The sequence below is a fragment of the Gordonia sp. NPDC003422 genome (assembly GCF_053588675.1).
Window position 1 is genome coordinate 57672 of the sequence record NZ_JBSFQL010000007.1, and the last position, 57545, is coordinate 115216.

Genomic DNA, 57545 nt, shown 5'->3' on the forward strand with positions numbered 1-57545 from the left:
ACGGCAATTGCGCGGCCAAGTAGTGGCGGTCACCAGGCCTTCGAGGCTCGTCGCTTGCGCTCCTCGCACCTCAGGCAGCGGAATCTCGGAGCGTGAAAGGGCCTTTCAGCCAGGCTCAGCGTGTGAGTTCCTCGGCGTCGATGGCGAATCCGGCGTCGCGGAGCCGGTCGATCAGCGCGTCACCCATGGCGACCGCCGGGGTCAGCACTCCGGCGTGGGCGGGGAGCTTGTCGCGGTCAAGGGCGAGGGCCAGCGCGCTCTCGCCGAGCATCACCGCAGTGGCTTTGTAGCCGGGGTCGCCCTGGGCGCGCATCGTCGAACGGAAGCGGCGCCCGGTAGTGGTGCGGGTATACACATCGGAGACGAAAAAGCCTGCATCCCTGGACTTCTCGGACGGGCCGTTGCCGGGTTTGGGGAGGACGCGGTCGAGGAGTCGGCGGGTGGGTCCGAAGCTCATCGCACCGAAGAACGCGCCGGTGCCGACGCCTACCGCGCCTGCGGCGAGGGTCGACACCCCCGGTATGCTGCCCACGTTCATCGTCTCCGCGTAGTGGAAGTCCTTGCCGTAGGCATTGTGCAGCAACGCATTTGAGCGTCGAACGATGCGGGTGTTGTGGGAGGCCATGAAGAACGGGGCCAGCGTGCCGCGCAGCGACGGATCGACCTTCTTGGCGCTGACGACGCCGATGTCGCTCGGCTCCGACGACAGGCTCGCCTTCGGCACGTCACCAGGGCCGCCGGACAGGGCTTGCGGATTCATGATGAGGCGTCGGACCTGAGCATCTCGGGCCTGCTCGGTGATCACGCGCATCGAGTCGACGGTACCGCCGGAGACACCGCCCTTGAACGAGCGAAGCACGAAGGTGGTGTCGGTCATCTCGCCCGCGTCGTCGTCGGCGACCTTGCGGTACAGCGCGTAGACGCCGAGATCGGAAGGCACCGAATCGAATCCGCAAGAATGGACGATGCGGGCGCCGGAGGCAACGGCGGTGTCGTGCGCCTTGTCGATGGAGTAGCGGACGAAGGGGACCTCGCCGGTGAGGTCGACGTAGTCGGTGCCGGCGGTGGCGGCGGCGACCACCAGCGCCTCGCCGTACTTGAGGTACGGGCCGACGGTGGTGCAGACGACGCGGGTGCGGGCGCACAGGGCGTCGAGCGCGGCAGGCGACGACGAATCGGCGACGATGAGCGGCCACGACTGGGCGCGTTCGGGCAGGCGCTTGCGCACCGTCGCGAGTTTGGTCTCGTTGCGTCCGGCGAGGGCGATCTTGGTGCCGATCGGTGCATGGTCGGCCAGATAGCGGGCGGTGAGTTCACCGACGAAGCCGGTGGCGCCGTAGACGACGACGTCGAACTCGCGGGCGGACTGTGGTTGCGATGCTTCCCCGGTCATGGTCGCGAGCCTACCTGTCGGCTGTGGCGACGGTCACTCCTGTCCGCGTCGTAGGTAGCGGGCGGCGGCACGGGCTGCGAATGGTGCCACGAACAGCATCAACAGGACCCGCAGGATCTGCGCGGCGACCACGAAGGCGACGTTGCCGCCGGCCGCCGTCGCGGCGGCGAGGACGGCGTAGATGCCACCCGGGGTGGTCGCGAGATAGCAGTCGTACATGGACTCGCCGGTCCACCACGACAGCAGCACACCCAGCAGCGCGCAGCCCACGCCGATCGCGAGGATCAGTACCAACGCGAACGGCAGGACGCGTCCGATCGCGCGAAGCCGGGGAAGCGTGAAACCAAGGCCGGCCTGCCAACCGATCACCGCGTAGGCGATGGTCAGCAGCATCGGCGACACCGCGGCGTCGCCCGCGATCCCGGTGAGTTCGGCGATGGTGGCCAACGCCATCGGAGTGAGGAGCGCGCCGGCGGGTACATGCAGCAGACGGCCCAGCGGGATGCCGACACCCATGCACACGGCGAGCAGCAGCAGACCCCAGGCTTGGTCGGTCCAGCTCGGTGTTTCCGTGGTGACCGCCGATGAGGACTGGCCGAACACGAGCGACGCGACCAGCGGGATCGACACGGTGACCAGGGCGACGCGCAGGTACTGGATGACCGCGACCATCCGCTCGTCGCCGCCGAGTTCACGCGTCACCACAACCAGGCCCGACGCCCCTCCCGCGACGAGTGCGAGCGAACCGGTCAGCGGGTCCACCTGCTTGTGCAGACCCAGGAGCGCACCCCCGGCCACCGACAACGCCAGGGTGCCGACGCCGATGATCAGAACCGGGAACCATGCGGAGCCGAGGCCGGAGAGGGTGTCGGTGTCGGCGATGGTGCCGATATACACGCCGAGCACGCCCTGCGCGGCCAGAACGTATCGGCGGGGGATGACGGGGGCGTCGGGGTCGTCGGGAGTCTCGGGGCTGGTGGCGCGGGGTCGGGGTGCGAGTCCCGCGATGGCCAGGACACCGGCGATCACCAAGCCGGCGAAGAGAGCCGCTGCGTCGACGTCGAAGAGTTCCAGAAGGTAGGTGGCGGCTGCGGTGAGGAGAGCGAGAAGCAGCCAGCGACGCATTGGTGCCAGGGTAGTTGGGTTGCGTGTGATCTCGACACGGTGCCTCGCTGCGCTCGGTACCGGCTCGATCCGGCGGATCTCGACACGGTGCCTCGCTGCGCTCGGTGCCGGCTCGATCCGGCGGATCTCGACACGGTGCCTCGCTGCGCTCGGTACCGGCTCGATCAGCGGGTGGGCGGCTCGATCAGCGGGTGGGCGGCTCGATCAGCGTGGGGTGGCGACCCCGCGGCTCATCGCGTTCGACGACTTGGCGGCGTGCGGTTGGTAGAAGGTGTCGAGGCGTTCGACGACGAAGCCGGCGTCGGTGAGGATCTGCGGGATGTCGCGATTGAGGTGGCAACCGCCGGCGAGACGCTGCTGGAGGGGGTCGAGGCGGTGCTGCCAGCGTCGGACCTTCTCGTCGGGTGCGAGTCCGTGTTCGAGAAAGTGAAGGGTGCCACCGGGTTTCAGGACTCGTCGGACCTCGGCGAGGGCGAGCGGCAGATCGGGGATGGTGCACAGCGTGTACGTCGACAGCGCGCAGTCGAAGGTGTCGTCGTCGAAGGGGAGATGCTCGCCGTCGAGCCCGGAGCGTTCGATGTGGATCGGCGACGCGGACACGCGGTCGTGGGCGAGTTTCCACCCCAGATCCGACGGTTCGACGGCGTCGACCCGGGTCACCGCGCCGGGGTAGGACTCGACGTTGTGACCACTACCGAAACCGAGTTCGACGACCCGCCCGTGTAACCCCTCGCACGCACGATCGCGGGAGGGTCGGATCGCGCCGATGCCGCAGACCAGGTTGATCAGTCGCGGCAGGACATGCGTGTCGTAGAAGCCCATCGATCTCAGCCTAGGGTGAAGGGATGAATCCCTCGACATTGCAGGCCCGGGTCATCGTCGACGAGATGATCCGTGGCGGCGTTCGGGATGCGGTGCTGTGCCCTGGGTCGAGGAATGCGCCGCTGGCGTTCGCGCTGCATGCCGCCGACACCGCGGGACGGCTGCGTCTGCATGTGCGGATCGACGAGCGGTCGGCGGGGTTCCTCGCCTTGGGTTTGGCGGTGGCGTCGGGCCAGCCGGTGCCGATCGTGATGACCAGCGGAACCGCGGTCGCCAACATGAGTCCTGCAGTCTTCGAGGCGAATTATGCGCGGGTGCCGCTGGTGGTGGTCAGTGCGAATCGGCCGTATGAGCTGCTGGGGTCGGGCGCCAATCAGACCGTCGAACAGTTCGGTATTTTCGGCACGCAGGTGCGCGCGGCGATCAGCCTGGGCCTGGCCGAACAGGACCTCGACACCAACAGTCAGTGGCGCTCGGCGGTGGGGCGTGTCCTGGCCGCCGCCCGCGGCGCCCGGACCGGCAACGCGGGACCCGTCCAGTTCGACATCCCACTCCGCGAACCCCTCGTCCCCGACACCGCCTTCGACGACGATCTGGGGTCCTTCGCCGGCCGCGAGAACGGGCTGCCGTGGACCCAGGCGCCCGTCGGGAAACTCGACGTCCCGCTGCCCATCGACCTCTCGCTGGACACCGTGGTCGTGTCGGGCCACGGGTCGGGCGTGCATCCGCAGCTCGCGGGCGTGCCGACCGTCGCCGAGCCCACGGCGCCGCATCCGCAGACGCCGCTGCATCCGCTCGCCCTCGACGCGATCCGCCCGCAGCAGGCCATCATCTGCGGTCGTCCGACGCTGCACCGCGGTGTCGCACGATTGCTCGCCGACCCGTCGGTGCGCGTCTACGCCCTCACCACCGGCCCGCGCTGGCCCGACGTCTCGGGCAACGTCTACGCCACCGGCACCCGCGCCGAGGCCGCCGGCGAACCGCGCGAGGAATGGCTCAAGGAATGTGCAGCGATCCAACAGCGGGTGCTCGGGGCGGTCGACGCCGAACTCGATGCGCCCGGTCCGGTCACCGGTCTGCACGTCGCGCGTGCGGTGAGCGCGGCGATGCTGCCGGGCGAACAACTCGTCGTCGGGGCCAGTAACCCCATCCGCGATGTTGCACTCGCCGGTCGTCTCGGTGACGGTGTGCGCGTCCTGTCGAATCGGGGCGTCGCCGGCATCGACGGCACCAACTCGACGGCGATCGGGGTTGCGCTCGCGGGTGGTCGGACGGTCGCGCTGATGGGCGACCTGACCTTCATCCACGACGCCACCGGACTCGTCATCGGACCGGGGGAGCCGCGGCCGGACTCGCTGCGGATCGTCGTCGCCAATGACGACGGCGGCGGCATCTTCGGGCTGCTCGAACAGGGCGATCCGCGGTTCAACACCGGGCCTTACGCCGGTAGTTACGAGCGGGTGTTCGGGACTCCGCATCGCACCGATCTGGCGTCGTTGTGTGCGGGTTTCCATATACCGCATCGTCGGGTCGAGGTGTCGGAGTTGTCGTCGGTGTTGGCCGAGGAGCCGGTCGTGGGCGGCATCGAGGTGGTCGAGGTGACGACGGACCGGGAGAGGTTACGAGCTGTGCACGCGCGGATCGGGGAGCGGTTGCGCGGGGAGTAATCTCGACATGGTGCCTCGCCCAGGGGGCTCGGTACCGGCTCGATCAGCGTGGGGGTGGCTCGATCAGCGTGTGGGGGCTCGATCGGCGTGGGGTGGCTCGATCAGCGTGTGGGGGCTCGATCGGCGGGTGGATTATCCTGACAGCCATGAATCCGACGATCGTGCGACGAGTCCAGATCGGACTGCTCGTCGTCGGCACCACCATCACGGTCATGGCGTTCTGCCTGGTGGCGGGCTGCTACAAGAACGACTCCACCATCGAGGCCAGCAAGGCCACCGTGATGGCCGACGTGGTGTCCGCTGATCCGTTGCACGCCGAGGTGTATTTCCAGACACCCGACGGTCGGTTCCACAGCCCTCGACTCGGTCTGCTGTACCCGACCGAACTGAGTGAAGGTCAGCGCATCCGCGTCGAATATGCCGCGTACAACCCCGACATCGCGCGGCCGATGGGGCGCAGCGCGTCGCTGTCGATCATTCCGGGGTTGTCGATCGCGGTTGTGGGTTGGCTGATCGTCGGCCTGCTGATGGTGTTTGTCGCCGAATTCTCGCGTCGATGGGGCAAGTGGCGGGCCGAGCGCGCGGAACTCGCCTCAGCCGGGAACGACGACGCTGGTGTCGCCGGAGACGAGGAGAGCCTGGTCGTCGCGGAGAAGGAGCAGTCGGTGGGTGGCGCCGAAGGCGCGCTGGACGGCGTTCACACGCCCGATGCCGCCGACGAGCCCGTCCGCGTGGGGCACCACGACGCCGTCGACGAACCCGAGGCCGACCGTCGAGTCCAGCGGTAACGCTTCTGCCGGGTCGTCGAGCAGACCGAGCGGTTGGATGTCGGAGCCGACGATCGCCGCTCCCGCGCTGGCTCCCAGGTAGGGGAGTCCGCTGGTGATGGCGTCGGCGAGTGGTCGGTCGGTGGCGGTGCGTCGAAGCACACCCAGCAGATGGAAGACGTTGCCGCCGGAGACGAACACGGCGTCGACTCTGTGTAGAGCTTGCTCGAGTTGCGGTGGCGTCAGGGATTCGAGGTCCAGGTCGACTGTGGAGAATCCCTGGTCGTGCAGGGTGGTGCGGTCGAGGTCGACCCAGGCGGGGTCGGGGTAGATCGACGACGCGGTCGCGATGAAGCCGATCGTCGCGTTCGCGGGTGCCCTGGTCGCGAGGAAATCGGGGACCGCGTTCAGCCAGCGGCTGAGCAGGAGTAGTTCGGGCATGGTGGGGAGTTCATCATGAGTTCGTGGATTCGTCACGTTGTGACATCTGTGTCGTCGGACAGGGCGGTGACGATGGCGGCATGCGCGTCGCGATCGTCGCCGAGAGTTTCCTGCCGAACGTGAACGGGGTCGTCAACTCCGTCCTGCGGGTGGTCGACCATCTCGAGATCACCGGCCACACGGCTGTCGTCATCGCTCCGGACACCCCGCGCGGGCAGCCGGGCGGGCCCCGCATGGTGGGGCGTCGGACGCCGGTGCATCTGGTGCCGTCCGTGCGGGTGCCGCGGGTGACGTCGTTGCCGGTCGGGGTTCCGGCGCCGGTGCTCTACCGCGCGCTGCGTGATTTCGAGCCCGACGTCGTGCATCTGGCGTCGCCGTTCGTGGTCGGGGCGGCGGGGGCTCTTGCCGCGCGGAAGTTGCGCGTGCCGGCGGTCGCGGTGTTCCAGACCGACGTGGCGGGGTTTGCCGCGGAGTATCGGCTCGGCGCCGTGGAACAGCTGGCCTGGCAGTACACCCGACGCCTCCACGAACTCTGCGACCTCACCCTGGCGCCGTCGTCGGCTGCGTTGGAAGAACTTGCCGCGCATGGTATTCCGCGTCTGCGCAAGTGGGGTCGGGGCGTCGACAACGAGTTGTACTCGCCCGGTCGGCGGGATCTTGAGCTGCGTGCTTCGTGGATGGGCGACAGCGCCGAGCTCGTCGTCGGATTCGTGGGTCGGCTCGCGCCGGAGAAGCACGTGGAACGGTTGGCGTCGTTGGCTGCCGACCCGACGGTGCAGCTGGTGATCGTCGGCGACGGGCCGGAGCGGGCACGGCTGGAACGGCTGATGCCGGGTGCGGTGTTCACCGGCGAGCTGCGGGGCGTCGACCTCGCTCGCGCGTACGCGAGCCTCGACATCTTCGTGCACGCCGGCGAACACGAGACGTTCTGCCAGGCCATTCAAGAGGCGATGGCCAGCGGGCTGCCCGTCATCGGGCCCGACGCGGGGGGTCCGCGCGACCTGGTCGCGCCGTTCCGGACCGGATACCTGCTCGGGGTCGACGAGTTCTCGACGCGGCTGCCGGAGGTCGTCGACACCTTGCGCGACGATGCGCTGCGGGCCGCGTTTGGTCGTGCGGCGGTGCAGGCGGTGCGGAGTCGGTCGTGGTCGGCGATCTGCGCGCAGCTGGTCGGGCACTACGACTCGGTGCTCGACGGTTCCGCATCGGGCCGGTCGCGGCGCGGGCGGGTCGCCTGAGCCGTCGTGGCTGCAGGTAGCCTGAGGCGCATGGCAGCTGCTTCGGACTCAACGAGTGGCGAGCGCGCGACGCTCGACAAGGATCCGGCCGAGGTTGCGGCCATGTTCGATGGCGTCGCCAAGCGGTACGACATCACCAACACCGTGCTGTCGTTCGGGCGGGATCGGAGTTGGCGCAAGACCACTCGCAAGGCATTGGATCTGAAACCGGGCGACGTGGTGCTCGATCTTGCCGCCGGTACTGCGGTGTCGACGGTCGAGCTGGCGCGGTCCGGCGCGGTGTGTATCGCCGCGGATTTCTCGCTCGGCATGCTCAAGGCCGGCGCTGCGCGCGACGTGCCGAAGGTCGCCGCCGACGCGTTGCACCTGCCGTTCGCCGACGCGTCGTTCGACGCCGCAACCATCTCGTTCGGGCTGCGCAACGTCTACGACGTGTCGCAAGCGCTCGGCGAGCTCTACCGGGTGCTGAAACCGGGTGGGCGGATCGTCATCTGCGAATTCTCCACCCCGACGCTGCGGCCCTTCCGCACCGTGTACATGGAGTACCTGATGAAGGCGTTGCCCGCTGTCGCGACTCGGGTGTCGAGCAATCCGTCGGCGTATGTGTATCTCGCAGAATCGATTCGGGCGTGGCCCGACCAGTTCGCGCTCGGCGACCTGATGCGCGACGCGGGCTTTTCGCAGGTGCGCTGGCAGAACCTGACCGGCGGTATCGCGGCGGTGCATTCCGCCCGGAAGTGACGCACGCTCAACGAATGCTCAGGTGTTGGCGGCGTGGGGGACCGGGCAGCCGACAGCGAGGTCGGGCGTCGGATCGGCGTGTGGCACAGGGCAACCGGGGGCGAAGGTGCCGAGGTCTTCGACCTGGTACCCGCGCGAGTATCCGCGGACCTGCGACATCTCACGTCCGTAGATCGGCTTCACCCGCGGCCGGGCAAACGTGCGGATCGCCAAACCGCGCGCCTTCAGTCCACCGCGCACCAGGACGCGTTCGACGGCGGTCGGCTTGGGGTAGCCGAAGGCCTCGAGAAGCGGATCGTCCATGAGCGCGAACGACATTCGACGCACGACGGGCCGCGGAATGAGGCGGTAGGGCAGGAAGGTGCACAGGAGGTCGAGCGTCGCGTCGGCGACTTTGCGCGAGTCGGCGCTGTAGGCGAAGTGCTCGCGCTCGTAGTCGACGAGGAACTTCTCGAACTCTGCGTAGGTTGCGGGAAGATTCTTGATCGCCATGTGCTTACCGAGTTTGCGGTAGTGATTGGTCAGCCCGGTGATCTCGTGGTCGGTGAGCTTGCGCCACTCGTAGGCGTTCACCCACTGGACCGGACAGACCACGAAAGTGGCCAGCACGTAGAGCATGTCGTCGTTGGAGATGTCGTAACGGGCATGCATCTGGTTGATACGCCGGATCGCCGACCGTCCCGTCGTGCTGTCGAAGCCGTGCTCGATCGGTGCGTCGAGCAGCAGCACCGTGTCGTCGTAGCGCTTCTGTGTCTCGTCGGTGAATTGGCCTGTGCGATAGAGCAAGTCGCCGATGGATGGGACGGCGTAGGTGCGGAACAGCGCGAAGCTCAAGGCCTGCGTGATGCCCCACGGGAACTCCTGGGTCCCGAGTGCGCGGGCGATGGACACCGGGTCGGCGACGGCGTCGATGCGGTCGATTTCATCGCGCCGACGATAGCGTTTGGAGTTGCGGAAGCGGGCTGCGAGCATGCTTGGAACATATCACCGAAAACGTCTCATTGATTACATGTGGGTGGTCACGATGGTGTGGGTTCGTGGTGTGGATCACTCAGGAGAACGGCGGCCGTGCGTCGATGCGCGTCGAGACCCGGCCGGCACCGCGCCAGGCGCGGGCGACGAGGTCGGCGTCGTCGGGGGTGATCAGGTTGCCCATCACCCGCACGACCATCGACATCAGCCGCTGCGACCGAATCCCGGGACGGCCGAGGGTCGGGACTGCCTGGGGCACGGTAAGCAGCCCGGCGAGGCGTCGGGCGGCGGAGAACGCGAGACCGTAGTGGTCGACGAGGATGTCGCGCCAACGGGCGGTGTGGTCGGGGTCGGCGCGGGTGTCGCCGATGAGTTCGACGGCGAGCCGGCCGGTTTCGAGGGCGTAGTCGATGCCCTCGCCGTTGAGCGGGTTCACACATGCCGCGGCGTCGCCGATGAGCATCCAGTTGCGTCCCGCGACTCCGGTCACCGCGCCGCCCATCGGCAGCAGCGCAGATGTGAGTCGGACCGGCGGTCCCTCGATGCCCCATTCGTCGCGGACCATGTTCGCGTAGAACTCGAGGATCGGTCGTAATTGCATGTGCGCGGGGCGTTTTGCGGTGGCCAGCGCCCCGACCCCGACGTTGAGCAGCCCGCCGCCCGCGCTGCCGAGCGGGAAGACCCAGCCGTATCCGGGCAGCAAGTTGCCGTCGGGTCCACGGAGTTCGAGATGCGATCCCATCCAGTTCTCGTCGGCGCGGGTCGACGGGACGTAGGCGCGCGCGGCGGTCCCATAGGCGGTGTCGCGGTGCCACTCTCGGCCCAGGGACTTGCCGAGGCCGGACTTCACGCCGTCGGCGACGATCACGTCTCGCACCCGGATCGTCGACGTCCCAGACGCGGTGGCCAGGGTGACCGACTCGATCCGGTCGCCGGTCATCGTCACATCAACAGCCTTGGCGCCCTGAATCATTCGGGCACCCTTGGAAACCGCGAGCGCGCGGATCTCCTCGTCGAGCTCGGTGCGCGCGACCGCACTGCCGTAGGCGGGGAAGCGGCCCGACGGCCAGGGCACACGCTTGGTCGCACCCCAGCCGTGCAGGAGCAGGCCGTCGAGGCGGGGGCGTCCGTCGAGGTAGTCGCCGAGGCCGAGAGCGTCGAGTTCGGCGATCGCGCGTGGGGTCAGACCGTCGCCGCAGGTCTTGTCGCGCGGAAAGGTTGCGGCGTCGACAAGGACCACGTCGTGCCCGGCCGCGGCGGCGTGCGCCGCGGCCGCGGACCCGCCCGGTCCGGCGCCGACCACGAGGACATCGGCGCGGTCGGGTGTTTTGGTCGCGTCGCTCACCGCACCAGTATGTCGGGCGAACGGAGCGGTCGCGCTGAGTGGTCTCCGAGGGCATATTGCCCTCGGAGGCCACTGAGGAAGACCGCTCCGGACGAGACCTCCGATGGATCCGGAACAGGCTCCGCTGCGTCTGACTGGTATGGACGAAAAAGAGGCGCACGACCAGGACTTCGGCGTCCACTCGCGCGCGGAGTTGGTCGAACGGGACTTCACCGACCTGCAGATTCGGCGGATGGCCGCCAACGGGCAGCTGTCGCATCCGGCTCGCGGCTGGTATGCCACTCCGAACGCCAATCAAGCGGCAGTGACCGCTGTATCGAAGCATGGCTGCCTGACATGCGTGTCGGCGTTGATCGCGAGGGGCTTCTGGGTGCCGCCTGGATATCGCGGGAAGACGCACATCCGCGGATCGAAGCGGCACAGAACCGATAAGGACTTCTGCCTGGGGTTCGGCCCGGCGCTCCCGGTGACCAGCGCGGTCGACGACGCCGCGACCGCGCTGGTCTACGCCGCCAAGTGCATGAGCGCCGAGGACTGGATCGCCACGTGCGACTCGGTGATGAACACCTTGAAGCTCGACAGACCTGCTCTACAGGAACTGATGCCGGTGTTGCCCAAGGCGGTCAAGCGTCTCATGGAGCGTTGTGATCATGATCGACAAGGGTCTCCCATTCCGGGTGACCTACGACGACGTGCTCTTCGGGTGGGACGAAGTGCTCGAAGACTTTCGTGCGTTCACCAAGAAGGATCGACATCGCGTCCGAAAAGTTCGCGGTGAGTGATCTCGACCAGTGATCTCGACACGATGCCTCGCCCAGGGGCTCGGAATCGGCTCGGTCAGCGGGAGGCGGGCTTGATCGCAGCGGGAGTCGGGCTTGATTGGGGAAGGTCGCGTGCCCAACCCATCCGTTGCCGAACCGGTGGTTGCCGATAGGCTCAGCTGCATGAGCGCCGAGGGGCAGATCACGTGAAGTCCACATTCGCCGGGGTCGACCTGGTATCGGACGAGTTCGCAGAGACGGTGCGCGTGTCGTTGGCGCAGGTGGAAGACCTGCTGCTCACCGAGCTCTCCTCCGGCGACGACGTGATGACCGAGGCGGCCACCCATCTGGCCAAGGCCGGTGGGAAGCGTTTCCGGCCGATGTTCGCGATTCTGGCCGCGCAGTTCGGGCCCAACCCGGATGCCTCCGAGGTGATCACGTCGGCGACGGTGGTCGAGATGATCCACCTGGCCACGCTCTACCACGACGATGTGATGGACGAGGCGCCGATGCGTCGTGGTGCGCCGAGCGCCAATGCGCGCTGGACCAACAGCGTCGCCATCCTCTCCGGCGACTTCCTGTTCGCGCGGGCGTCGCGCCTGGTGTCGACCCTCGGACCCGAAGCTGTCCGGATCATCGCGGAGACGTTCGCCGAGTTGGTGACCGGTCAGATGCGGGAAACCGTCGGCGTCACGGCGGGTGGCGACCCCATCGAGCACTACTTGAAGGTGGTGTGGGAGAAGACGGGGTCGCTCATTGCGGCGGCGGGCCGGTTCGGTGCGATGGCGTCAGGCGCCGGGCCCGACGACATCGAACGTCTGTCGCGGATTGGCGATGTGGTGGGAACCGCCTTCCAGGTGTCCGACGACATCATCGACATCAGCTCGGCGAGCGGCGATTCCGGCAAGACGCCCGGCACGGACCTGCGTGAGGGCGTGCACACGCTGCCGGTCCTGTACGCCCTGCAGTCCGACGACGCGACTTCGAACCGGTTGCGGGAGTTGCTCGTCGGCGACGACGGCAAGACTCGGGCGCTGACCGAGGACGCCGAGGTCGACGAGGCGATCGAACTGCTGGGCAAGTCGTCGGGGATGGAGCAGGCCCGGGCCAAACTGCAGTCCTACGCCGATGCGGCCGACGCCGAACTCGCGCAACTACCCGACCGTCCTGCCCATCAGGCGCTCGCGTCGCTGGTCCGCTACACGATCGACCGAACGGGCTAACCGGTCGCGGAAACTGAATCGGACCCCGGTTCGTTTGATTGAATGATGCACCACAACGCGTGGTGTGCGAACGAACGAGGACTGATGCATTTCAACGGCCTGAAAACCGCGTTTCTGCTCGGCTTGATGTCGGCGATCATCGTCGGTATCGGAGCCCTGTTCAAGAGCCCCTTGATCCTGTGGGGTTCGGTGATCCTTGCGATCGGCATGAACGCCTACGTCTACTTCAACAGCGCGAAGCTGTCGCTCAAGGCGATGCACGCGCAGCCCGTCACCGAGGTCGAGGCTCCGGTGCTGTACCGGATCGTGCGTGAGTTGGCGACGAGCGCTCATCAGCCGATGCCGTCGCTCTACATCAGCCCGACGGAATCGCCGAACGCCTTCGCCACCGGACGCAACCCGAAGAACGCCGCCGTCTGCTGCACCACCGGCATCCTGCGGCTCCTCGACGAACGGGAACTGCGTGCGGTGCTCGGTCACGAACTGTCGCACGTGTACAACCGCGACATCCTGATCAGCTCCGTCGCGGGCGCGATGGCCGCCATCATCAGCGGCCTCGCCAATTTCGCGATGTTCTTCGGCGCGTTCGGTGGCAACCGCGAGAACGGCCCTAACCCGCTGGTGATGATCCTGGTGGCCTTCCTCGGCCCGATTGCGGCGACCCTGGTGAAGCTGGCGGTGTCGCGGTCGCGTGAGTACCAGGCCGACGAGTCGGGGGCCGAGCTCACCGGTGACCCGCTGGCGCTGGCGTCGGCGCTGGCCAAGATCTCCGGTGGTGTGCAGGCCGCGCCGCTGCCGCCGAACCCCGACATCGCGGCGCAGTCGCACATGATGATCGAGAGCCCGTTCCGGGCGACCGACCGCATGGCGAAGATGTTCTCCACGCACCCACCGACCGAGGAACGCATCGCGCGGCTGCAGGAGATGGCGCGGCGCGGGATCGGCCAGTAGTCGGCCTACCTGTAGTTGACGAACTGAAGGGCGATCCCGAAGTCCTCGCCCTTCAATAGGGCGATCACGGCCTGCAGGTCGTCGCGCTTCTTGCTGGAGACGCGCAACTCCTCACCCTGGATCTGCGCCTTGACGCCCTTGGGGCCGTCGTCGCGGATCTTCTTGGAGATCTTCTTGGCGTGCTCGGAGTCGATGCCCTGCACCAGGGTGCCGCTGATCTTGTAGGTCTTGCCCGAAGACGTCACCTCGCCGGCGTCGAACGCCTTGAGGGAGATGTCGCGGCGGATCAGCTTCTCCTTGAACACCTCCAGGCCGGCCTGGGCGCGCTCCTCGGCGTCGGAGGTGATGACGATGCCCTCCTCGCCCGACCACTCGATGCCGGTGTTGGTGCCGCGGAAGTCGTAGCGCTGCGACAGCTCCTTAGCCGCTTGGTTGAGGGCGTTGTCGACCTCTTGACGGTCGACCTTGCTCACCACGTCGAACGATGAATCAGCCATGCGGGCCAGCCTAGTCCGCCACTGGGACGCATTCGGTCGGGACCCGCGAGATCTGCCTGACCTGCCGGTTTGCGTCGAACCGGCTAATTGGTTGTATTCTTCTCGGCGGTGTTCTTACGCTGGATATCCGGCGCGAGAGCGTCACGGCAGATTGCCCGAGCGGCCAATGGGAGCGGACTGTAAATCCGTCGCGAAAGCTACGCAGGTTCGAATCCTGCATCTGCCACAAGCGTGGTCGACATCGGCGAGAGCGCTCATCAGCAGGCCTTCTGACCTGCGATTTGGTGAGCGCACGAGTCGGTGTGTAACCTCGTTAAGGCTCTCGAGCCGCCCGGAGACGAGCGGATCGGGCACGCCCCCTTAGCTCAGTCGGCAGAGCGTTTCCATGGTAAGGAAAAGGTCGACGGTTCGATTCCGTCAGGGGGCTCGCTGGACGCAAGTCCAACGGGGCGGTGTAGCTCAGCTGGTTAGAGCGCACGACTCATAATCGTGAGGTCGAGGGATCGAGCCCCTCCACCGCTACACATCGGGTCCGGTAACGGAGCCGAGCGAAAGGGTCGCCGTCCCGCTGGGAAACGTCGATCGCGACCACGTACCACCCGAAAGAAGGCAATCAAGTGGCCTCCTCCACAGATGTTCGCCCCAAGATCACCTTGGCGTGCGAGGTGTGCAAGCACCGCAACTACATCACCAAGAAGAACCGTCGCAACGATCCCGATCGTCTCGAGATCAAGAAGTTCTGCCCGAACTGCGGCAAGCATCAGGCACATAAGGAATCGCGCTGACGACTCCGTGACGCGGAGTTGCGCTGACGGCTCCTCGCAGGGAGAGCCGGAGCGATTCGGACGTCGGTGACCCCGACGCACAAGAGATGAACGGGCCGCCTCGACGAGGTGGTCCGTTTTCTTTGTCAGAGATTTGTTGAGGTGGTAGCGATGACCCAGGTGGCACAGAGAGATCTCGAGGAGCGGATGGACTCGTTGAAGACCGATGCGAAGCTGACTCCCGAGGAGATCGCCGAGCACACCAAGACGCTCGTCGGATTCAACTACACCGTCGACGACTACTACGAGATCGGTCGCGAGGAGATCCGCAAACACGCTCTTGCCGTGCAGGACGCTCACCCGACGCACTGGGACGAGGCGGCTGCCCGCGCGATGGGCCACGATTGCCTGATCGCCGCGCCGACCTATGTGTCGGTGCTCGGCATCATCGCGCAGCGCCGGCTGTTCGAGGACGTCATCACCGGATACGACCTCTGGCAGATCATGCAGACCGACCAGCGACTGATCTACCACCAGCCGATGAAGGTCGGCGACCAGTTGGTGTGCGACGTCTCGCTGGACTCGTTCCGGCATGTGACGAGCCCCGAGATGATCGACCTGATGGTCACCAAGAACGTCATCTGGAACCAGCACGACGAACCGGTGATGACCACCTACACGTCGCTGGCCGCGCGGCCCGGCATGGAGATCGCGCCGGAGCTGACCGAGTCGCTCGACCACGTGATGATGAAGGTCGACAAGACCGGTCACGCGGGCCGGACGGTGGAGCCGGAACCGGGTCGCTACGAACTGCCCGACCCGACGCAGTCGCCCGGTGCGTTCGCGTCGATCGACTTCGACACGCTGACCGTCGGCCAGGAACTCCCGGCCAAGCGGTTCCTGCTCACGCGGGGCAACCTGACCAACTATGCGGGTGTCGCGGGCGACCCCAACCCCATCCACTTCTCCGATCACCTGGTGAAGGCCGCAGGCATGGAGGGTGTGGTGGCGCACGGCATGCAGACGATGGGTCTCGGTGCCACCTTCATCTCCGAGTTCATCGGCGATCCCGCGGCGTTCTGCGAGTACAACGTCCGCTTCACCAGCCCGGTGTACGTGCCGGCCGACGACAGCGCCGCGGTCGACTTCACCGGCAAGGTCAAGTCGCTGGACCCCGAGACCCGTCAGGGTGTCATCGCCATCGTCGCCAAGCAGGGTGACCGCAAGATCTTCGGCCGCGCGCAGGCCAAGATCCAGTTCAACTGACCCACACACGAAACTGGGCCTGATCTGCTTGGGGTGACAAGCGGATCAGGCCCAGATCTGTCGTGACTGGGGGTCTGTCATCGAGCGGTGCAGGTCCACCGTGCGACGTAGCCGGCAGAGCCCAGTCGGTTCAGCGCGGCGCGCTCGGCGGTGTAGCGGGACGGGTAGCCCCGCGCCCATGCCCAGCGGCTCTTGCTGTTGGTGTAGGCGATGGCGCCGCAGGAGTTCACGAACGAGAACTGCCCACAGTGCGAGCCGCACAGTGCCTTCGCCCGGTTGATGGCGGACTGCGCGGTCGGGTAGTTGTAGGCCGTGGCGGTCCGACCGTTGTTGTCGAAGGCGATGGCGCCCCAGTAGTCGCGAGCTGCGTCTGCGGGACCCGCGGCCGAGAGGGCTGTGCCTCCGGCCGCCAATGAAGCGGCAATTCCGATGGATGCGATGAATTTCTTGTTCATGCGACTAAAGGTAAGCCGCCTGGTAGGCCTGCCGGAAGATGTGGTATGTCGATCGAATTACGTGGGCGACAACTCGGTCCGACGGACCGGTTTTGGGTTCGGCTCCCTTCGTGCTCTACACTGAAGTGTCAGGTTGACTCTTGACTTGCGCGCTGCCCATAGGGTGGCGCGTTGGTTGTGTTAGGAGCCGATCGACGGTGATCACCCCGGTGGTCACAAAGGGGCGTAGCTCAACTGGCAGAGCAGCGGTCTCCAAAACCGCAGGTTGCAGGTTCAAGTCCTGTCGCCCCTGCCCTGGTGAAGGGCACACGTTGACGAGAGGACCTCGAAGTTGAGCAAGCGAGACCGGGCTTCGGCCGCCAAAGACGCCGCGAAGGAATCCGCCGCGGCCGAATCGGCTGCGGAGGAGCTCGACGGTCGCGACGAAGCCGCGGACGACGTCGAAGCATCGGATGACACCACGTCGTCCGAGGAAACGACGACGAAGGATCTGCGGCCGTCCGGCAAGCGCTCGGCTCGGGGTCGTCGGTCGGCGGGTGCATCCGACACCGACGGAGACGCGGACGCCGATGGTGGTTCCGCGGTCGCCGTCAAGGAACGCAAGAAGAAGAAGGTGTCTGCCGAGGAGAGCCGGAATCCGTTCACACGGATCTGGGTGTTCCTCACGCAGGTCGTCACAGAGCTGAAGAAGGTCATCTGGCCGACTCGTCGGGAGATGATCACCTACACGATCGTCGTGTTGGTCTTCGTGATCATCATGACGGCGTTCATCGCCGGCATCGACATCCTCTTCGCCAAGGGCGTCCTCTGGTTGTTCGGCTGATCCACGCAAGTGGGTGTGCCGGTCGACCACGACGACCGCAAACGTAGGAATACAAAGGAGCGTGGGCGCAGTGAGCACCCCGGAGAACGAGAACGTTTCGGCAGCGCAGGACAGCGCGGTCGATGTCGTCGATGCCGACGTCGTTGAAGACGCCGTGGCGACCGTGGACGAGACCGACGATCCGGGTGTCGAGGCCCAGGCAGAGGCCGCTGAGGACGAGGCGGACGCCGTCGAGGGTGGCGAGGCCGCTGTCGAGAAGGCCGACGAAGCCGCCGAGGCTGTTGCCGAAGAAGCTGCTGCCGAGCCCGCTGTCGAAGAGGAGCTCGACCCGGTCGAAGAACTCCGCAAGCAGCTGCGTCGCGCGCCGGGCGACTGGTATGTGATCCACAGTTACGCCGGGTACGAGAACAAGGTGAAGGCCAACCTCGAGACCCGCGTGCAGAACCTCGACGTCGGCGACTACATCTTCCAGGTCGAGGTCCCGACCGAAGAGGTCACCGAGATCAAGAACGGCCAGCCCAAGAAGGTCAACCGCAAGGTGCTGCCCGGCTACATCCTGGTGCGCATGGATCTCAACGACGAGTCGTGGGGCGCCGTGCGCAACACCCCGGGTGTCACCGGGTTCGTCGGCATGAACTCGAAGCCGTCGCCGCTGAGCCTCAACGAGGTGCTGCAGTTCCTGATGCCGCGCACCGAGGCGAAGAAGCCGGCTGCGTCGAAGGGTGCCGCAGCCGAGGGTGTGGAGGCCGCGGCCGCCGCAGCCACTGCGACCATCGAGGTCGACTTCGAGGTCGGCGAGTCGGTCACCGTCATGGACGGCCCGTTCGCGACCCTGCCCGCGTCGATCTCCGAGGTCAACGCCGAGCAGCGCAAGGTCAAGGTGCTCGTGTCGATCTTCGGTCGCGAGACCCCGGTCGAGCTGGCGTTCAACCAGGTCGAGAAGATTTAAACGGCGCCCTTCGAGGCCCGTCGCCAGCGCTCCTCGCACCTCAGGGAGCGGAAGCGGGCGCTGACATAAGAACTTCCACGCCTCCAGCGGACGTGGATTTGCAAGAAACAAACAAGGAACAAGGATGCCTCCCAAGAAGAAGAAGCTCGCCGGGATCATCAAGCTCCAGATCCAGGCAGGCGCGGCCAACCCGGCCCCGCCCGTGGGTCCGGCGCTCGGTCAGCACGGCGTGAACATCATGGAATTCTGCAAGGCGTACAACGCCGCGACCGAGTCGCAGCGTGGCAACGTCGTGCCGGTGGAGATCTTCGTGTACGAAGATCGCTCGTTCGACTTCAAGTTGAAGACCCCGCCGGCCGCGAAGCTGCTGCTGAAGGCTGCCGGTCTGCAGAAGGGCTCGGGCGAGCCCCACGTCAAGAAGGTCGGCAAGGTGTCGATGGACCAGGTCCGCGAGATCGCCAAGACCAAGGCCGAAGACCTCAATGCCAACGACATCGACCAGGCCGCGAAGATCATCGCCGGCACTGCACGGTCGATGGGTATCACCGTCGAAGGCTGATCTACCAGCACAACCAAGTGGGAGGGCCGGCTCGGCCCACTAACCACGAACTCGTCAAGCAACACGGAGAAAGAACAGAGCAATGAGCAAGAACAGCAAGGCCTACAAGGCCGCGGCCGAGAAGGTCGACAAGTCCAAGCTCTACAGCCCGCTGGAGGCTGCTGAGCTGGCCAAGGACACCTCGTCGACGAAGACCGATTCGACCGTTGAGGTCGCGATCCGGCTGGGCGTCGACCCCCGCAAGGCAGACCAGATGGTTCGAGGCACCGTCAACCTGCCGCACGGAACCGGTAAGACCGCCCGCGTCATCGTCTTCGCGGCCGGCGACAAGGCCGCCGAGGCCACCGCCGCCGGTGCCGACGAGGTCGGTGCCGAGGACCTGATCGAGAAGATCCAGGGCGGCTGGCTGGACTTCGACGCCGCGATCGCCACCCCGGACCAGATGGCCAAGGTCGGTCGTATCGCGCGTGTCCTGGGCCCGCGTGGTCTGATGCCGAACCCGAAGACGGGCACCGTCACCACCGACGTGACCAAGGCCGTCAACGACATCAAGGGCGGCAAGATCAACTTCCGCGTCGACAAGGCAGCCAACCTGCATTTCGTCATCGGTAAGGCGTCGTTCGACGCCACCAAGCTGGCCGAGAACTACGGCGCGGCCTTCGACGAGATCATGCGCGCCAAGCCATCGGCCGCCAAGGGTCGCTACATCAAGAAGGTGACCGTCTCCACGACGACGGGCCCGGGCATCCCGGTCGACCCGGCAGTCACCCGCAACTTCGCCGAGCCCGCACAGGCCTGAGCGAAACCCGCATCACGAACCCCCGACCGCCGATGGTGGTCGGGGGTTCGTTGTCTCTCTGCGTGAGGTCGGGATCGGCAGCAACCTCCACGCCGCGAGCGCGAACGCGGCCTGGCCGGCGGAGTTGATGCTCTGCTCGATCCACTGCGCGGTCATCGTCTGCCCACCCGACGACATCGGACCGAGAACGTAGGTGGCGAGCAGGCTGCATGCGAGAAGTGCGACGGTCGGGGTGTCACGTGCACGGCGTGCGTCGCGCCCGAGTGCGACGAACAACGCCGTGACACCGACGATGGCGGCCACCAGGAATCCGTCGGCGATGGACGGTATTGCCACGCCGAGAGCGGCTGCGGCACAGCAAATTACAGCTACGGCTGGGTTGCGCAGACCCCACGCGGCGGCAGCCAACAAGACGAAACCGCAACCCATCAACGGGAACAGCGCGTCGGCGAGGCGGGGGAGGTCGGCGATGTCGGCCGCAGCGAGTAGTTTCCAGGTCGCCTTGCCGGCCGCGATCATGACGGCGGCGACGTACCCGGCGGGTTGGCGGAGGCGGTATGCGGTGAGTGCGGCTGCGACTGCGCCGAGGATCACCGGCACGAAGTCACCGCGGCGGTCGCCCAACTCCCCGGATCAGCGACCTACCCGCCGCCTGCGGCGGCGATCGTGGAGGCGGGAAGAGGGCCGTGGAGCGCGGCGCGGCGACGATGATCCACGAAAAATAGGGGAAGAAACTCGTCCCCTACCCCTGGAGTCCTCCCCGCGAATTTTCTCGCGGACGACTCAACAAGCAGGGGCAGAAAGTAGGGGAAGAACCTTCCCCTACGCGGTGACCTGCGGAAATCTGTACCTGGGAGGCTGGCCAGGTGCATTGTGCACGTGGTCGGGTTGAGGGGTACAGGCATCCGACGGGGTCGCTGTGGGTTCGGGTGGTCGCGGAATGCCTCGCGCCCGGCGACCACGCTCGCCCGGCCTCCGCGACGCCGACGACGTCAGGGGGCCGCTCAGCCCGCGGTCGGTGCGGTGACGCAGCGCGTTGCGAACGTGATGATCTCGTCGGCGACGTCGTCGCGGATCTCCGGCTCGTTGTGGACTTCGTGACGAAAACCGCTGTAGACGCGGGCGCGGACGTCGGGGTGGCCGGTCGCGATCAGGCGGTTGGCGACGTGATAGGCGCCTTCGCCGTAGTTGGTGACGGGGTCGTCGTCGCCGGCGAGGATGAGGACCGGCAGATCTGGACGCACGCCGGTGTAGAAGCCGTCGCCGTTTGCGGTGTCGTAGAGGTCGATGAAGCCACGGATGAAGCGGACCGACATGGGGGCGCCGAAGTTGTTGAACGGGTCGGTCGCGTGGTCGCGCACGACCTCGGCGTCGCGGGCCACCCAGTCGGTGGGGCCGGCACCCTCGCCGTAACGGGACACGAAACCGTCGAACAGCGCGGCGAGATACTGCTCGCCGACAATGCCTTCGGGGTCCGATTCGGACGCCAACCCGTCGCGGTCGACGAGCGTTTCGATGCCGTGCATCTGCGCGGCGATCCCGCCGAGGATGAGACCGGCGACATGGTCACTGTCGCCGGCGACCAGGCCGCGCGCGATCATCGATCCCCACGAGTGCCCGAAGACGATGTAGGGCAGGTCGGGAAAGCGTTCGCGGACGGCTGCGGCGAGGGTTCGCTCGTCGGCGAGCACCACCTGATCGGCGTCGTCGCCGGCGTCGCCCCAGATGCCCGACGTCATGGCGGTCTTGCCGTGGCCGGCGTGGTCGTCGGCGGCGACCACGAACCCGGCGTCGAGCAGCTTGGTGATGAGCGGCAAATACCGTCGCGAGTGTTCACCCAGACCGTGGATGAGATGGATGATCCCGACGGCCGGCCGGACCGGAACGTAGATCCAGCCGAAGATGGTGTCGCGTCCGTTGTGCGACGTGAATTCGACCTCGTGAAGCGACATCGTTGTCCTCCTCTGACTGGCACTGTCGAGTCACACGCTAACAAGGTCGACGGGTCGGCGGCGGCTGATCGACGTCCCGTCCAGCCGATGAGACAGTAGCCCGATCGGACGAATTCGCCCGCGCCCGGCCGGTTTTGATTGCCCGACGGCTCTGCGGTGGGTACGAAGTACGGGGGGTCCAGAAGCATTCGGCAACCGCACGGTGCGGTGCCGTTCGAAAGGAATCACATACATGAAGCGAATCGTCTCCGGCGCACTCGCAGGCACGGCAGCGGTGGCCCTCTTCGCCGCCCCGGTCGTCGCGCAGGCCGACCCACTCACCGACCTGATCAACGCGCTGAGCGCCGGCTCGTCGAGCGCCCCCGGCCCGCAGGGCGGCCAGCCCGGCAACCCGAGCGCGAACGGCGTCGCATCGATCGTGACCAAGGTGGGCGCGTGGCACGGTCGCAGTGTCGGCCCGGACCAGTTCGACATCAAGCAGTTCCGCCCGGGTGTCACCTGGTCGGCGCGCGACCGGTCGAACGCCGAGGTCAAGGGCGAGAAGTGCCAGATCGAGATCTCCTTCCCCGGGACCGACAGGGCGACGTACAAGACGGCGGTCTGCTCGGGCTGGGTCGGATTCAGTGTCAAGTACCCGGGTCCCGGCACGTACTCGATCAAGGTGAAGGACGTCGTCTCGGGCGCGTCGTCGACCACGACGTTCAAGCTCGTCAACGGGAGCTGACCGCAGCCGAAGTCTGAGGAAGGCGAGGGTGCTGCAGAAGCACCCTCGCCTTTTTCGTCATCGGGACGGCATAGTGATGGTGCACCGACACAGGAGGCGTTGTGGCCGCATCTGCACCGAGAGTCCTCGTCACCGGCGCTACCGGTTTCATCGCGGGCTACACCGTCGCCGACCTCCTCGCACACGGCTACAAGGTTCGGGGCACGGTCCGCAACACCCTGACGTCCGACGTCGCACATCTGCACGCGATCGCCGAGAAGGCGGGTGGCGACCTCGAATTCGTGTCGGCGGATCTCGGGTTCGACGCCGGCTGGGGCGAGGCCGTCGATGGATGTGACGCGGTGCTGCACATGGCTTCTCCGGTACCCGCGTCGGTGCCGAAGGACGCGGACGAGATCGTCGGTCCCGCCGTCGACGGGACGATGCGTGTTCTGCGTGCCGCGTCGGGTTCGGTGCGTCGCGTGGTGATGACATCGTCGGCCGATGCCGTCGTGCATGGTGCCGATCACGGCGACCGCCTGCACACCGAGGCGGACTGGTCCGACCCTGCCCTCTGCGCGCCGTACCCGAAGAGCAAGACCCTGGCCGAACGCGCTGCGTGGGATTTCGCGTCGACCAACGGCGTCGAACTCGTGGTGGTGAACCCCGGAACCGTCGTCGGCCCGTTGCAACATCCCGGCCGGCCGACGTCCATGGAGCCCATCAGAATGATGCTGTCCCATGAGATCCCGGCGGTACCGCGGCTCGGGTTTGCCCTGGTCGACGTCCGCGACGTCGCCACTGCGCATCGGCTTGCGCTGGAAACTCCTGCGGCAGCGGGCAATCGGTACCTCGTCGCCGACGACTGGATGTGGATGGGTGAGATGGCACAGGTGTTGCGCGGCGAGTTCGGTCCGCTCGGATACCGTGTGCCGACGCGACCGCTTCCGTACGCGTTGATGTGGTTGGTCGCGCGATTCGACAAGACCGTGCGCCTCGGCCTCACCTACTACGGCATGTCGATGCGTCTCGACGCCGCGAAAGCGCAGCGGGAACTCGGATGGACGGCCCGTCCGGTCGGCGCGAGTCTCGTCGAGGCCGGTCACAGCCTGATCGATCTGGGGGTCGTGACGCGCTGATTCGGTGAAGGTTGAGTGTCCACCTGGGAGTTCGGCCGACAGCGACCGCACAAATCGGCTATGACAGAAGGGGAGCACTACCCAACCGACAATCCGACTCAGGCGGTGAATGGATGGAAGCCCGACCAACCAAGCTGGCAATCATCGGTGCGGGAGCAGTGGGAACCGCAGTCGCGTACGCGTCGCTCATCAGGGGCGTGGCGCGGACCATCGCGCTGATGGACATCAACACCCCGAAGGTGACGGCCGAGGTGCTCGACATGTCGCACGGCCTCGAGTTCGTGCCGCGTGCCGACATCATCGGCGACGACGACGTGTCCGTCTGCGCCGACGCCGACGTGGTGGTGTTCACTGCAGGCGCCAAGCAGAAGCCCGGCCAGTCGCGACTTGAATTGGCCGAGGCCACAATCGGTTTGACGAAGGCGATCATGCCGGGCGTTCTCGATGTGGCGCCCAATGCGGTCTACATCATGGTCACCAATCCCGTCGACATCGTGACCTATGCGGCGCTCAAGATCAGTGGACTGCCGAACAATCAGGTGTTCGGGTCGGGCACAGTGCTCGACTCGTCGCGCCTGCGGTTCCTGATCGCGCAACACTGCGACGTCGCGGTGCAGAATGTGCACGCCTACATCGTCGGTGAACATGGTGACAGCGAGATCCCGCTCTGGAGTTCGGCGAGTATCGGTGGTGTGCCGCTGCTCGACTGGAAGCCGCTGCCTGGCGGGCAGGCGATCGACGTCGCGGCGCGCGAACGCATCCACCACGAGGTGGTGCACTCGGCCTACAAGATCATCGAGGGCAAGGGCGCCACCAACTACGCGATCGGCTTGGCCGCCACCCGCATCGTCGAAGCCGTGCTCAACAACGAGCATCGTGTGCTCCCGGTGTCGACCGTCGCCAAGGGCTATGAGGGACTCGACGACGTGTGTCTGTCGCTGCCGACCATCGTCGACCGTGCCGGTGCGGAAACCCGCCTCGAGATGCCGATGTCGGACGAGGAACGTGGTGGCCTCATGAAGTCGGCGGCAACATTGCGCGAGATGCAGGACAAGTTCGGGTTGTAGCGTCATCTGAACGAATGGTCGCCCCGGGGTTCGTGTGTCTCGGGACACCGGTCACGGACTTCACCGTCGACAACGACCTGTACAACGCGAACTCGGACAGCGACCGAGACGGCGACGGGATCGCCTGCGAAAAGCACTGATCCGGTGGCGCCTTGACGACACGCGTCGGGTGGGAGTCGGGGGATCTTGGGGGGATACCCCTATTCCATGTCGGCTCGTGACGCGGCACGATCGTAGGCATGTTCACTTCCCTGGCGCGTTGGGCAGTACGGAATCGTTGGTCGGTGGTGGGTGCGTGGGTGATTGCGCTCTTCGCCTGTATCGCCCTGGCGGGTGCGTTCGGAGGAGAGTCGATCACCGACTTCGCCGACGACAATCGCACCGAGTCGGGACGCGCGCTGGAGACGCTCAACGCTGCGGGTGGTGGGTCGGCCGCGGACGAGTCGAAGGTGGTGTTCGCGACCGACGCGTCGGTGCAGGGTGGTGTCAACAACCCGGCGGTCCGCGCCGAGGTGAACGCCCTGCGTGATCGGATCACCGCAATCGACCCGAATTCCCGTATGGCCGACCTGTATTCGCCGGTGCCGTCGCGCGATGTGGCCTTCTCGCCCGACGGGACGGTCGCATATACGACGCTGACCCTGCCCGCCGACAACGACAGCGTGCGGCAGAAGGTTGTCGACGAGATCAAGGCGTCCGCCGAGGAGTTCGACGCTCCCGGTACCCGGGTGTCGTTCGCGAGTGACTGGTTCGCCGACCAGGCGCCCGCCGGTCTCGGTGAGGCGATAGGTATCGGACTGGCGATGATCATCCTGCTCATCGCATTCGGCACACTCGTCGCGGCCGGTCTGCCGTTGCTGACCGCGTTGTTCGGCGTGGGCGTCGGGGCGTCGGTGCTGCTGTTGCTCCAGAACGTCGTCGACACCCCGAATTTCGCGGTGTCGTTGACCGCGATGCTCGGGATCGGCGTCGGCATCGACTACGCGCTGCTGATCCTGACGCGGTTCCGTGCCTCGCTGGCCGACGGCGTCGACGTGCCCGATGCCGTCGAGGCCGCGATGATCACCGCCGGGCGCTCGGTGGCGTTCGCCGGCGCGACGGTGACGATCGCGATCGCCGGTCTGTTGACGCAGGGCGGAGTGATCGGGCCGACGATGACGCTGGCCGGATGCGCGGGTGTGCTCTCGGTGATGCTGGCCGCGCTCACGCTGTTGCCGGCATTGCTCGCGATCATCGGCCGACGCGTGGATCGGCTCAAGGTGCCAGGCGTGCGGAGTCGGCCGGGCACCGATGGCGCGATCGCCACGCGGTGGAGCCGGATCGTGCAGTTGCACCCGTGGGCCGGGGTCCTGGTGGCCTTGGCGATCCTGATCGTGTTGTCGATCCCGGTGCTGGATCTGCGTCTCGGCTTCGGCGACGCGGGCAACCGTCCGACGTCGGACACCACGCGCGTGGCCTACGACGACCTGGCCCGCGGGTTCGGCGACGGCACCAACGGTCCGATCTTCGTGGTGACCGAGCTGCCCGACGGGCAGGCCGATGCGGCGCGGTTGGGTGCGCTCGGAACGTCGCTGCGCGGCACCGACGGTGTGGCGTCGGTGAGCCCGCCGATCGAGTTGGGACGGGTGGATGGTCAGCCCGTCGCGATGCTGATCGTGACGCCGACGACCGGGCCGCAAGAGCAAGAGACGCTCGACCTGGTGCATCACATACGCGACACCGTGGCGCCCGCGTCGGGGCTACCGGTGGAGCTGACCGGGGTGTCGGTGGGTGGCAGTGACTTCTCCGAGCTGACGCTGAGTCGTCTGCCGCTGATGATCGCGGTGGTCTTGGCGTGCTCGTTCATCTTGCTGGCGTTGGCATTCCGGTCGATCGTCATCCCGGTGAAGGCGATCATCATGAATCTGTTGTCGCTGGGAGCGGCGTTCGGCGTGATCGTGGCGGTGTTCCAGTGGGGCTGGGGGATGGAGCTCATCGGTGTCGGCAAGGTCGGGCCGACGGAGGCCTGGGTGCCGATCGTCCTGTTCGCCGTGGCCTTTGGGCTTGCGATGGACTACGAGGTGTTCCTGGTATCCCGTATCCGAGAGCGCTATCTGGCATCCGGCGACGCGACGACGTCGGTGACGGAGGGTCTCGCGTCCACGGCCCGCGTGATCACCGCGGCCGCAGCGATCATGGTGTGTGTCTTCGCGAGCTTCGTCTTCTTCGACGACCGCGGACTCAAAGCCATGGGCCTGGGCCTGGCCACCGCGGTGTTCATCGACGCGACCGTGGTGCGCATGCTGCTCGTGCCCGCGACGATGGAGATCCTCGGACGCAACAACTGGTACTGGCCGAGCTGGTTGCGCTGGGTGCCGTCGTTGGACGGGGTGCATGGGACCGAGGGTGCGGCTGCGGAGGCGCGTCAGCCGGTAAATGTGGCGCGTCGCTGATCTCCGCCCCGGACTTCGGCCCCTCCTGAAATCCGCCCCAGATTCCCACCCTCGGCAGAGCATTCATCGACATATCGTCGACGGGCCATTAGCCGAGGGTGGAAATCGGGGACAGGTGTGTGGGGCGGATTTCCGGAGAACTGGGCGGACGCGGGGTCTCGTCGTCGGGAGGGAACCGAATCGGGCTGCGCATAGTCTGACTTATATGCGCGACGACAAGCTGCTGACCCGAATCTCCGCCCTGTTGCGTCAGGCCGAGAACACCGACAACGAGCATGAGGCGGAGACGTTCATGCAGGCGGCCCAGCGTCTGGCCACCGCGTCGTCGATCGATCTGGCGGTTGCCCGTGCGCACGACCCGGCGGCGCGGACCAAGACGATCCCGATCTCCCGGCAGGTGGTGCTCGGTGAACCCGGCAAGCGTGGGCTGCGCACGTACGTGCAGCTGTTCGTGGCGATCGCGCGGGCCAACGACGTGACGGTCGACGTCGCACACAACTCGACCTACGTGCTGGCCTATGGATACGAACTCGACATCGATGCGTGCGAGACGCTGTACACGTCGCTGATCGTGCAGATGGTCGCGGCCAGCGACGCCTACCTGCGGTCGGGTGCCTACAAGGGCGAGACCTTCGCCCGCGTTGTGACCAAGGGCAATGGCTGGCGGGCGCGACGGGTCGTCGAGGAGAAGCCGTTGTCGCCGATCACCGCTCGGCTGAACTTCCAGTCGGCGTTCGCCGAGCGGATCGGCCGTCGGCTGTCGGAGGCGCGGGACGCGGCACGCGCGGAGGCGATCGAGGCCGAACGCGACTCGGCTCAGCCCACACGGTCGACGGCGGTCGCGTTGCGCAACAAGGAGATCGAGGTCAGCGACTTCTACCGGACCGAATCGAAGGCGCGCGGGACGTGGCGACCGTCGAGTGCGTCGGCCGGATACTCGGAGGCTGCACGTCGTGCCGGAGACAAGGCGGGTCGTCGGGCCAAACTCGGACCCGACCGCGAATTCGGGGCGCCGCGAGGGGCATTGGAGGCGTGACGACCGCCATCGCCGACGATCAGATCTTCGGCTGGTACCAGCGCGCCGACTCGGTACGGGCCATCGGCTTCGGTGCGCCGACGTACTTACGGGTCCAGCGCCCGATGGTGCCCTCGTCCGTAACGAAGGCGTGCACCACCAGCGCGGTGACCACCAGGATGCAGCCGAAGAAGAACAGCCAGCTGATCGCGATGAACACGACGCCGAGGGTGCCGTAGTGCTGGGTGGTGTTCTCCACGATGCGGGGGAGCGCAATCCGACTGCCGACCAGATAGGCGGTCACCAGTGCGCCGGTGACGGCTCCGTTCACGATGAGCAACCGCATCGGAACCTGCGTCGAGACCAACAATCGCGGGATGAGTGTCCACGTGATCGTCCAGATGATGAACGTCACCGCGATGACCAGGATGATCCCGAGGACACCACTGTCGTCGATGTGGATGTTGAAGATGGTGTTGGTCTTCAGGTCGGTGGCAAAGCCCTGGAAGATGACTGCCACCGGAATGCTGAAGATGACCACCACCCAGCGCCACCAGCCGCTCAACGGCAGCTTGGTGACCTGCCAGATCGAGACGTACATGCGTCCGAGCGCGCGCGCCAGCGAGGTGGCGCCCGCGATGCACATCAGTGCGCCGATGAACCCGAAGGTGCCGACGGTGGCGTCGTTGCTCGACGACACGAAATCGACGTGCTCGGAATGCATGCCCAACGACTTGAGAGCCTCGTCGAGGTACGAACTGCCCGGCAGCGTGGTCATGAGGATGACGATGGGCAGGATGCCGGTGAAGGCCTGCGCGGCCAGGGTCATGGCCCGGTCGGTGATGTTGCCGCGGATGATGTCGGTGATGATGCGCATCAGCAACGTCCCGCCGGGCATCACCTGAACAAACTCGTACACCTTGATCGCGAAGGCCTGACCACGGGCGATCCACGTTTGCAACAGTGCGCGGAGTGCGGCGAAGCGGCGCTCGTCCAAAGGCGATCGGGTGTCGTCGGAGGACGTCTCCTCGGTCTTCGACGCATCCCGGTCGTCGGTCGACGGGTTGGCCTCAGCGGGCATCGTGACTCCAATCGCGCGATGGCAGGAAACTATCATCGCCGACGAACCCGACGGTCTGAGGCAGGGTAGGTCTGGTGGCGCCCAGAGATTCGTTGCGTAGCCGGTTCTATACCGCGGAGCGGCTGGTGCTCAACATGTTCGATCGCGCCGGACCGACGCGGACCGTGCAGATCGCCGGCACCGAGCTCACGCTCCCCGTCGAGGCGCGTTTCGCGTCGATCGATTCGGTGCGGGATCACGTCCGGGAGGTATTGGCGATGCCTGCCGTGCAGGACCGGTTCCCGCGCGCGGCGGTGCAGGTGTCGGTTCGCGCCCGACGCGGCTTTCGCCTAGCGCACTACGAGCCCGAGAGTGCCACGATCGCCATCCCGGAATCACGTGAAGGACGTTGGGCGATGCGCGAACTCGTTGCGCTGCACGAGATCGCGCATCATCTCGACGACTCCGGTGGGCCCGCGCATGGTCCGGGGTTCGCGAACACGCTCATCGACCTCGCGGGTATCGTGCTGGGCCCGGAGGTGGCATTCGTGTATCGGGTGGTGCTCGCGGATTCGGGTTTGTGAGCATTCGATCTGCCGGCTAGGTGGGGCCTGCGAGCCAACCCGCTGCCTGAGGTGCGAGCCTCCGAGCCAACCCGCTGCCTGAGGTGCGAGCTTGCGAGCCTCGAAGGCCTGGCGACCGTTTCTATCTGGTCACCCAATTGTCTTGTGTCACCAGGCCCTTCGAGGCTCGTCGCTAGCGCTCCTCGCACCTCAGGGAGCGGCAAGGACCGGGGAGCGGTGGAGGGCTCAGTCGATGCCGTCGCCGCCAAGCAGCGGAAGGCGAGTGGCGGCTCGCTGTCAGTCGATGCCGTCGCCGCCCAAGAACGTCAGGTAGCTCGGGTGTTCGGGGTCGAGCACGAGGCGCTGACGCCGACCGCGCGCTTTGATGAGGTCGGGGACGACGGTGAGGTAGCGGGGGAAGCTGGCCGCGTAGACGTCGACGCGGAGTCGGTGTCCGGGTTCGAGGACGGCGTCGGTCGGGACGAGGTCGACGTCGATGCGCACCGGTTCGTCGGCGGGGACGGGCAGCTTGCGCTTGCGGGACAGGAAGTGGTGGGCGCGCAGCAGGTGTCCGTCGTCGGAGTAGGTGGACATGCTCTTGTCGAGCGCCCGGTTGGACGACGACAACGCGCCGTTGGTGAGGACCGTGGAGGTGCCGTCGGGGGCGACGTCGTTGACGGTGACGGCCCAGATCGCCTCGTGCGCGGTGGTGGCGACGTTGAGACGCAGGTTCATCGCGCCGCTGATCGGGGTGGATTCGGTGACCGGTGCGCTGGTGAACGAGAGCGCACCGCCCTCCTGGTAGCGGGCGTCGCGGCTGTAGGAGTTGCCGAGTGCGATCGTGGCGCCGGCCGTCACCTGCGACATGTCGCGTGACCGCAGGCCGCGGACGTCGGGGTGGATGTGCAGCGACGAGACGTCGGCGTTGGGGGTGAGGCTCAGCGAACCGTCGTGCACGGCGTGGTCGGCGGTGGCCGACGACTCGTCGACCAGGTAGAGGCGGTGGGTGCGCACGCCGGCGCGCGGGAAGCTCGGCCCCGACGTCCACGCGCCGCCCTGCTGCAGCATGGTCACCGGGCCGTAGTACTCGACACCGTTGCGCTGGTTTTTGAGCCAGCGGTCGAACCAGGCGCGCTCGAGGACGTCGAGCCGCGGTGGTGCGAACTGGCCGCCGTACCCCGATCCGACGTCGAAGTGGTAGCCGTCGCCGACCACCATCTGCTTGCGGCCGGGTTCCATGTCGAGCCGCTCGTAGACGCCGGTGGCGCTGCGGCCGAAGAGGTCGTGCCACGCGCCGACGGTGAAGGTCGGGACCTCGATGCGATCCACCTTGGGGTCGCGTTCGTCGAAGTAGGGGTCGTCGAAGATGCGGTCGTCGCGGGCGGTGAGGAAGCCCCACAGCAGCGAACCGATCTCTGTTGCAGGCGATTTCACGCGATCGCGGGCCCAGCGCAGGGTGTCGCCGCGCACCAGGTCTCGGACAACGCAGGCCGGGTTGGGTACCCACTTGAGCAAGTTCACCACCGAGAGCCAGGCCGGGATGAAGGCCGACGGCATGCCGCCGGTGATGTAGATGTCGCGGACGATGTCGTCGCAGCCCTCCACCGCGAAAACCGCCTTGAGGCCCTTCGGCTGCTTGTCGGCGGCCTGCAGCGAGTTGATGGCCGAGTACGACCACCCGGCGAGGCCGACCGCCCCGTCGCACCAGTCCTGCGCGGTCACCCAGTCGATGATCTCGACCGAGTCCTGCTGCTCGCGGGCACCGAGGATCTGCCACTTGCCGTGACTGGCGCCGGTGCCACGGACGTCGACGATGATCTGCACGTACCCGCTGCGGACCAGGTTGCGGTTGATGCCGAAGACGTCGAAGACCCCGCCCGCGAGGGTCTGGGTGAGGGTCGTCAGCCCTTCGAGGGCGGTGCCTTTGGCGTCGATCGAGCGCGACGCCGAGTGCAGTGCCTTGCCGAGGACCGGGGCGTGCAGCGTCTGGTCGAGGAAGTCGATCGCGGCCCGGTTGTACGGGTTGATGTTGACGATGGCGGGGTAGGGGGTGAGCACGGTCTGACCGAAGCGGTTCGCCGGCCGGATCACCGTGGCACGCAGAGTGACGCCGTCGCTCATCTCTATCGAGACGTCCCGGTCGATGACGACGCGGGGATACAGCTGGGCGCCGTCGACCTGCTCGCGCCAGCGGATGGCATCCGCGCCGCCGGTCGGGTCGCCGAGGGGCAGCGCTCCGAAGTGGGGGGTCGCGGTTGTGCGGCCGGGCTGCGGTTGTTCGGTACCTCGCAGAGCGCGCTTGAGTCCGGTGGTGTCCAGCTGGTACGTCATGGTGCATCACCTGCCTGGGGAGCCGATGCGGCACCGAATCGCGGTGCCCACCGACACCCCGCCGTGTCGGTGACGGGTTGGCCACGAGACGCGAATTACACTGTGTCTTAGGTCACTCCGTCGTTCGCTGAAGAATAACTCAACTTACATATCGGATAGCTAACCGGGTGGCTACTTTTTTGGTCATGCGCACGTAACATGAGGTCAGGCGGCTGTTGGGCTGCGAAAACCATCCGAATGGATAGGTGCGCATCGCCGATTTGGAGCGTCGAGCCCTGGTGGCGTAACCTCTCTGCCGATGTGATGCACAACCGTGCGTCGTATCGGTTCAACCAGAGACCGTTGGTCACCGGACTTGTCCGGCCGAAGGTGCGCGATGTCGCCGGCCCACGCAGGATGAACGAGACGTAGTGCGTGCTGCAAAGTGCGCGAGAACTCTGCGCCCCGTGCCTCCTGTGCCCGGGGCCGTTTGTCGTTTCGCCCCTCGGAAGTCATGACCTGGTTGGTTGAGCCCGACCAACTCTAATGACGAGGAGAGGAGGCGAAGTATGGCCAAGTCCGAAAAGGTCACCGCAGTTGCGGAGATCACCGAGCAGTTCAAGGGATCCACGGCGACGGTCGTCACGGAGTACCGTGGCCTGTCCGTCACCCAGATCACCGAGCTGCGTCGTTCCCTCGGTGAGGGTGCAACCTACTCCGTCGCCAAGAACACCCTGGTGAAGCGTGCCGCAGCCGATGCGGGCGTGGAGGGACTCGACGAGCTGTTCAGCGGTCCGACCGCGATCGCCTTCATCGAAGGTGAGCCGGTTGTCGCTGCAAAGGCGATCAAGACGTTCGCCAAGAACAACAAGTCGCTGGTCATCAAGGGCGGATACATGGACGGCAAGCCGCTGTCCGTGGCGGAGATCGAGAAGATCGCCGACCTTGAGACCCGTGAGGTGCTGTTGGCCAAGCTCGCCGGTGCCATGAAGGGCAACTTGGCAAAGGCTGCCGGTCTGTTCAATCAGCCGGCTTCGCAGGTGGCGCGCCTGGCCGCGGCCCTGCAGGAGAAGAAAACCGAAGCCGGCGAATAACTCGCCGCATCACAACCGATCCCCGCGCTCCGTACGGGGATGAACCACCCCCGTACGGGGATTACAGGAAGGACGCCAACCATGGCGAAGCTCACCGCTGACGAGCTCATCGATCAGTTCAAGGAACTGACCCTGCTGGAGCTCAGCGATTTCGTGAAGAAGTTCGAAGAGGTCTTCGAGGTCACCGCGGCCGCTCCGGTCGCCGTTGCCGCTGCCGGTGCTCCGGCCGCTGGTGGTGCCGCCGAGGCTGCTGCCGAGCAGGACGAGTTCGACGTCGTCCTCGAGGCTGCCGGCGACAAGAAGATCCAGGTCATCAAGGTCGTCCGCGAGGTCGTCTCCGGACTGGGCCTGAAGGAAGCCAAGGACCTCGTCGAGGGTGCTCCGAAGGCTCTCCTGGAGAAGGTCGACAAGGACGCCGCCGAGGCTGCCAAGGCCAAGCTCGAAGAGGCCGGCGCCAAGGTCTCCGTCAAGTGATCTGAGCGCTTCGGCGCTTGCACTCACGAACCCGGGACAGCATGACTGTCCCGGGTTCGTTGCTGTTTGGGCTCCGAAGATCTCGGTAAACAATCCCGCTGACCTGCGGAAATGAGCCGGCGTCGTGCCCGCAAAATCTCGGGGAAGAACTTCTTCCCCGGGGTTCGTAGTCGTCCGCGAGAAAATTCTGGGGAGGACTCCAAGGGTGGGGGAAGAAGTTTCTTCCCCTAGTTTTGTGGCGCCGGTTCGCGCCGCCGACGAGAATGCCGCCGCTGCGCACTCATGGCAACCACGTGGTCGGCCGGCCATTGATCCGTTTGAAGTTGAGCCCGGCTTCCGGGCTCAACTTCAAACGGATCGCACTTCCACCTCGTCGCCGCGCCTACCGGGTGCGCGGAAGCGCCGACCGACAGTCCGACTACTATCTGCGCGTGCCTGCTGTGTTCACCGGTGCCCACAAGCGCCTCAACATCATTGGTGCCGTGGTGTTGGTGGTGGGAGTGGCACGGGTGTTCGCCCAGCCGTGGCTGTTCCACGTCGGGCCGATCAAGTACTGGGGTCCGCCGGTGGATTTCCAGGTCTACCGGTACGGCGGTGGGTTCCTGGTGGACGGCACGCATCTCTACGACGGCAACGTGCCGACGATCAACGACGGCCAGATCCTTCCGTTCACCTATCCGCCGTTCTCGGCGCTGGTCTTCGCGCCGCTGAGCTGGTTGCCGGTCCGGGTGGGTGCGGTCGTCATGGCGATCGCCGGATGCCTGGTGGTGTGGTGGCTGATCCGGCTGCTGCTGCGACGTGTCGGATGTGGCGACCTCCCCGTCGGGTGGTCGATGATCCTGACCGCCGTCGCCCTGCAGATGGAACCGGTCCGCATCACGCTCGACCTCGGTCAGGTCAATCTGCTGCTGGTCGCGCTCATGGTCGCCGACACGATCTGGGACCGGCGGCCGGCCTGGCTGGAGCCTTATCGGGGGCTGATGGTCGGCTTCGCCGCGGCGATCAAGCTGACACCGGCGGTGATCGTCATCTACTACCTCGCGCGCAGGCAGTGGCGGGCCGCGTTCAACGTCGGACTGGGTTTCCTTCTCTTCTCCGGGATCGCGTGGGCGATCACGCCGTCGGACTCGCACAAGTACTGGACGTCGACCCTGTTCGACGCCGACCGGATCGGTGGGCTCGCCTTCGCCTACAACCAGGGCATCGCCGGCGTACTGGCTCGGATGGGACTGTCCGAGTCCGACCGATCGCACTGGTGGCTGTTGTTCACGATTGTCGCCGCGATCTACTGCCTTGTCCTGGCCCGTGTGCTCGCAAACCGCGGTGAGGTCGAGCTCTGTCTGCTGGTCGCCTCGGCGGTGGCACTGCTGGGTGCTCCGGCGGCGTGGATTCACCACTGGGTGCTGACGTCGGTGTTCATCCTCGTCTTCCTCGTCGTCGGCATCCGGGCGCGCGATCGGGTGTTCATCGGTCTCGGCGTGCTCGGGCTGGTGGCGCAACTGCCCGGGCCGTCGCTGTTCCTTCCTAAGACCGGATTGAAGGAACTGGACTGGAACTGGTGGCAGGTCATCTACGGAGATCTGTCGCTGATCTGGCTTCTCGTCGTGCTCGCCGGGGCGTGGTGGCTTTCGCTCACACGGGTTCAGGGGAAGTGGCGTAGGACACCTTTTCCGGCGCCCGACGGTGAGTTGTACAGATGACCAGGTCTTATTGCGCTGCCGGTCACAAAATTGGTGCGATTCCGACTTCCCTCACGGCGAGAGCATGAGATACCCTCATGCGGCAGGCAGGGTTACCGGCTGGTAGCTTTCTCTGCGACCAACGCTGAGAAAACGATCCGGTGAGGGGATCGGTGGCTGAGCGTCCGCTACAGTGACCCCAACCACAAATTGCACCGGTTCGTGTGTGGCCGCACCGTGGGGCCGCCGCAGGGGGCAGCGATCGTCTGGAGGAAGCAGTGGGTGTAGAGGTCAGTGTCGAAGGACTCACCAAGTCATTCGGGTCTCAGAACATTTGGCGTGATGTCACGCTGACGTTGCCGTCGGGTGAGGTGTCGGCTCTGCTGGGCCCGTCGGGTACCGGTAAGTCGGTGTTCTTGAAGACCCTGATCGGTCTGCTGCATCCCGAGCAGGGGTCGGTGATCATCGATGGCACCGACATCACCAAGTGCTCGGCCAAAGAGCTCTATGAGATCCGCAAGCTGTTCGGTGTGCTGTTCCAGGACGGTGCACTGTTCGGTTCCATGTCGCTGTACGACAACATCGCGTTCCCGCTTCGTGAGCACACGAAGAAGAAGGAGAACGAGATCCGCGACATCGTGATGGAGAAGATCGACCTGGTCGGTCTGACCGGTGCCGAGGACAAGCTTCCCGGTGAGATCTCCGGCGGTATGCGCAAGCGCGCCGGCCTCGCGCGTGCACTCGTGCTGGACCCGCAGATCATCCTGTGTGACGAGCCGGACTCGGGTCTGGATCCGGTGCGTACCGCGTACATCTCGCAGCTGTTGATCGACATCAACGCGCAGATCGACGCGACGATCCTGATCGTGACGCACAACATCAACATCGCCCGCACCATCCCGGACAACATCGGCATGTTGTTCCGTAAGGAGTTGGTGATGTTCGGGCCGCGTGAGCAGCTCCTCACCAGTGAGCAGCCGGTGGTCAAGCAGTTCCTCTCCGGCGACCGGTTCGGTCCGATCGGCATGTCCGAGGAGAAGGACGAGGCGGTCCAGAAGCAGGAAGAGGCCATGCAGGCCGCCGGTATCGGTGGTGGCGGTACCAAGGACGACTTCTCCGAGATCATTCCGCAGGTGCAGCCCAATCCGGGTATGCCCGAGCGCAAGGCGGTCGCCCGTCACCGTGAGCGGGTGATGGAGATCCTGCCGTCGCTGCCGCAGAACGCCCAGCAGGCCATCCGCGAATCGATGGAGCACGAAGACCAGCTCCGCGCCGAGGCACAGGCACACGGCGAGGCCCAGCAGTCGGGCGGCCAGTATTCCGGCGGCGCAGGCGAATGGACTCAGGTCAAAGGGGGCGGCGGAGTCGCGGTCGCCGATTCCAAAACCGACGTGATCGAGTATCCGGGCAACGATGCGCCCACCCAACAGTGGGGCGTGCCGGACAACTCGCAGACGCAACCCATCGACACCAATCGGGGTGATGTGTCGGGTCACGAAGGGCGGGGCACCTAGGAATGAGCAATGCCACCACGCGTGGCGTCGATCGAATCGCGAAAGCCGGTACGGGTGCGCTCGAACAGACCGGCAATATCGTTCAGCTCTTCGTCGATGTTGCACGCCAGACTTTTGTGCGCCCGTTTCAGTGGCGGGAGTTCATCCAGCAGGCGTGGTTCATCGCCAGTGTGACGATCTTGCCGACGGCACTCATCGCGATCCCGTTCGGCGCCATCGTCTCGCTGCAGACCGGTTCGCTGATCAAGCAGCTCGGTGCAGAGTCCTATACGGGCGCGGCGAGCGTGTTGGTGGTGATTCAGCAGGGGTCGCCGTTGGTGACGTCGCTGCTGATCGCGGGTGCTGCCGGGTCGGCGGTCGCCGCCGACCTCGGTTCCCGGACCATTCGTGAAGAGATCGACGCGATGGAGGTCTTGGGAATCAACCCGATCCAGCGTCTGGTGGTTCCGCGCGTGCTGGCCATGGTGCTGGTCGCGATGCTGCTCAACGGGCTGGTCGCGGTGATCGGCATCGGCGGCGGCTACTTCTTCAACGTCGTCGTGCAGGGCGGTACACCGGGCGCCTACCTCGCGTCGTTCGGTGCGCTGGCACAGTTGCCCGATCTCTACGTCTCGACCTTCAAGGCGGCGATCTTCGGTGTGCTCGCCGGCGTCGTCGCCGCCTACAAGGGTCTGCATCCCAAGGGCGGTCCCAAGGGTGTGGGTGACGCGGTGAACCAGAGTGTGGTCATCACGTTCCTGCTGCTGTTCCTGGCCAACCTCATCATCACTGCGGTCTATCTGCAGATCGTCCCGCCGAAGGGAAGTTGACGATGTCCAACGGTAACGGTGGGGTGACGATCGCCAAGAGCCGGCCCGAGTACTACGCGTACGAGGTCCGCAAGTTCGCGGGCAAGCCGCTGAAACTGCTCGACGGCGCGGGCGAACAGATGTCCTTCTACGGACGCACGCTCGCGTGGATTCCGCGGACCCTGGTGCACTACTCCCGCGAGGTGCTGCGGCTGCTCGCCGAGGTCGCGTTCGGTTCGGGTGGTCTTGCCGTGATCGGCGGAACCATCGGCGTGATGGTGCTGATGTCGGGGTTCACCGGCGTGGTCGTCGGACTGCAGGGTTACGCCGCGCTCGACCAGATCGGTTCGCAGGCGCTGACCGGCTTCCTCTCCGCCTACGTCAACACCCGCGAGGTGGCGCCCCTGGTCGCGGGTCTCGCGTTGTCGGCGACGGTCGGTTGTGGTTTCACCGCGCAGCTCGGTGCGATGCGTATCTCCGAGGAGATCGACGCACTCGAGACCATGGCGGTGCCGTCGATCCCGTTCCTCGTCAGCACCCGCGTGATCGCCGGCTTCGTGGCCGTCATCCCGCTCTACGTCCTCGGTCTGCTCTCCGCGTACCTCGCCTCCCGCGTGATCACCACGGTGTTCAACGGTCAGTCGGGTGGCTCTTATGACCACTACTTCAATCTCTTCTTGCCACCCGGCGACGTGTTGTGGTCGTTCGGCAAGGTCTTGGTCTTCGCGTTCGTGATCATCCTGGTGCACTGCTACTACGGCTACTACGCGAGTGGCGGCCCGGCCGGCGTCGGCGTGGCCGTGGGACACGCTGTCCGTGCCGCGTTGGTGCTGATCGCGATCCTCGACTTCTTCCTGGGTCTGGCCATCTGGGGCACGACGACGACCGTGCGAGTGGGGGGTTAGCCGCGTGACCGTTCTGCGCCGACGTCTGCTCGGTCTGGTGTTCTTCATCATCGTCGCCCTGTTCTTCGCGGTGACCGTCATGAAGTTCAACAACACGTTCACCGACTACACCGAGGTGACTCTCAAGACGGATTCGACCGGTAATGCACTGCCGACGAACGCCGACGTGAAGGCGCGCGGCATGGTCGTCGGTGTGGTGCGCAACGTCGAGCCTGCTCCCGACGGAACCGTCGACGTGATCCTGGGTCTGTACCCGGACAAGGCCGACGCGCTGCCCGCGTCCACCACCGCCCGCATCCTGCCCAAGACCCTGTTCGGTGAGCGCTACATCGCCCTGCAGGTGCCCGACACCACCGGCGGCCCGACGCTGAGCAACGGTGCGGTGATCCAGACCGACAGCAGCGGCAACGCCAAAGAGGTCCAAGAGCTCTTCGACAAGTTGCTCCCCGTGCTCGAGGCGATCCCGCCGCAGGACCTGAACGTCACGCTGACCTCGTTGTCGACGGCGCTGGCGGGGCGCGGCGAACAGATCGGGACGACGCTGGAAGAGCTGAACACGATCTTCACCCGGATCAATCGCAGCCTGCCCGACCTGCAGGGCACGTTGCGCGGGCTGGCGTCGTTCTCCCAGACGTACTCCGACGCCCTCCCGGACGTGGTCGACGCGCTCGACAATTTCCGGACGACGAGCAACACGATCGTGGAGCGGCAGGGTGATCTGCGGACCCTGATCGCGACGCTCGGTGTCGCCGCGACCGACACCACCGTGTGGCTGCAGCAGAACCGGGCAAACCTGATCGACCTGTTCGTAGGGTCGGAGCCGTTCCTGGTGGGTCTCGCCAAGCAGTCACCGACCTTTGTGTGCACGTTCCGCAACTTCGCCGGCCTGATCCCCGAGTCACGACGCATCGTCGGGCAGGGCACCAAGAACCCGGGCGTGCACGTGAACCTGCAGTTCGTGAATCCTCGCGGCCGCTACCTGCCCAACCAGGACGAACCGCGCTTATTCGATCTGGACCCACCCGCGGTGTGCTACGAGAAGGCCACCAACGGCCGTCCCTTCCCGCAGTACCCGGGCGGCGGTCTCGCCGACGGCAGCTACCAGCCACCGTCCCGTAACCCCGGCCCGCGCACGATGCCGCAGCTGCCGCAACCGCAGTTCGCTGCGATGCCGGCCGGCACGATCCGGGCCAACCCGTACGACGACCCCGACTACGTCAACCAGCTCAAGGTGATCTACGGGGCCACCAGCGGGGTGGATCCCAAGGACGTGCCCACCTGGGTGACGCTGATCGGTGGCGCCGCATTGCAGGGAGCGAAGGTCGACATCAAATGAAATCGATTGTCGGACCTCTCACCAAGCTCATCATCTTCGCGGTGGTGACTGTCGTCGCGACGAGTCTGCTCGCGCTGACGATCGCCAACGCCGGCGGCGACGGTGACGCCGAGTACTCGGCGCAGTTCACCGATGCGACGCTGCTCAACCCCGGTGACGACGTACGTATCGCCGGTGTGCGCGTCGGGCAGGTCACCGGCGTCGAGGTCGTCCGGGTGACCGAACGCAACGAGGAGGTGTCGCGGGCGCTGGTCAAGTTCAACCTCGACCGCGACTCCCTGCCCGCGGGCACCCAGCTCTACATCCGCTACCGGAACCTGACTGGACTGCGCTACCTCGCCCTCGAACGCGGCGCGGGTGATCCCACCCAGACGGTCTCGCAAGGACACACGTTCGGCACCAATCCCGCGGTGCGTGACACCCACCCGCCGGTGAACCTGACCGAACTGTTCAACGGTTTCCGGCCGCTGTTCCAGCAGTTGTCCGCCGACGACGTGAACAAGCTGTCCGAGGAAATCATCGCGGTCTTCGACGGGCAGAGCTCATCGATCGCGTCGCTGGTGAGCAGTACAGCCGACCTGACCAATGCGATCGCCGACAAGGATGCCGTGATCGGTGAACTGATCACCAACCTGACGAAGGTGCTCGAGACGGTCAACCGCAACGACGCGCAGTTCACCAGCCTCCTCGACAACACCGAGCGACTGGTGACCGGTCTTGCGGCGCAACGCGGTTCGGTGGGGTCGGCGATCACGTCGGTGTCGAATCTGACCACCGTGACCGCCAACATCCTCGGACAGACGCGGCCGTCGATCCAGGGCGACATTGCCGGATTGAAGGCCCTGGCCGACCAGATCAACGCCCGCGATGACGACGTCAACGAGACGTTGAACAATCTGCCGGTGAAGCTGATGAAGATCGGCCGCGCGGCCAGCTTCGGTTCTTGGTTCCAGTTCTATCTGTGTGGCATCGACGTCGTCGCCGGCAACGGCAAGTCGGTGTTGCTGACCAAGCCGCTGATCCCGCTGCCCAACATCAATCACGTGCTCTACACCAACGCGGCAACCCGCTGTTGGGCCAACGAACAGCCAGGGGGGTGAGAATGATGACCGACCAGTCCAACGCATCCGATTCCGAAGATCAGGAACCGCAGCAGACCCATCCGCATCGCCGCTTCGGCGGACGGCGCAGCCCGGTCAGCATCGGCGCGATCGGCATCCTCATCCTGTTGATGCTCGCCATTTCGTCGTTCTATCTGACGTCGCTTCCGCTCGTCGGTGCCGGTGCGCGCTACACCGCGAAGTTCACCGAGGCCGCCGGACTCAAGCCGGGCAACGAGGTCCGTGTCGCCGGTGTGAAGGTGGGCGAGGTCGACGGCGTGGAGCTCGACGGCGACCGCGTCAACGTCACGTTCCGGGTGAACAACACCTGGATCGGGAACCAGACCCAGGCGTCGATCCAGATCAAGACCATCCTCGGGCAGAAGTTCCTGGCACTGGTCCCGCGCGGCAGCGAGCCGGCCGATCCCGACGAGCCCCTCACCGACACCGTCGCTCCCTACGACGTGGTCGAGGCCTTCTCCGACGCCGCCAAGCAGCTGACCGGCGACCCCAACGGCGGTGATCCCGGGATCAACACCACGCAGGTCGCGACGTCGCTGCGGACGTTGTCGGATGCGTTCTCGGGTACCGCCGGCGACATGGGCCCGGCGCTCGACGGCATCGCCCGTCTGTCGTCGACCATCGCGAGCCGCGACCAGGAAGTGCAGCGGCTGCTGGTGGCCACCAAGGACACATCGAAGATCCTGGCCGATCGCAACGAGGAGTTCGTGCGCCTCATCGCGGGTGCCGGACAGCTGCTCGACGAACTGAACAATCGCCAGCGTTCCATCTCGGCGCTGCTCGCGAGCACCACCAGTCTGAGCACCTCGCTGACCGGCATCGTGCGCGACAACGAGAAGCAGATCGGTCCGGCGCTCGACGCGATCAACGGCGTCAACCAGCTGCTCATCGCGCAGAACCAGAACCTGCGCAAGACCATCACCTACATGGCGCCGTTCTATCGGCTCTACGCCAACGTGCTCGGCAACGGTCGCTGGTTCGACCAGGTGGTCGTCAACCTGCTGCCGCCGGGTCTGCCGCAGCAGAACACCACGCGTCCGCCCAACAAGAAGGCGGATCAGAACAACGGTGGAACGGAGGCCGGCTGATGACCGCGCCCGACCTCACCCGGACGTCCGGTCCGGGCCGCTGGTTCACGCCGCGGCACATCGTCTACATCGTCATCGGGCTGATTCTCGCGTTGATCCTCGCGGGTGCCCTGTCGTGGGTGTTCTCGTCGCTGGGCACCACCAAGATCACCGCGACCTTCAAGCGGACGGTCGGCATCTACGAGGGTTCCGACGTGCGGGTGCTCGGTGTCGCGGTCGGCAAGGTCGACTCGGTGGAGCCGCAGGGGGAGACCGTCAAGGTGACCATGACGGTCGATCGTGGTGTGGACCTGCCCGCCGATGTCCGTGCGGTACAGATCATTCCGTCGGTGGTCGCCGACCGCTACGTCCAGCTGGCCCCGGCATACACAGGTGGTCCCAAGGCTTCCGACGACATCACCTTGGGCCTGGACAAGACGCTGGTTCCGGTCGAGGTCGACCAGATCTATCGGAGTGTCAAGGAGCTGTCCGACGCGCTCGGACCGCAGGGCGCCAACAAGAACGGCGCGGTGAGCGACGTGATCGCCACCGGTGCCGACAACCTGTCGGGCAACGGCGAAGCGCTGGGCAAGGCGATCGAGAACCTGTCGAAGGCCTCGACCACCCTCAGCGATTCGCGCGGCAACCTCGTCGACACCATCAAGAACCTGAACGTGTTCGTCGGCGCGCTGCGGCAGAACGACGCGCAGGTGCGTCAGTTCAACACGCAGATGGCGTCGTTCAACACGTTCCTCGCGGGTGAGCGCAACCAGCTCGCGACGTCGTTGAACCGGCTGTCGTTCGCGCTCGGCGATGTCGCGACGTTCATCGCGGACAATCGGGAACAGATCGGTGAGACCGTCAAGGATCTGCAGCCGACGACGCAGGCATTGCTGGACACCCGGAACTCCTTGAAGGAGATCCTGACGGTGCTGCCGGTGACGCTGAACAACCTGATCAACGCCTACGACGCCGAGTCCGGCACGCTGGCGCTGCGTCTGACCATCCCGGATCTGCAGGATCTGATCGGCGCCCAGTGCCGTCTGCTCGACCTCGGCAAGCTGATGCCCGGCAACCCGGCCTTCGTGCAGTTCAGCACGAGGCTCGCGCCGCTGATCAGCCAGTGCGAGAACATCGGTAGGCAGATCAAGAACCGGGTGCTCGAACCGCTTCTGCCGGTGCTGCCGTTCGGCATCATGAGCAACGACAAGCTGCAGCGCTACCCGGTGCCGGGAACCGTGCCGGGCAACCCGGATCCGAACCTCACGACCCCGACGTCGACCCGGGCACCTGCGACGCCGTCGACACGACCGTCGCGCACCCCGGCGTCGAGCACACCGCGGGGAGGCAACTGATGACCCGTCCCGTCCCGATCGTGCGAGCGGTTCCGCGTCGCGTCACGCGAGCTGCCGCCGTGGCCGTGCTGTTGTCGATGGTGTTCGCGATCGCCGGCTGCGGGAGCAACGGCATCCAGTCGATCCCGCTGCCCGGCGGTGTCGACACCGGCGACAACCCGCGCACCTACAAGATCCAGTTCGACAACATCCTCGACCTGGTGCCGCAGTCGATGGTGAAGCAAAATGGCATCCCGGTCGGCCGTGTAACCAAGATCGAGGTGCCGGGTCAGGAGTGGTTCGCTCAGGTCACCGTCGAGGTGAAGAACGAGGTCGATCTGTCGGACAAGGCGCTGGCCAGCGTTCAGCAGACGTCGCTGCTCGGCGAGAAGTTCGTGGCGCTGGCCGAACCGCCGAACACGGCCGACGCGCCGCGGCAGAACCCGGATCAGCCGATCCCGCTCACCCGGACGCGCACCGCGACCGATATCGAGCAGGTTCTCGGTGCGCTGGCGATGCTGCTCAACGGTGGTGGCCTCAACCAGCTGCAGCCGATCGTCACCGAACTGAACAAGGTGCTCGGTGGCCGTACCACTGAGGTGCGGAGCCTGCTGAAGCAGACAAACGTCCTCATCACCGGCCTCAACCGTCAGCGCGACGACATCATCCGGGCCATCGACGGCCTGGCTGCGTTGTCGACTCGCACGGCTGCTCAGACTGCTCAGATCGACCGCATCCTCAAGCAGTTGCCCGCGGGTATCGAGGTGCTCGAGCAGCAGCGGCCGCAGTTCGTCGACCTGCTGACCAAGCTCGACAAGCTCGGCCAGGTGGGCACCGATGTCCTCGGCAAGTCACGCGAGGCGCTGATCACCGACCTGAAGGCGCTGCGTCCGATCCTGACGCAGCTGGCCAAGTCGGCGCCCGATCTGATCACCGCCGCGCCGCTGATGCTGACCATTCCGTTCCCGGACTGGATTCTGCCGGGTGTGCACGGCGACTCGGCCAACCTGTTCATGACGCTCGACTTCCGGCTGCTCAACCAGCTCGAGGCGCTCGGCGTCGGGCAGGGAAGGCCGAAGTACTCGCCCAACGCGCGAGTGAACGTTCCGGTCAACCCGGCCAACCCGTACTACGGCGGCAACGGCCCGCGGTACGGCTGGCCGACCATCACCCTGCTGCCGCCTGCGCCCAACTCGCGGCCGGGGCCCAACACACCACCGTCGGGCGGCACGTATCCGGCGTCGTTGCCGAAACCGGTGCAGCCGGGCCAGCGATTCTTCGACGGTCCGCTCGCGATGCTGGGGGTGCAGCCGTGATCAGCAGATTCGTCAAGATCCAGTTGATCGTGTTCGTGATCGTCGGGCTGGTGGCGATGGTGTACGTCGGTGCCAGGTACGCGCGGCTGGACAAGCTCGCAGGATTCGGGACCTACAAGGTGACGGCGCAGATGGCCGATTCCGGCGGCATCTTCACCAACGCCGAGGTGACCTACTTGGGTGTGCCCGTCGGACGCGTCGGTGAGCTGAAACTGACGCAGACGGGAGTCGACGTCACCCTCGACCTCGATTCGGGCGGCCCGGAGATCCCGGCATCGGCGGTGGCCGTGGTGGCCTCCCGGTCGGCGATCGGTGAGCAGTTCGTCGACCTGCAGCCGCGCTCGAGCGGTGCGCCCTACCTCGAAGACGGTTCGACGATCACACGCGAACACACGCAACTCCCGCCGCCGCTTGAGGACGTGGTGGCCTCCGCGATCGACTTCACGTCGTCGATCCCGGTGGACGACCTGCACACGGTGATCACTGAGCTCGGCAAGGCGTTCAACGGGCAGAGCGAGAACCTCACCCGACTCGTCGATTCGCTTTCTCGGCTGAGCCGGGCCGGGGTGGAGAACCTCGGCGCGACCGTCGCACTGATCGAGGACTCCAACGTCGTGCTGGCCACCCAGGCCGAGCAGTCCGACGAGATCCTCGCGTGGTCGCGCAACATCAACCTGATCACCGCGACGCTGCAGTCCGCCGATCCGGATCTGCGCCGACTGCTGACCACCGGAACGCTGGCCGCGACGCAGGTCTCCAACCTGATCCAGAAGAACGGCGGCGACATCGCCAAGGTCGTGAGCGACCTGTCGCAGGTGGTGCGCACCATCGAACCGACGTCGTTCGCGGTGTCGCCGACCTTTGCGATGCTCTCGGCGTTGTCGGCGGGCAGCTACAGTCCCGCGCCCGGCGACGGTCAGATCCACTTCGGTGTGGTGCTCGAGACCAACAACCCGGCGTCGTGTACCCGCGGTTACGAGGGCACCCAGGCGATGATCGACCGGATGAAGGCCCAGAACCCGGCCTTCAACGTCCACTACGACGAGTTCCCGTTCAACACGAACGCGAAATGTACTGTGCCATTCGGCAATCCGACAGGGGTGCGCGGCGCGGAGCGGGCCAAGTACTCCAATCCGGCCTACCCGCAGCCGTGGGACAAGACGCCGAAGAAAGACCCCGACAAGCTCAACCTGAATCCGCTCGCGACCCAGCTGGCGATCCTGTTGGGTGTCCACCAGAAGTAGGTCGGCCTGCAGGCCTGTCGATTCCATCGCGGATTGGCAAGTTCTCAGGTGCGATCGTTACAGTGACGGCCGATGAAGACTGACAAGAACCCGCGCAACGACGCGCAGCAGCCGACGGCGAACGACGCCGATCGCCGGCCCCGCAACATCGTGGGGGTGCTGGCGATCGTTGCGGTCGCTGTGGCCGTGGCGTGTGCGGGATTCTTCGGATACCAGGCCTACGAGGCCTACTTTGTCCAGAAGCCGATCCAGCAGGCCCGCGACGAGGCGACCGCCGCCGCCGAACAGGCCATGGTCAACGTCACCACCATCGATCCTGCGCGCCTCGACGAGTGGCAGAGGAATCTGAACGCATCGTTCACCGGTGGGGCGCTCACCCAGGTCAACAACCAGATCCAGGCGTCGTTGATCGACCCCCTGCGCAAGGCCGCCAACCAGAAGCGGATCACAACCGGTGCGGTGAAGAGCTCGGCTCCGACCGAGGTCAACGCCGACGACGGAACCGCGAAGGTCCAGGTGTACGTGAACGTGGTCGGCAGCGCCGACGGGAAGCAGTCGGACCCGGTGACGATGGGATTTCTTCTGCACATGAACAAGGGGTCCGACGGCACGTGGAAGGCCGACACGGTCTTCCCGCTTGACGGTATGGCCGTGCAGGAACAACCCGGTCAGCGCACCACGCCGAGCACGCCGGTGACCCCGCCCCAAGGTGGTGGGAACTGATGGCACCACGTAGTCCACGACCACGAAGTATCGGACCGCGCACACCACGCACTCCCGGATACCGGCCACGCGTCGCCGGGTCGCGGTCGAACGTCGACGACTCCAACTGGTCGTCGGGTCCCGCGCAGCCGGACCCGGCCGATCAGTCCGGCGCTAACGTCGCGGCGGACGTCGCTGCTCCCGCCACCGGCACCGATCCGGAACCGGACACGACGCATATCGAACGTGCCGACGACCCTGCGATCTCAGACGACGCCGACACCGCGGAGACTGTACCCGCGGACGAGGCCGAGACCGTAGAGACCGAGACGGACGCGGCACCCAGTGCCGAGCCGGACACCGACGCCGGCGCTGCGAAGGCCGACGCCACCGAGGCTGTGACCCTGGACAAGCCGACGGGCAAGACGCGCACGGTGTCGCGGGTCTCGACCCTGCGTTCCGGCGCGGACGCCCCGCCGACGAAGAGTGGTCCTGCGTCGGACGCCAAGCGCCCGGCGAGCGCACGTGCAAAGTCGGGGTCGGCGGCCGTGACCGGGTTCGGACGCCAACTGGCAACCGGGCGGGGCTGGTTCAGCCGGCGCACGGTCGCCATTCTCGCGGCCGTGGCCGCCGTGCTCGCGGTGCTTGCCGCCATCGCAGCGGCCCATCCGGGTGCCGACATCGGACCGAACCGCGCGTACATCGACACATCGGCGACGGCCGAACTGTCCGGGCAGGTCGGCGCCAAGATCTGCACGGCCATCGCCTACCAGGGCCCGAACGTCGACGAATGGGTGCGCCAAGCCCACGCCGTCCTGTCCGGAGAGGCCCGCAAGAACTTCGACTCCGTGGTGCCGACCCAGCGCGACCTGATCACCAAGACCAACATGGTCGCCGAATGTCGCGTGGATTCGATCGGCGTCAAGAATCTGACCGAGGACGGCCAGGGCACCGTGCTGGCCAGCCTCATCGTCAGCCAGTCGATCAACGGGATGGCCGTCAACAGCGGTGTCCCGGCCCTGGAGATCAGTGCCGAACGCTCGGGCGACAACTGGATCATCAACAAGATCCTGACGCTCAGCACCGGCGGCTGAGGCGTCGAGTTTGGTGGCCATCCTCTGAACTGGGGAAATGCCCTTGGGTCGTACCCACAAAATCTAGGGGAGGAGTTTCTTCCCCGAGGTTCACAGTCGTCCGCCAGAAATTTCCGGGGGAGGACTCAAAGAGTAGGGGAAGAGTTTCTTCCCCTACTTTTTTGTGGCGGCGGGCTTCGAGGCCCGCACCTCGGTCGGCGGGAGAGGCCCCGCCGAGCTGCGGGCAACAAAGTTTCCACAAAAATGCGCGTAGCGCTTGACGTGGGGACGAAGTCGGTCCACGCTGTGACCAGCGATTGACGTGCAAGGCAGCCACCGGCGCGCAGTTGCTTCGAGACGCGCTTGACAAAGTACGTCTACTTTCTGCTACAGTTGGACGTTGCGCTGGCTGCCTCCTGTCCATCTTTGATCCTCCTCACGGCCACTACAGGTTCTCCAACGAACCGCGTTGTGTGTGCTGCGGTGATCGCCGATCCAGGTTGTCACCAGCGAACGGCCCATCAAGCCACTCACCGCACAACCAGGTAGTGAAACGTCGTGTTGGAAGGACGCATCTTGGCAGTCAACCGCCAGTCCACCTCAACCATCCCCGGCGCGCCGCATCGCGCGTCTTTTGCCAAAATCAGCGAGCCGCTGGAGGTACCCGGCCTCCTCGACCTCCAACTCGATTCCTTCGAATGGCTCGTCGGTTCCCCGGAGTGGCGCGCGAAAGCAATCGCGCGCGGCGAGGAGAACCCGACCGGAGGCCTCGAAGACATCCTGCACGAGCTGTCCCCGATCGAGGACTTCTCCGGATCGATGTCGCTGTCCTTCTCCGACCCGCACTTCGACGAGGTCAAGGCCTCCGTCGAGGAGTGCAAGGACAAGGACATGACCTACGCGGCGCCGCTGTTCGTCACCGCGGAGTTCATCAACAACAACACCGGTGAGATCAAGTCGCAGACCGTGTTCATGGGCGACTTCCCGATCATGACCGACAAGGGCAGCTTCATCATCAACGGCACCGAGCGTGTCGTGGTGAGCCAGCTGGTCCGTAGTCCCGGCGTCTACTTCGACTCCGCGATCGACAAGGCCACCGAGAAGACCCTGCACACCGTCAAGGTCATCCCGGGCCGCGGCGCATGGCTCGAGTTCGACGTCGACAAGCGCGACACCGTCGGCGTGCGCATCGACCGCAAGCGCCGTCAGCCGGTCACCGTGCTGCTCAAGGCGCTCGGCTGGACCACCGAGGAGATCACCGAGCGTTTCGGTTTTTCCGAGATCATGATGTCGACCCTGGAGAAGGACAACACCGCCAACCAGGACGAGGCGCTGCTCGAGGTCTACCGCAAGCTGCGTCCGGGTGAGCCGCCGACCAAGGAGTCCGCGGAGAACCTCCTGGAGAACCTGTTCTTCAAGGACAAGCGCTACGACCTCGCCCGCGTCGGCCGCTACAAGGTCAACAAGAAGCTCGGTCTGACCGACACCCCGATGTTCGGCGAGTCGACCCTCACCCGTGAGGACATCGTCGCCACCGTCGAGTACCTGGTGCGTCTGCACGAGGCCGATCCGCACATCACCACGTACATGACCGTTCCCGGTGGTGTCGAGGTGCCCGTCGAGGTCGACGACATCGACCACTTCGGCAACCGTCGTCTGCGTACCGTCGGCGAGCTGATCCAGAATCAGATCCGCGTCGGCCTCTCGCGTATGGAGCGTGTCGTGCGGGAACGCATGACCACCCAGGACGTCGAGGCGATCACGCCGCAGACCCTGATCAACATCCGTCCCGTCGTGGCGGCGATCAAGGAGTTCTTCGGCACCAGCCAGCTGTCGCAGTTCATGGACCAGAACAACCCGCTGTCGGGTCTGACCCACAAGCGTCGCCTGTCGGCGCTGGGCCCGGGTGGTCTGTCCCGTGAGCGCGCCGGCCTCGAGGTTCGCGACGTGCACCCCAGCCACTACGGCCGGATGTGCCCGATCGAGACTCCCGAGGGTCCGAACATCGGTCTGATCGGTTCGCTGTCGGTGTACGCGCGGGTCAACCCGTTCGGCTTCATCGAGACCCCGTACCGCAAGGTCGTCGAGGGTGTCGTCACCGACGAGATCCACTACCTGACCGCCGACGAAGAGGATCGTTACGTCAAGGCCCAGGCAAATGCCGCGGTCGACGCGAACGGCCGCTTCACCGAGGACCGCGTGTCGGTTCGTAAGAAGGGTGGCGAGGTCGAGCTCGTCGGCTCCGATCAGGTCGACTACATGGACGTGTCGCCGCGCCAGATGGTGTCGGTCGCGACCGCGATGATCCCGTTCCTCGAGCACGACGACGCGAACCGTGCCCTCATGGGTGCCAACATGCAGCGTCAGGCCGTGCCGCTGGTGCGCAACGAGTCGCCGCTGGTCGGTACCGGCATGGAGTTGCGTGCCGCCGTCGACGCCGGTGATGTGGTGGTCTCCACCAAGACCGGTGTGGTCGAGGAGGTCTCCGCCGACTACATCACCGTGATGTCGGACGACGGCACCCGCGACACCTACCGGATGCGCAAGTTCGCCCGGTCCAACCACGGCACCTGCGCCAACCAGCGTCCCATCGTGGACGAGGGCCAGCGCGTGGAGTCGGGTCAGGTCCTGGCCGACGGTCCGTGCACCGAGAACGGTGAGATGGCGCTCGGCAAGAACCTGCTCGTGGCGATCATGCCGTGGGAGGGTCACAACTACGAGGACGCGATCATCCTGAGCCAGCGGCTCGTGGAGGAGGACGTGCTCACCTCGATCCACATCGAGGAGCACGAGATCGACGCCCGCGACACCAAGCTCGGTGCCGAGGAGATCACCCGGGACATCCCGAACGTCTCCGACGAGGTCCTCGCCGATCTCGACGAGCGCGGCATCGTGCGCATCGGTGCGGAGGTTCGCGACGGCGACGTCCTGGTCGGCAAGGTCACCCCGAAGGGCGAGACCGAGCTGACCCCGGAGGAGCGTCTGCTGCGTGCCATCTTCGGTGAGAAGGCCCGCGAGGTGCGCGACACCTCGCTCAAGGTTCCGCACGGTGAGACCGGCAAGGTCATCGGCGTCCGCGTCTTCAGCCGCGACGACGACGACGATCTCGCACCCGGCGTCAACGAGCTGGTCCGCGTCTACGTGGCCCAGAAGCGCAAGATCCAGGACGGCGACAAGCTCGCCGGCCGCCACGGCAACAAGGGCGTCATCGGCAAGATCCTGCCCGCCGAGGACATGCCGTTCCTGCCGGACGGCACCCCGGTCGACATCATCCTGAACACCCACGGTGTACCGCGTCGTATGAACATCGGCCAGATCCTGGAAACCCACCTCGGGTGGGTCGCCAAGGCCGGCTGGAACATCAACGTGGCCAGCGGGGTTCCGGACTGGGCGTCGCGTCTGCCCGAGGACATGTACTCGGCCGAGCCCGACACCAACACCGCCACCCCGGTGTTCGACGGTGCCCGCGAGGAGGAGCTGACCGGACTGCTGTCCTCGACGCTGCCGAACCGCGACGGTGACGTCATGGTCAACGGCGACGGCAAGGCGACACTGTTCGACGGTCGTTCCGGCGAGCCGTTCCCGTACCCGGTGTCGGTCGGCTACATGTACATCATCAAGCTGCACCACCTGGTGGACGACAAGATCCACGCGCGTTCCACCGGGCCGTACTCGATGATCACGCAGCAGCCGCTCGGCGGTAAGGCGCAGTTCGGTGGTCAGCGCTTCGGTGAGATGGAGTGCTGGGCCATGCAGGCCTACGGCGCCGCCTACACCCTGCAGGAGCTGCTCACCATCAAGTCGGACGACGTGGTCGGCCGCGTGAAGGTGTACGAGGCGATCGTCAAGGGCGAGAACATCCCGGAGCCCGGTATCCCCGAGTCGTTCAAGGTGCTGCTGAAGGAACTTCAGTCGCTGTGCCTGAACGTCGAGGTGCTCAGCTCCGACGGTGCGGCCATCGAGATGCACGACACCGACGACGAGGATCTGGAACGCGCTGCGGCCAACCTCGGAATCAACCTGTCGCGCAACGAGTCCGCCACCGTGGACGACCTCGCGAACTGACCTGCCGACGACCCTTATTGACAGAGCTCTGGAAAGGTAACAAGTGCTCGACGTCAACTTTTTCGACGAACTGAAGATCGGCCTCGCCACGGCCGACGACATCCACAACTGGTCGTACGGTGAGGTCAAGAAGCCCGAGACCATCAACTACCGCACGCTCAAGCCGGAGAAGGACGGCCTGTTCTGCGAGAAGATCTTCGGGCCGACTCGCGACTGGGAGTGCTACTGCGGCAAGTACAAGCGCGTGCGCTTCAAGGGCATCATCTGTGAGCGCTGCGGCGTCGAGGTGACCAAGGCCAAGGTGCGCCGTGAGCGCATGGGCCACATCGAGCTGGCCGCGTCGGTCACGCACATCTGGTACTTCAAGGGTGTGCCGAGCCGGCTGGGCTACCTGCTCGACCTGGCGCCGAAGGATCTCGAGAAGATCATCTACTTCGCCGCCTACGTCATCACCTCGGTGGACGACGAGCTCCGTCACAACGAGCTCTCGACCCTCGAGGCTGAGATGGAGGTCGAGAAGAAGGCCGTCGCCGACCAGCGCGACATCGATCTCAACGAGCGTCAGCAGAAGCTCGAGCAGGATCTCGCCGAGCTGGAGGCCGAAGGCGCCAAGGCCGACGTCCGCCGCAAGGTCAAGGACGGTGCCGAGCGCGAGATGCGTCGCATGCGTGACGCGGCTCAGCGTGAGCTCGACGCACTCGAGGAGCTGTGGGACAAGTTCGTCAAGCTCGCCCCGCGTGACCTCATCATCGACGAGAAGCTCTACCACCAGCTCGTCGAGCGGTACGGGGAGTACTTCACCGGGTCGATGGGTGCCGAGGCCATCAAGAAGCTGCTCGAGACCTTCGACATCGACGCCGAGGCGGAGTCGCTGCGCGACACCATCCGCAACGGCAAGGGTCAGAAGAAGCTGCGTGCGCTCAAGCGACTGAAGGTCGTGGCCGCGTTCCAGCAGTCGGGCAACTCGCCGCTGGGCATGATCCTCGACGCGGTGCCGGTGATCCCGCCGGAGCTGCGTCCGATGGTTCAGCTCGACGGTGGCCGCTTCGCGACCTCCGACCTCAACGACCTGTACCGCCGTGTCATCAACCGCAACAACCGCCTCAAGCGACTGATCGACCTCGGTGCTCCCGAGATCATCGTCAACAACGAGAAGCGGATGCTGCAGGAGTCGGTGGACGCGCTCTTCGACAACGGCCGCCGCGGCCGTCCGGTCACCGGACCGGGCAACCGTCCGCTGAAGTCGCTGAGCGATCTGCTGAAGGGCAAGCAGGGCCGGTTCCGTCAGAACCTGCTCGGCAAGCGCGTCGACTACTCGGGCCGTTCGGTCATCGTGGTCGGCCCGCAGCTCAAGCTGCACCAGTGTGGTCTGCCCAAGCTGATGGCGCTCGAGCTGTTCAAGCCGTTCGTGATGAAGCGTCTCGTCGACCTGAACCAGGCGCAGAACATCAAGTCCGCCAAGCGCATGGTCGAGCGTCAGCGCCCGGCCGTGTGGGACGTCCTCGAAGAGGTCATCGCCGAGCATCCGGTGCTGCTCAACCGTGCTCCGACGCTGCACCGCCTGGGTATTCAGGCGTTCGAGCCGCAGCTCGTCGAGGGCAAGGCCATCCAGCTGCACCCGCTGGTGTGTGAGGCGTTCAACGCCGACTTCGACGGTGACCAGATGGCCGTGCACCTCCCGCTGTCGGCGGAGGCGCAGGCCGAGGCACGCATCCTGATGCTGTCGTCGAACAACATCCTGTCGCCGGCGTCGGGCCGTCCGCTCGCCATGCCGCGTCTGGACATGGTGACCGGTCTGTACTACCTGACCACCCTCAAGGAGGGCGCGGTCGGCGAGTACACGCCTGCCACCTCCGACGACGTCGAGCGCGGTGTGTACTCGAGCCCGGCCGAGGCCATCATGGCCGTCGACCGTGGTGCGCTGACCGTGCAGTCGCAGATCAAGGTGCGTCTGACCGACCAGCGTCCGCCTGCCGACCTCGAGGCGCAGCTCTTCCCCGAGGGGTGGAGCTACGGTCAGGCCTGGGATGCGGAGACCACGCTGGGTCGTGTGCTGTTCAACGAGCTGCTCCCGGTGGAGTACCCGTTCGTCAACGAGCAGATGCCGAAGAAGCGTCAGGCCGTGATCATCAACGATCTGGCCGAGCGCTACCCGATGATCGTGGTCGCCCAGACCGTCGACAAGCTCAAGGATGTCGGCTTCTATTGGGCCACCCGTTCGGGCGTCACCGTCTCGATGGCCGACGTGCTGGTCCCGCCGGCCAAGGCGGAGATCCTCGACAAGTACGAGGAGCGGGCCGACGGCCTGGAGCGCAAGTTCCAGCGCGGTGCGCTCACCCCGGACGAGCGTCGCGACGCCCTGGTCGAGATCTGGAAGCAGGCCACCGAAGAGGTCGGTGCGGCCATGGAGGCGCACTACCCGGATGACAACCCGATCCCGATGATCGTGAAGTCGGGTGCGGCGGGCAACATGACCCAGATCCGCTCGCTGGCGGGCATGAAGGGTCTGGTGACCAACCCGAAGGGTGAGTTCATCCCGCGTCCGATCAAGTCCTCGTTCCGCGAGGGCCTGACCGTGGCCGAGTACTTCATCAACACGCACGGCGCCCGTAAGGGTCTGGCCGACACCGCGCTGCGTACCGCCGACTCGGGTTACCTGACCCGTCGTCTGGTGGACGTGTCGCAGGACGTCATCGTGCGCGAGGTGGATTGCGGCACCGAGCGTGGCATCACCACGACGATCGCCGAGAAGCAGGCCGACGGCACGCTGATCCGCGACGCGCACGTGGAGACCTCCACCTACGCGCGGACCCTGGCCGCCGATGCGCTCGACGAGAACGGCAACGTCATCGTCGAGCGTGGACACGACCTCGGCGATCCGGCCATCGAGGCTCTCCTCGGCGCCGGCATCACCCAGGTCAAGGTGCGCTCGGTGCTCACCTGCGGCACCGGAACCGGTGTGTGTGCGTCGTGCTACGGCCGTTCGATGGCCACCGGCAAGCTCGTCGACATCGGCGAGGCCGTCGGTATCATCGCGGCCCAGTCGATCGGTGAGCCCGGTACCCAGCTGACGATGCGTACGTTCCACCAGGGTGGCGTCGGTGACGACATCACCGGTGGTCTGCCGCGTGTCCAGGAGCTCTTCGAGGCGCGCGTCCCCAAGGGCGTCGCACCGATCGCGGAGGTCTCCGGCCGGGTGCGCCTGGAGGACGACGACCGCTTCTACAAGATCACCATCGTCCCCGACGACGGTTCCGAGGAAGTGGTCATCGACAAGATCTCCAAGCGTCAGCGCCTGCGTGTGTTCAAGCACGACGACGGTTCCGAGCGGCTTCTCGCCGACGGTGACCACGTCGAGGTCGGCCAGCAGCTCATGGAGGGCTCGGCCAACCCGCACGAGGTGCTCCGCGTGATGGGTCCCCGTCAGGTCCAGGTCCACCTGGTCAACGAGGTCCAGGAGGTCTACCGCAGCCAGGGTGTGTCGATCCACGACAAGCACATCGAGACCATCGTGCGTCAGATGCTGCGTCGCGTGACGATCATCGATCACGGCACCACCGAGTTCCTGCCCGGTTCGCTCGTCGAGCGTGCCGAGTTCGAGGCGGCCAACCGCACGGTCGTCTCCGAGGGTGGCGAGCCGGCGGCCGGACGTCCGGTGCTGATGGGTATCACCAAGGCATCGCTCGCGACCGAGTCGTGGCTGTCGGCGGCGTCGTTCCAGGAGACCACTCGTGTCCTGACCGATGCGGCCATCAACAGCCGCAGCGACAAGCTGATCGGTCTCAAGGAGAACGTGATCATCGGTAAGCTGATCCCGGCCGGTACCGGCATCAACCGGTACCGCAACATCCAGGTTCAGCCGACCGAGGAAGCGCGTGCCGCGGCCTACGCGGTGCCGTCCTACGACGACACCTACTACAGCCCGGACGGCACCTTCGGTGCCCCGGCCGGTGCTGCGGTGCCGCTGGACGACTACGGCTTCTCCAACGACTACCGGTAGTCAATAGCCCAAACACCAAGCGGCCCCCGCACTCTCGCGAGTGCGGGGGCCACTTGCTTTGTGCGGAATCTGCGTAGGAAACCTGTACGCGGGAGCCGAGCCGTGTGCACTGTGCACCTCGCTCGGCTCGGGCGTACAGATTTCGGAGCGGGTGTCAGGTGCGTTCGGCCGAATCCGCCTGCAGGCGAATGCCTTCCAGTAGCAGTTCGAGTCCCGAACGGAACTGGTCGATGCCCTCGTGCCCGTCGAACTCGTCGACGATGTAGTGCATGAAGGGGTAGTCGGTGGCGTCCAGCGATCGCCATTGGTCGGCGATGGCGTGAAGGTGATCGGCGGCCGCGACCTCGCCGTCGACCACCTCCGGTGGCGGGACCTGACCGAGATCGGCCGCCACCCCGATCACGTAGCCCAGTACTGCGGACACGGCGTGAAATGTCTTGCGGGGGGAGAGGTTCAGGCGCATCATCTGTTCGCCGAGGCGCTCGTAGAACACCAATCCGTTTGCTTGGATGGTCGTGTTGCGCATGAAATATGCTGCGAGCCAGGGGCGCTGCGCGACGGTGGTGAACAGGCCCACCGCCAGCGCCCGGACGTTGTCGAGGGGGTCGGCGTCGGCGTCGAGGCTCGAGGTCTCGACGAGTACGTCGGCGATCACGTGGTCGGTCGCGAGATTGAGCAACTCCTCCTTGTTGGACACGTACCAGTAGATGCTGCCGACACCGCCGCCGAGTCGTGCGGCGAGCGCGCGGAAGGTCAGGGCCGGCTCGCCGGACTCGTCGAGGATCGCGACGGCCGCCTCGACCACGGCGTCGAGCGAGTGCGACGCGCGGCGTCGAGTGCGGCTTGCTCCGGGTGCCATGCCGTCTATCCCATCACACCTCCGATTGCGCCTTGCCAGAAGACCGAACAACGTTCTATTCTCGAACCATGTTCAATAACCGAACAACGTTCGATAGGAGGTGTTCCGATGACTTCGGTAACTGAAACAGTCCCGACCCGGACTTATGGGTCGCTGCGAGCCGCGTGGATCCCGCTGGCCGCCCTGTGCTTGGCGTTCTTCGTGGAGATGGTCGACAACACGCTGCTCACCATCGCGTTGCCGACCATCGGCCGCGACCTCGGCAGCGGTACCACCGCGCTGCAGTGGGTGACCGGTGCGTACTCGCTGACCTTCGGCGGCCTGCTGCTCACCGCGGGGTCGGCCGCCGACCGGCTCGGCCGACGCCGCGTGCTGCTCTACGGCCTCGCGGCCTTCGGCCTGATCAGCCTGCTGGTGGTGTTCGTCCATTCAGCAGGTGAACTGATTGCGCTTCGCGCCGCGCTCGGCGTCGCTGCTGCTGCGATGGCCCCGATCACCAACTCGCTGGTGTTCCGGCTCTTCGACGACGAGCAGCTGCGAATGCGGGCGATGACGATCATGATCGTCGTCGGCATGAGCGGATTCATCCTCGGGCCGCTGCTCGGCGGTACTGCGCTGGCACACGTCAGCTGGGAATGGCTGCTCGTCGTCAACGCGCCGATCGCGCTCATCGCCTGGATCGGCGTGCGGATGGGCGTCGCGGCCGACCGCCCCGAAGACCTCACGGGCGACCGGCTCGACCTGCCCGGCGCGGTGCTGAGTATCGCGACCATCGGACTGGCGTGCTACATGCTGACCAGCGGCGTCGAATTCGGCTGGGCGTCGATCGTCACTCTTGGTTGCGCGGTCGGTGCCGTGCTAGCGCTCGTCGGCTTCATCTGGCACGAGCGTCGGGCGTCGCAGCCGATGCTGGACCTCACGATCTTCCGGTCCGGCACGGTCCGCGGGGCGTCGATCGCCCAGATCGGCACGTCGATCGCGATGGCCGGCGTGATGTTCGGCCTGATCCTGCATTTCCAGTACGCCTACGGCTGGAGCCCGGTCAAGGCCGGGCTCGCGAACCTGCCGATGATCATCACGATGATCGCGGCGACCCCGATCTCCGAGGGCCTCGCTCGAAAGTACGGACATCGCATCGCGTGCCTCGTCGGGGCGGTGCTGCTCGGTGGTTCACT

General features: G+C 66.0%; 49 protein-coding genes, 4 tRNA genes and 2 pseudogenes (1 of these 55 only partly in view). 41 read left to right on the top strand and 14 right to left on the bottom strand.

What is annotated here, in order from left to right:
- Positions 1-115: 115 nt before the first annotated feature.
- From ACWDTF_RS08045 to ACWDTF_RS08055, 3 genes are all read right to left on the bottom strand, one after another.
- Positions 116-1393, bottom strand: coding sequence for a saccharopine dehydrogenase family protein (locus ACWDTF_RS08045; RefSeq protein WP_240860063.1), 1278 nt, complete (start codon positions 1391-1393; stop codon positions 116-118).
- Positions 1394-1426: 33 nt separating this feature from the next.
- Positions 1427-2518, bottom strand: coding sequence for an AbrB family transcriptional regulator (locus tag ACWDTF_RS08050; RefSeq protein ID WP_240860064.1), 1092 nt, complete (start codon positions 2516-2518; stop codon positions 1427-1429).
- Between the two features lie 204 nt (positions 2519-2722).
- Positions 2723-3340 carry a class I SAM-dependent methyltransferase gene (locus ACWDTF_RS08055; protein WP_449754257.1) on the bottom strand — a complete coding sequence of 206 codons (618 nt, stop codon included), beginning with the start codon at positions 3338-3340 and terminating at the stop codon, positions 2723-2725.
- A 23-nt stretch (positions 3341-3363) separates the two neighbouring features.
- Here ACWDTF_RS08055 and menD point away from each other — a divergent pair, with 23 nt between their 5' ends.
- Both menD and ACWDTF_RS08065 read left to right on the top strand, forming a co-directional pair.
- A complete protein-coding gene (gene menD, locus ACWDTF_RS08060; RefSeq protein WP_449754258.1) occupies positions 3364-5007 on the top strand; it encodes a 2-succinyl-5-enolpyruvyl-6-hydroxy-3-cyclohexene-1-carboxylic-acid synthase in 1644 nt (547 codons plus the stop codon).
- Positions 5008-5153: 146 nt separating this feature from the next.
- A complete protein-coding gene (locus ACWDTF_RS08065; protein WP_308221061.1) occupies positions 5154-5795 on the top strand; it encodes a DUF3592 domain-containing protein in 642 nt (213 codons plus the stop codon).
- Here the strand turns inward: ACWDTF_RS08065 and ACWDTF_RS08070 are convergent.
- Positions 5679-6215: pseudogene (locus ACWDTF_RS08070) on the bottom strand (Type 1 glutamine amidotransferase-like domain-containing protein); the annotation flags it as partial. The gene ACWDTF_RS08065 and the pseudogene ACWDTF_RS08070 overlap by 117 nt on opposite strands.
- 80 nt (positions 6216-6295) lie before the next feature.
- Between ACWDTF_RS08070 and ACWDTF_RS08075 the strand changes: the two are divergent.
- On the top strand, positions 6296-7453 hold the full coding sequence (locus tag ACWDTF_RS08075; RefSeq protein ID WP_449754284.1) for a glycosyltransferase family 4 protein: 1158 nt from the start codon (positions 6296-6298) through the stop codon (positions 7451-7453).
- A 30-nt stretch (positions 7454-7483) separates the two neighbouring features.
- Positions 7484-8194 carry a demethylmenaquinone methyltransferase gene (locus ACWDTF_RS08080; RefSeq protein ID WP_240860068.1) on the top strand — a complete coding sequence of 237 codons (711 nt, stop codon included), beginning with the start codon at positions 7484-7486 and terminating at the stop codon, positions 8192-8194.
- Positions 8195-8212: 18 nt separating this feature from the next.
- Here the strand turns inward: ACWDTF_RS08080 and ACWDTF_RS08085 are convergent, their stop codons facing one another.
- The 3 genes from ACWDTF_RS08085 to ACWDTF_RS08095 form a co-directional block, all read right to left on the bottom strand.
- The gene (locus ACWDTF_RS08085; protein WP_449754259.1) at positions 8213-9166 is read right to left on the bottom strand and encodes an oxygenase MpaB family protein; all 954 of its coding nucleotides are present in this window, start codon (positions 9164-9166) and stop codon (positions 8213-8215) included.
- 79 nt (positions 9167-9245) lie between these two features.
- Positions 9246-10511, bottom strand: a complete 1266-nt coding sequence (locus tag ACWDTF_RS08090; RefSeq protein WP_449754260.1) for a geranylgeranyl reductase family protein — start codon at positions 10509-10511, stop codon at positions 9246-9248.
- A gap of 504 nt (positions 10512-11015) precedes the next feature.
- Positions 11016-11147, bottom strand: coding sequence for a hypothetical protein (locus ACWDTF_RS08095; protein WP_449754261.1), 132 nt, complete (start codon positions 11145-11147; stop codon positions 11016-11018).
- Between the two features lie 14 nt (positions 11148-11161).
- On the opposite strand from ACWDTF_RS08095, the gene ACWDTF_RS08100 reads away from it, so the two are divergent.
- From ACWDTF_RS08100 to htpX, 3 genes are all read left to right on the top strand, one after another.
- Entirely contained in the window at positions 11162-11293 is a 132-nt protein-coding gene (locus ACWDTF_RS08100; protein WP_449754262.1) for a hypothetical protein, read from the top strand.
- Between the two features lie 185 nt (positions 11294-11478).
- Positions 11479-12495 carry a polyprenyl synthetase family protein gene (locus ACWDTF_RS08105; protein WP_240860074.1) on the top strand — a complete coding sequence of 339 codons (1017 nt, stop codon included), beginning with the start codon at positions 11479-11481 and terminating at the stop codon, positions 12493-12495.
- 84 nt (positions 12496-12579) lie between these two features.
- Entirely contained in the window at positions 12580-13446 is an 867-nt protein-coding gene (gene htpX / locus ACWDTF_RS08110; protein WP_240860076.1) for a zinc metalloprotease HtpX, read from the top strand.
- A gap of 5 nt (positions 13447-13451) precedes the next feature.
- Here htpX and ACWDTF_RS08115 read toward each other — a convergent pair whose 3' ends face one another.
- Positions 13452-13943 (bottom strand): YajQ family cyclic di-GMP-binding protein, encoded by a 492-nt coding sequence (locus ACWDTF_RS08115; RefSeq protein ID WP_240860078.1) that lies wholly within the window; start codon positions 13941-13943, stop codon positions 13452-13454.
- A 145-nt stretch (positions 13944-14088) separates the two neighbouring features.
- Between ACWDTF_RS08115 and ACWDTF_RS08120 the strand changes: the two genes are divergently transcribed.
- The 5 genes from ACWDTF_RS08120 (at position 14089) to ACWDTF_RS08140 (ending at position 15973) form a co-directional block, all read left to right on the top strand.
- Positions 14089-14169 (top strand) — tRNA-Tyr (locus ACWDTF_RS08120).
- A 128-nt stretch (positions 14170-14297) separates the two neighbouring features.
- Positions 14298-14370, top strand: a tRNA-Thr gene (locus ACWDTF_RS08125).
- Between the two features lie 21 nt (positions 14371-14391).
- Positions 14392-14465, top strand: a tRNA-Met gene (locus ACWDTF_RS08130).
- Between the two features lie 95 nt (positions 14466-14560).
- The gene (gene rpmG, locus ACWDTF_RS08135; protein WP_003929651.1) at positions 14561-14728 is read left to right on the top strand and encodes a 50S ribosomal protein L33; all 168 of its coding nucleotides are present in this window, start codon (positions 14561-14563) and stop codon (positions 14726-14728) included.
- Between the two features lie 150 nt (positions 14729-14878).
- Positions 14879-15973, top strand: a complete 1095-nt coding sequence (locus ACWDTF_RS08140) for a fused (3R)-hydroxyacyl-ACP dehydratase subunits HadA/HadB (RefSeq protein WP_240860080.1) — start codon at positions 14879-14881, stop codon at positions 15971-15973.
- Between the two features lie 77 nt (positions 15974-16050).
- Here the strand turns inward: ACWDTF_RS08140 and ACWDTF_RS08145 are convergent, their stop codons facing one another.
- Positions 16051-16428 carry a DUF4189 domain-containing protein gene (locus ACWDTF_RS08145; protein WP_240860083.1) on the bottom strand — a complete coding sequence of 126 codons (378 nt, stop codon included), beginning with the start codon at positions 16426-16428 and terminating at the stop codon, positions 16051-16053.
- Between the two features lie 219 nt (positions 16429-16647).
- Here ACWDTF_RS08145 and ACWDTF_RS08150 point away from each other — a divergent pair.
- The 5 genes from ACWDTF_RS08150 (at position 16648) to rplA (ending at position 19558) form a co-directional block, all read left to right on the top strand.
- Positions 16648-16720 (top strand) — tRNA-Trp (locus ACWDTF_RS08150).
- Between the two features lie 39 nt (positions 16721-16759).
- Positions 16760-17251: a preprotein translocase subunit SecE gene (secE, locus tag ACWDTF_RS08155; RefSeq protein WP_240860085.1), complete on the top strand. Its 492-nt coding sequence runs from the start codon at positions 16760-16762 to the stop codon at positions 17249-17251.
- Positions 17252-17321: 70 nt separating this feature from the next.
- Positions 17322-18200, top strand: coding sequence for a transcription termination/antitermination protein NusG (gene nusG / locus ACWDTF_RS08160; protein ID WP_355275472.1), 879 nt, complete (start codon positions 17322-17324; stop codon positions 18198-18200).
- Positions 18201-18324: 124 nt separating this feature from the next.
- Positions 18325-18759 carry a 50S ribosomal protein L11 gene (rplK, locus tag ACWDTF_RS08165; protein ID WP_240860087.1) on the top strand — a complete coding sequence of 145 codons (435 nt, stop codon included), beginning with the start codon at positions 18325-18327 and terminating at the stop codon, positions 18757-18759.
- 82 nt (positions 18760-18841) lie between these two features.
- Complete coding sequence (gene rplA, locus ACWDTF_RS08170; RefSeq protein ID WP_240860088.1) at positions 18842-19558, top strand: 50S ribosomal protein L1; 717 nt, start codon at positions 18842-18844, stop codon at positions 19556-19558.
- Positions 19559-19570: 12 nt separating this feature from the next.
- Here rplA and ACWDTF_RS08175 read toward each other — a convergent pair whose 3' ends face one another.
- Positions 19571-20158 carry a hypothetical protein gene (locus ACWDTF_RS08175; protein ID WP_449754263.1) on the bottom strand — a complete coding sequence of 196 codons (588 nt, stop codon included), beginning with the start codon at positions 20156-20158 and terminating at the stop codon, positions 19571-19573.
- A gap of 404 nt (positions 20159-20562) precedes the next feature.
- The gene (locus ACWDTF_RS08180; protein ID WP_240860090.1) at positions 20563-21510 is read right to left on the bottom strand and encodes an alpha/beta fold hydrolase; all 948 of its coding nucleotides are present in this window, start codon (positions 21508-21510) and stop codon (positions 20563-20565) included.
- A 232-nt stretch (positions 21511-21742) separates the two neighbouring features.
- Between ACWDTF_RS08180 and ACWDTF_RS08185 the strand changes: the two genes are divergently transcribed.
- The 6 genes and pseudogenes from ACWDTF_RS08185 to ACWDTF_RS08210 all read left to right on the top strand — a co-directional run bounded on the left by ACWDTF_RS08185 (position 21743) and on the right by ACWDTF_RS08210 (position 27887).
- The gene (locus ACWDTF_RS08185; protein WP_355275477.1) at positions 21743-22234 is read left to right on the top strand and encodes a hypothetical protein; all 492 of its coding nucleotides are present in this window, start codon (positions 21743-21745) and stop codon (positions 22232-22234) included.
- 101 nt (positions 22235-22335) lie between these two features.
- Positions 22336-23352 carry an NAD-dependent epimerase/dehydratase family protein gene (locus ACWDTF_RS08190; RefSeq protein ID WP_240860094.1) on the top strand — a complete coding sequence of 339 codons (1017 nt, stop codon included), beginning with the start codon at positions 22336-22338 and terminating at the stop codon, positions 23350-23352.
- A gap of 113 nt (positions 23353-23465) precedes the next feature.
- Positions 23466-24419: an L-lactate dehydrogenase gene (locus tag ACWDTF_RS08195; protein ID WP_240860096.1), complete on the top strand. Its 954-nt coding sequence runs from the start codon at positions 23466-23468 to the stop codon at positions 24417-24419.
- A 41-nt stretch (positions 24420-24460) separates the two neighbouring features.
- Positions 24461-24559, top strand: a pseudogene (locus ACWDTF_RS08200) (excalibur calcium-binding domain-containing protein); the annotation flags it as partial.
- A gap of 99 nt (positions 24560-24658) precedes the next feature.
- Entirely contained in the window at positions 24659-26851 is a 2193-nt protein-coding gene (locus ACWDTF_RS08205; protein ID WP_240860099.1) for an MMPL family transporter, read from the top strand.
- A 205-nt stretch (positions 26852-27056) separates the two neighbouring features.
- Positions 27057-27887, top strand: a complete 831-nt coding sequence (locus tag ACWDTF_RS08210) for a DUF2786 domain-containing protein (RefSeq protein WP_240860101.1) — start codon at positions 27057-27059, stop codon at positions 27885-27887.
- 19 nt (positions 27888-27906) lie between these two features.
- Here ACWDTF_RS08210 and ACWDTF_RS08215 read toward each other — a convergent pair whose 3' ends face one another.
- Complete coding sequence (locus ACWDTF_RS08215) at positions 27907-28947, bottom strand: hypothetical protein (protein ID WP_355275482.1); 1041 nt, start codon at positions 28945-28947, stop codon at positions 27907-27909.
- A gap of 74 nt (positions 28948-29021) precedes the next feature.
- Between ACWDTF_RS08215 and ACWDTF_RS08220 the strand changes: the two genes are divergently transcribed.
- On the top strand, positions 29022-29510 hold the full coding sequence (locus ACWDTF_RS08220; RefSeq protein WP_240860105.1) for a TIGR04338 family metallohydrolase: 489 nt from the start codon (positions 29022-29024) through the stop codon (positions 29508-29510).
- A 276-nt stretch (positions 29511-29786) separates the two neighbouring features.
- Here ACWDTF_RS08220 and ACWDTF_RS08225 read toward each other — a convergent pair whose 3' ends face one another.
- On the bottom strand, positions 29787-31820 hold the full coding sequence (locus ACWDTF_RS08225) for a CocE/NonD family hydrolase (protein ID WP_433258187.1): 2034 nt from the start codon (positions 31818-31820) through the stop codon (positions 29787-29789).
- A gap of 548 nt (positions 31821-32368) precedes the next feature.
- On the opposite strand from ACWDTF_RS08225, the gene rplJ reads away from it, so the two are divergent.
- The 16 genes from rplJ (at position 32369) to ACWDTF_RS08305 (ending at position 55511) form a co-directional block, all read left to right on the top strand.
- Entirely contained in the window at positions 32369-32893 is a 525-nt protein-coding gene (gene rplJ / locus ACWDTF_RS08230; RefSeq protein ID WP_355275486.1) for a 50S ribosomal protein L10, read from the top strand.
- A gap of 81 nt (positions 32894-32974) precedes the next feature.
- Positions 32975-33367, top strand: a complete 393-nt coding sequence (rplL, locus tag ACWDTF_RS08235) for a 50S ribosomal protein L7/L12 (protein WP_355275488.1) — start codon at positions 32975-32977, stop codon at positions 33365-33367.
- 431 nt (positions 33368-33798) lie between these two features.
- Positions 33799-35067 carry a glycosyltransferase 87 family protein gene (locus ACWDTF_RS08240; RefSeq protein WP_433258190.1) on the top strand — a complete coding sequence of 423 codons (1269 nt, stop codon included), beginning with the start codon at positions 33799-33801 and terminating at the stop codon, positions 35065-35067.
- 257 nt (positions 35068-35324) lie between these two features.
- Positions 35325-36560 (top strand): ATP-binding cassette domain-containing protein, encoded by a 1236-nt coding sequence (locus ACWDTF_RS08245; protein WP_433258192.1) that lies wholly within the window; start codon positions 35325-35327, stop codon positions 36558-36560.
- Positions 36561-36562: 2 nt separating this feature from the next.
- Entirely contained in the window at positions 36563-37369 is an 807-nt protein-coding gene (locus tag ACWDTF_RS08250; RefSeq protein ID WP_433258194.1) for an ABC transporter permease, read from the top strand.
- A gap of 2 nt (positions 37370-37371) precedes the next feature.
- On the top strand, positions 37372-38253 hold the full coding sequence (locus ACWDTF_RS08255; protein WP_433258196.1) for an ABC transporter permease: 882 nt from the start codon (positions 37372-37374) through the stop codon (positions 38251-38253).
- Between the two features lie 4 nt (positions 38254-38257).
- Complete coding sequence (locus ACWDTF_RS08260; RefSeq protein WP_240860119.1) at positions 38258-39589, top strand: MCE family protein; 1332 nt, start codon at positions 38258-38260, stop codon at positions 39587-39589.
- Positions 39586-40689, top strand: coding sequence for an MCE family protein (locus tag ACWDTF_RS08265; protein ID WP_240860121.1), 1104 nt, complete (start codon positions 39586-39588; stop codon positions 40687-40689). Before ACWDTF_RS08260 ends, ACWDTF_RS08265 begins: the two co-directional genes overlap by 4 nt.
- A 5-nt stretch (positions 40690-40694) precedes the next feature.
- A complete protein-coding gene (locus tag ACWDTF_RS08270) occupies positions 40695-41798 on the top strand; it encodes an MlaD family protein (RefSeq protein WP_240860123.1) in 1104 nt (367 codons plus the stop codon).
- Positions 41798-43132 (top strand): MCE family protein, encoded by a 1335-nt coding sequence (locus ACWDTF_RS08275; protein WP_355275499.1) that lies wholly within the window; start codon positions 41798-41800, stop codon positions 43130-43132. The genes ACWDTF_RS08270 and ACWDTF_RS08275 overlap by 1 nt, the downstream gene beginning before the upstream one ends.
- Positions 43133-43209: 77 nt before the next feature.
- Positions 43210-44427 (top strand): MCE family protein, encoded by a 1218-nt coding sequence (locus tag ACWDTF_RS08280; RefSeq protein WP_433259415.1) that lies wholly within the window; start codon positions 43210-43212, stop codon positions 44425-44427.
- A complete protein-coding gene (locus ACWDTF_RS08285; RefSeq protein ID WP_240860126.1) occupies positions 44424-45671 on the top strand; it encodes an MCE family protein in 1248 nt (415 codons plus the stop codon). Before ACWDTF_RS08280 ends, ACWDTF_RS08285 begins: the two co-directional genes overlap by 4 nt.
- A gap of 72 nt (positions 45672-45743) precedes the next feature.
- Entirely contained in the window at positions 45744-46394 is a 651-nt protein-coding gene (locus tag ACWDTF_RS08290) for a hypothetical protein (protein ID WP_240860128.1), read from the top strand.
- Positions 46394-47467, top strand: coding sequence for a hypothetical protein (locus tag ACWDTF_RS08295; protein WP_449754264.1), 1074 nt, complete (start codon positions 46394-46396; stop codon positions 47465-47467). The genes ACWDTF_RS08290 and ACWDTF_RS08295 overlap by 1 nt, the downstream gene beginning before the upstream one ends.
- A gap of 555 nt (positions 47468-48022) precedes the next feature.
- Positions 48023-51511 carry a DNA-directed RNA polymerase subunit beta gene (rpoB, locus tag ACWDTF_RS08300; protein ID WP_240860131.1) on the top strand — a complete coding sequence of 1163 codons (3489 nt, stop codon included), beginning with the start codon at positions 48023-48025 and terminating at the stop codon, positions 51509-51511.
- 43 nt (positions 51512-51554) lie between these two features.
- Positions 51555-55511, top strand: a complete 3957-nt coding sequence (locus ACWDTF_RS08305) for a DNA-directed RNA polymerase subunit beta' (RefSeq protein ID WP_240860132.1) — start codon at positions 51555-51557, stop codon at positions 55509-55511.
- 154 nt (positions 55512-55665) lie between these two features.
- On the opposite strand, the gene ACWDTF_RS08310 is transcribed toward ACWDTF_RS08305, so the two are convergent.
- Positions 55666-56370 carry a TetR/AcrR family transcriptional regulator gene (locus ACWDTF_RS08310; RefSeq protein WP_449754265.1) on the bottom strand — a complete coding sequence of 235 codons (705 nt, stop codon included), beginning with the start codon at positions 56368-56370 and terminating at the stop codon, positions 55666-55668.
- Between the two features lie 108 nt (positions 56371-56478).
- Here ACWDTF_RS08310 and ACWDTF_RS08315 point away from each other — a divergent pair, with 108 nt between their 5' ends.
- A protein-coding gene (locus ACWDTF_RS08315; RefSeq protein ID WP_355275506.1) for an MFS transporter crosses the window boundary here: on the top strand, positions 56479-57545 show its 5' portion. Its footprint extends 388 nt past the window's final position; the window shows 1067 of its 1455 coding nt (coding positions 1-1067); the start codon lies at positions 56479-56481; its stop codon lies off the right edge, out of view.

Bases quoted from the DNA above. Each gene is read 5' to 3' on its own strand.
- ACWDTF_RS08310 (WP_449754265.1), bottom strand. From the start codon at position 56,370: ATGGCACCCGGAGCAAGCCGCACTCGACGCCGCGCGTCGCACTCGCTC.
- ACWDTF_RS08085 (WP_449754259.1), bottom strand. From the start codon at position 9,166: ATGCTCGCAGCCCGCTTCCGCAACTCCAAACGCTATCGTCGGCGCGAT.
- ACWDTF_RS08075 (WP_449754284.1), top strand. From the start codon at position 6,296: ATGCGCGTCGCGATCGTCGCCGAGAGTTTCCTGCCGAACGTGAACGGG.
- ACWDTF_RS08290 (WP_240860128.1), top strand. From the start codon at position 45,744: ATGAAGACTGACAAGAACCCGCGCAACGACGCGCAGCAGCCGACGGCG.
- ACWDTF_RS08065 (WP_308221061.1), top strand. From the start codon at position 5,154: ATGAATCCGACGATCGTGCGACGAGTCCAGATCGGACTGCTCGTCGTC.
- ACWDTF_RS08185 (WP_355275477.1), top strand. From the start codon at position 21,743: ATGAAGCGAATCGTCTCCGGCGCACTCGCAGGCACGGCAGCGGTGGCC.
- ACWDTF_RS08270 (WP_240860123.1), top strand. From the start codon at position 40,695: ATGACCGACCAGTCCAACGCATCCGATTCCGAAGATCAGGAACCGCAG.
- ACWDTF_RS08080 (WP_240860068.1), top strand. From the start codon at position 7,484: ATGGCAGCTGCTTCGGACTCAACGAGTGGCGAGCGCGCGACGCTCGAC.
- ACWDTF_RS08280 (WP_433259415.1), top strand. From the start codon at position 43,210: ATGGTGTTCGCGATCGCCGGCTGCGGGAGCAACGGCATCCAGTCGATC.
- ACWDTF_RS08250 (WP_433258194.1), top strand. From the start codon at position 36,563: ATGAGCAATGCCACCACGCGTGGCGTCGATCGAATCGCGAAAGCCGGT.
- ACWDTF_RS08205 (WP_240860099.1), top strand. From the start codon at position 24,659: ATGTTCACTTCCCTGGCGCGTTGGGCAGTACGGAATCGTTGGTCGGTG.
- rplJ (WP_355275486.1), top strand. From the start codon at position 32,369: ATGGCCAAGTCCGAAAAGGTCACCGCAGTTGCGGAGATCACCGAGCAG.
- ACWDTF_RS08265 (WP_240860121.1), top strand. From the start codon at position 39,586: ATGAAATCGATTGTCGGACCTCTCACCAAGCTCATCATCTTCGCGGTG.
- ACWDTF_RS08145 (WP_240860083.1), bottom strand. From the start codon at position 16,428: ATGAACAAGAAATTCATCGCATCCATCGGAATTGCCGCTTCATTGGCG.
- ACWDTF_RS08095 (WP_449754261.1), bottom strand. From the start codon at position 11,147: ATGAGACGCTTGACCGCCTTGGGCAACACCGGCATCAGTTCCTGTAGA.
- ACWDTF_RS08295 (WP_449754264.1), top strand. From the start codon at position 46,394: ATGGCACCACGTAGTCCACGACCACGAAGTATCGGACCGCGCACACCA.
- ACWDTF_RS08215 (WP_355275482.1), bottom strand. From the start codon at position 28,947: ATGCCCGCTGAGGCCAACCCGTCGACCGACGACCGGGATGCGTCGAAG.
- ACWDTF_RS08225 (WP_433258187.1), bottom strand. From the start codon at position 31,820: ATGACGTACCAGCTGGACACCACCGGACTCAAGCGCGCTCTGCGAGGT.
- rplL (WP_355275488.1), top strand. From the start codon at position 32,975: ATGGCGAAGCTCACCGCTGACGAGCTCATCGATCAGTTCAAGGAACTG.
- htpX (WP_240860076.1), top strand. From the start codon at position 12,580: ATGCATTTCAACGGCCTGAAAACCGCGTTTCTGCTCGGCTTGATGTCG.
- rplA (WP_240860088.1), top strand. From the start codon at position 18,842: ATGAGCAAGAACAGCAAGGCCTACAAGGCCGCGGCCGAGAAGGTCGAC.
- ACWDTF_RS08050 (WP_240860064.1), bottom strand. From the start codon at position 2,518: ATGCGTCGCTGGCTGCTTCTCGCTCTCCTCACCGCAGCCGCCACCTAC.
- ACWDTF_RS08275 (WP_355275499.1), top strand. From the start codon at position 41,798: ATGACCGCGCCCGACCTCACCCGGACGTCCGGTCCGGGCCGCTGGTTC.
- rplK (WP_240860087.1), top strand. From the start codon at position 18,325: ATGCCTCCCAAGAAGAAGAAGCTCGCCGGGATCATCAAGCTCCAGATC.
- ACWDTF_RS08195 (WP_240860096.1), top strand. From the start codon at position 23,466: ATGGAAGCCCGACCAACCAAGCTGGCAATCATCGGTGCGGGAGCAGTG.
- ACWDTF_RS08140 (WP_240860080.1), top strand. From the start codon at position 14,879: ATGACCCAGGTGGCACAGAGAGATCTCGAGGAGCGGATGGACTCGTTG.
- ACWDTF_RS08255 (WP_433258196.1), top strand. From the start codon at position 37,372: ATGTCCAACGGTAACGGTGGGGTGACGATCGCCAAGAGCCGGCCCGAG.
- menD (WP_449754258.1), top strand. From the start codon at position 3,364: ATGAATCCCTCGACATTGCAGGCCCGGGTCATCGTCGACGAGATGATC.
- ACWDTF_RS08180 (WP_240860090.1), bottom strand. From the start codon at position 21,510: ATGTCGCTTCACGAGGTCGAATTCACGTCGCACAACGGACGCGACACC.
- ACWDTF_RS08045 (WP_240860063.1), bottom strand. From the start codon at position 1,393: ATGACCGGGGAAGCATCGCAACCACAGTCCGCCCGCGAGTTCGACGTC.
- ACWDTF_RS08210 (WP_240860101.1), top strand. From the start codon at position 27,057: ATGCGCGACGACAAGCTGCTGACCCGAATCTCCGCCCTGTTGCGTCAG.
- ACWDTF_RS08055 (WP_449754257.1), bottom strand. From the start codon at position 3,340: ATGGGCTTCTACGACACGCATGTCCTGCCGCGACTGATCAACCTGGTC.
- ACWDTF_RS08100 (WP_449754262.1), top strand. From the start codon at position 11,162: ATGATCGACAAGGGTCTCCCATTCCGGGTGACCTACGACGACGTGCTC.
- ACWDTF_RS08115 (WP_240860078.1), bottom strand. From the start codon at position 13,943: ATGGCTGATTCATCGTTCGACGTGGTGAGCAAGGTCGACCGTCAAGAG.